48 protein-coding genes (1 of these 48 running past the window's edge) are annotated in these 57,671 nt (G+C 41.4%); 14 read left to right on the forward strand and 34 right to left on the reverse strand.

What is annotated here, in order from left to right:
* Positions 1–33: 33 nt before the first annotated feature.
* The 11 genes from A7D14_RS19105 to A7D14_RS19155 form a co-directional block, all read right to left on the reverse strand.
* Positions 34–1,410, reverse strand: a complete 1,377-nt coding sequence (locus A7D14_RS19105; protein WP_067038041.1) for a hypothetical protein — start codon at positions 1,408–1,410, stop codon at positions 34–36.
* Positions 1,411–1,444: 34 nt separating this feature from the next.
* The gene (locus A7D14_RS19110; RefSeq protein WP_176712454.1) at positions 1,445–2,794 is read right to left on the reverse strand and encodes a BNR-4 repeat-containing protein; all 1,350 of its coding nucleotides are present in this window, start codon (positions 2,792–2,794) and stop codon (positions 1,445–1,447) included.
* A 46-nt stretch (positions 2,795–2,840) separates the two neighbouring features.
* Positions 2,841–3,578: an SDR family oxidoreductase gene (locus A7D14_RS19115; RefSeq protein WP_067038043.1), complete on the reverse strand. Its 738-nt coding sequence runs from the start codon at positions 3,576–3,578 to the stop codon at positions 2,841–2,843.
* On the reverse strand, positions 3,575–4,492 hold the full coding sequence (locus A7D14_RS19120; RefSeq protein WP_067038045.1) for a Gfo/Idh/MocA family protein: 918 nt from the start codon (positions 4,490–4,492) through the stop codon (positions 3,575–3,577). The genes A7D14_RS19115 and A7D14_RS19120 overlap by 4 nt, the downstream gene beginning before the upstream one ends.
* The gene (locus tag A7D14_RS19125; protein WP_067038047.1) at positions 4,489–5,205 is read right to left on the reverse strand and encodes a cytidylyltransferase domain-containing protein; all 717 of its coding nucleotides are present in this window, start codon (positions 5,203–5,205) and stop codon (positions 4,489–4,491) included. Before A7D14_RS19125 ends, A7D14_RS19120 begins: the two co-directional genes overlap by 4 nt.
* Positions 5,205–6,251 (reverse strand): nucleotidyltransferase family protein, encoded by a 1,047-nt coding sequence (locus A7D14_RS19130; protein WP_067038049.1) that lies wholly within the window; start codon positions 6,249–6,251, stop codon positions 5,205–5,207. Before A7D14_RS19130 ends, A7D14_RS19125 begins: the two co-directional genes overlap by 1 nt.
* Positions 6,238–7,413 carry a UDP-N-acetylglucosamine 2-epimerase gene (neuC, locus tag A7D14_RS19135; protein WP_067038051.1) on the reverse strand — a complete coding sequence of 392 codons (1,176 nt, stop codon included), beginning with the start codon at positions 7,411–7,413 and terminating at the stop codon, positions 6,238–6,240. Before neuC ends, A7D14_RS19130 begins: the two co-directional genes overlap by 14 nt.
* Positions 7,410–8,411, reverse strand: coding sequence for an N-acetylneuraminate synthase (gene neuB / locus A7D14_RS19140; RefSeq protein WP_067038053.1), 1,002 nt, complete (start codon positions 8,409–8,411; stop codon positions 7,410–7,412). The genes neuC and neuB overlap by 4 nt, the downstream gene beginning before the upstream one ends.
* Positions 8,411–9,310 (reverse strand): methionyl-tRNA formyltransferase, encoded by a 900-nt coding sequence (locus tag A7D14_RS19145; RefSeq protein ID WP_141673449.1) that lies wholly within the window; start codon positions 9,308–9,310, stop codon positions 8,411–8,413. Before A7D14_RS19145 ends, neuB begins: the two co-directional genes overlap by 1 nt.
* 127 nt (positions 9,311–9,437) lie before the next feature.
* A complete protein-coding gene (locus tag A7D14_RS19150) occupies positions 9,438–10,580 on the reverse strand; it encodes a LegC family aminotransferase (protein ID WP_067038055.1) in 1,143 nt (380 codons plus the stop codon).
* Entirely contained in the window at positions 10,580–11,767 is a 1,188-nt protein-coding gene (locus A7D14_RS19155; protein ID WP_067038057.1) for a UDP-N-acetylglucosamine 4,6-dehydratase, read from the reverse strand. The genes A7D14_RS19150 and A7D14_RS19155 overlap by 1 nt, the downstream gene beginning before the upstream one ends.
* A 399-nt stretch (positions 11,768–12,166) precedes the next feature.
* Here A7D14_RS19155 and A7D14_RS20590 point away from each other — a divergent pair, with 399 nt between their 5' ends.
* Positions 12,167–12,319 (forward strand): hypothetical protein, encoded by a 153-nt coding sequence (locus tag A7D14_RS20590; protein ID WP_409552704.1) that lies wholly within the window; start codon positions 12,167–12,169, stop codon positions 12,317–12,319.
* Here A7D14_RS20590 and A7D14_RS19160 read toward each other — a convergent pair.
* From A7D14_RS19160 to A7D14_RS19225, 14 genes are all read right to left on the reverse strand, one after another.
* On the reverse strand, positions 12,316–12,783 hold the full coding sequence (locus A7D14_RS19160; protein WP_067038059.1) for a hypothetical protein: 468 nt from the start codon (positions 12,781–12,783) through the stop codon (positions 12,316–12,318). The genes A7D14_RS20590 and A7D14_RS19160 overlap by 4 nt on opposite strands.
* A 2-nt stretch (positions 12,784–12,785) precedes the next feature.
* Positions 12,786–14,039 carry a sulfate adenylyltransferase subunit CysN gene (gene cysN, locus A7D14_RS19165; protein WP_067038061.1) on the reverse strand — a complete coding sequence of 418 codons (1,254 nt, stop codon included), beginning with the start codon at positions 14,037–14,039 and terminating at the stop codon, positions 12,786–12,788.
* A gap of 8 nt (positions 14,040–14,047) precedes the next feature.
* Positions 14,048–14,953 carry a sulfate adenylyltransferase subunit CysD gene (cysD, locus tag A7D14_RS19170; protein ID WP_067038063.1) on the reverse strand — a complete coding sequence of 302 codons (906 nt, stop codon included), beginning with the start codon at positions 14,951–14,953 and terminating at the stop codon, positions 14,048–14,050.
* A complete protein-coding gene (gene cysC / locus A7D14_RS19175; protein ID WP_067038065.1) occupies positions 14,953–15,543 on the reverse strand; it encodes an adenylyl-sulfate kinase in 591 nt (196 codons plus the stop codon). Before cysC ends, cysD begins: the two co-directional genes overlap by 1 nt.
* Complete coding sequence (locus tag A7D14_RS19180; RefSeq protein ID WP_067038067.1) at positions 15,525–15,959, reverse strand: DUF2061 domain-containing protein; 435 nt, start codon at positions 15,957–15,959, stop codon at positions 15,525–15,527. Before A7D14_RS19180 ends, cysC begins: the two co-directional genes overlap by 19 nt.
* Positions 15,960–16,760 (reverse strand): 3'(2'),5'-bisphosphate nucleotidase CysQ, encoded by an 801-nt coding sequence (gene cysQ / locus A7D14_RS19185; protein WP_083158171.1) that lies wholly within the window; start codon positions 16,758–16,760, stop codon positions 15,960–15,962.
* Between the two features lie 20 nt (positions 16,761–16,780).
* A complete protein-coding gene (gene rfbC / locus A7D14_RS19190) occupies positions 16,781–17,335 on the reverse strand; it encodes a dTDP-4-dehydrorhamnose 3,5-epimerase (protein WP_409552706.1) in 555 nt (184 codons plus the stop codon).
* Positions 17,335–18,204 (reverse strand): glucose-1-phosphate thymidylyltransferase RfbA, encoded by an 870-nt coding sequence (gene rfbA, locus A7D14_RS19195; RefSeq protein WP_067038071.1) that lies wholly within the window; start codon positions 18,202–18,204, stop codon positions 17,335–17,337. The genes rfbC and rfbA overlap by 1 nt, the downstream gene beginning before the upstream one ends.
* Positions 18,205–18,210: 6 nt before the next feature.
* Positions 18,211–19,272 (reverse strand): dTDP-glucose 4,6-dehydratase, encoded by a 1,062-nt coding sequence (gene rfbB, locus A7D14_RS19200; protein WP_067038074.1) that lies wholly within the window; start codon positions 19,270–19,272, stop codon positions 18,211–18,213.
* Between the two features lie 37 nt (positions 19,273–19,309).
* A complete protein-coding gene (gene rfbD / locus A7D14_RS19205) occupies positions 19,310–20,086 on the reverse strand; it encodes a dTDP-4-dehydrorhamnose reductase (RefSeq protein WP_067038076.1) in 777 nt (258 codons plus the stop codon).
* A gap of 75 nt (positions 20,087–20,161) precedes the next feature.
* Positions 20,162–21,211, reverse strand: coding sequence for a hypothetical protein (locus A7D14_RS19210; RefSeq protein ID WP_067038078.1), 1,050 nt, complete (start codon positions 21,209–21,211; stop codon positions 20,162–20,164).
* A gap of 4 nt (positions 21,212–21,215) precedes the next feature.
* Complete coding sequence (locus A7D14_RS19215) at positions 21,216–22,904, reverse strand: DUF6909 family protein (protein ID WP_067038080.1); 1,689 nt, start codon at positions 22,902–22,904, stop codon at positions 21,216–21,218.
* A gap of 54 nt (positions 22,905–22,958) precedes the next feature.
* Positions 22,959–24,455, reverse strand: a complete 1,497-nt coding sequence (locus A7D14_RS19220; protein WP_067038081.1) for a GH3 auxin-responsive promoter family protein — start codon at positions 24,453–24,455, stop codon at positions 22,959–22,961.
* Positions 24,456–25,325, reverse strand: a complete 870-nt coding sequence (locus A7D14_RS19225) for a M23 family metallopeptidase (protein WP_067038083.1) — start codon at positions 25,323–25,325, stop codon at positions 24,456–24,458. It lies immediately after the preceding gene.
* A gap of 166 nt (positions 25,326–25,491) precedes the next feature.
* Between A7D14_RS19225 and tatA the strand changes: the two genes are divergently transcribed.
* The 3 genes from tatA to A7D14_RS20170 all read left to right on the forward strand — a co-directional run bounded on the left by tatA (position 25,492) and on the right by A7D14_RS20170 (position 28,394).
* The gene (gene tatA, locus A7D14_RS19230; protein WP_067038085.1) at positions 25,492–25,686 is read left to right on the forward strand and encodes a twin-arginine translocase TatA/TatE family subunit; all 195 of its coding nucleotides are present in this window, start codon (positions 25,492–25,494) and stop codon (positions 25,684–25,686) included.
* Between the two features lie 231 nt (positions 25,687–25,917).
* Complete coding sequence (locus A7D14_RS19235; RefSeq protein WP_067038086.1) at positions 25,918–27,978, forward strand: OmpA family protein; 2,061 nt, start codon at positions 25,918–25,920, stop codon at positions 27,976–27,978.
* 245 nt (positions 27,979–28,223) lie between these two features.
* Positions 28,224–28,394 carry a DUF6747 family protein gene (locus tag A7D14_RS20170; RefSeq protein WP_176712455.1) on the forward strand — a complete coding sequence of 57 codons (171 nt, stop codon included), beginning with the start codon at positions 28,224–28,226 and terminating at the stop codon, positions 28,392–28,394.
* 76 nt (positions 28,395–28,470) lie between these two features.
* Here the strand turns inward: A7D14_RS20170 and A7D14_RS19245 are convergent, their stop codons facing one another.
* From A7D14_RS19245 to A7D14_RS19255, 3 genes are all read right to left on the reverse strand, one after another.
* Complete coding sequence (locus A7D14_RS19245; RefSeq protein WP_067038090.1) at positions 28,471–29,469, reverse strand: DUF4837 family protein; 999 nt, start codon at positions 29,467–29,469, stop codon at positions 28,471–28,473.
* A 12-nt stretch (positions 29,470–29,481) separates the two neighbouring features.
* Positions 29,482–31,089, reverse strand: a complete 1,608-nt coding sequence (locus A7D14_RS19250; RefSeq protein WP_067038092.1) for a LysM peptidoglycan-binding domain-containing protein — start codon at positions 31,087–31,089, stop codon at positions 29,482–29,484.
* 119 nt (positions 31,090–31,208) lie between these two features.
* Positions 31,209–32,399, reverse strand: coding sequence for a phosphoglycerate kinase (locus A7D14_RS19255; protein WP_067038094.1), 1,191 nt, complete (start codon positions 32,397–32,399; stop codon positions 31,209–31,211).
* Positions 32,400–32,655: 256 nt separating this feature from the next.
* On the opposite strand from A7D14_RS19255, the gene A7D14_RS19260 reads away from it, so the two are divergent.
* The 5 genes from A7D14_RS19260 to A7D14_RS19280 are packed head-to-tail and all read left to right on the forward strand — an operon-like array spanning position 32,656 to position 35,671.
* Positions 32,656–33,807, forward strand: coding sequence for an ATP-binding protein (locus A7D14_RS19260; protein ID WP_067038096.1), 1,152 nt, complete (start codon positions 32,656–32,658; stop codon positions 33,805–33,807).
* An 11-nt stretch (positions 33,808–33,818) separates the two neighbouring features.
* The gene (locus tag A7D14_RS19265) at positions 33,819–34,214 is read left to right on the forward strand and encodes a DoxX family protein (RefSeq protein ID WP_067038098.1); all 396 of its coding nucleotides are present in this window, start codon (positions 33,819–33,821) and stop codon (positions 34,212–34,214) included.
* Between the two features lie 31 nt (positions 34,215–34,245).
* The gene (locus A7D14_RS19270; RefSeq protein WP_067038100.1) at positions 34,246–34,569 is read left to right on the forward strand and encodes a hypothetical protein; all 324 of its coding nucleotides are present in this window, start codon (positions 34,246–34,248) and stop codon (positions 34,567–34,569) included.
* A 23-nt stretch (positions 34,570–34,592) separates the two neighbouring features.
* Complete coding sequence (locus A7D14_RS19275; RefSeq protein ID WP_067038102.1) at positions 34,593–35,159, forward strand: Crp/Fnr family transcriptional regulator; 567 nt, start codon at positions 34,593–34,595, stop codon at positions 35,157–35,159.
* A gap of 56 nt (positions 35,160–35,215) precedes the next feature.
* Positions 35,216–35,671 (forward strand): hypothetical protein, encoded by a 456-nt coding sequence (locus A7D14_RS19280; protein ID WP_067038104.1) that lies wholly within the window; start codon positions 35,216–35,218, stop codon positions 35,669–35,671.
* A gap of 14 nt (positions 35,672–35,685) precedes the next feature.
* On the opposite strand, the gene A7D14_RS19285 is transcribed toward A7D14_RS19280, so the two are convergent.
* The 5 genes from A7D14_RS19285 to A7D14_RS19310 all read right to left on the reverse strand — a co-directional run bounded on the left by A7D14_RS19285 (position 35,686) and on the right by A7D14_RS19310 (position 43,092).
* On the reverse strand, positions 35,686–36,192 hold the full coding sequence (locus tag A7D14_RS19285; protein ID WP_067038105.1) for an OmpH family outer membrane protein: 507 nt from the start codon (positions 36,190–36,192) through the stop codon (positions 35,686–35,688).
* Between the two features lie 240 nt (positions 36,193–36,432).
* Positions 36,433–37,263, reverse strand: coding sequence for a class I SAM-dependent methyltransferase (locus tag A7D14_RS19295; protein WP_067038109.1), 831 nt, complete (start codon positions 37,261–37,263; stop codon positions 36,433–36,435).
* Positions 37,264–37,428: 165 nt separating this feature from the next.
* The gene (gene mnmG / locus A7D14_RS19300) at positions 37,429–39,297 is read right to left on the reverse strand and encodes a tRNA uridine-5-carboxymethylaminomethyl(34) synthesis enzyme MnmG (protein ID WP_067038111.1); all 1,869 of its coding nucleotides are present in this window, start codon (positions 39,295–39,297) and stop codon (positions 37,429–37,431) included.
* 2 nt (positions 39,298–39,299) lie between these two features.
* On the reverse strand, positions 39,300–39,719 hold the full coding sequence (gene ybeY / locus A7D14_RS19305; protein ID WP_067038112.1) for an rRNA maturation RNase YbeY: 420 nt from the start codon (positions 39,717–39,719) through the stop codon (positions 39,300–39,302).
* Positions 39,712–43,092 carry a hypothetical protein gene (locus tag A7D14_RS19310; protein WP_067038140.1) on the reverse strand — a complete coding sequence of 1,127 codons (3,381 nt, stop codon included), beginning with the start codon at positions 43,090–43,092 and terminating at the stop codon, positions 39,712–39,714. Before A7D14_RS19310 ends, ybeY begins: the two co-directional genes overlap by 8 nt.
* 164 nt (positions 43,093–43,256) lie before the next feature.
* Here A7D14_RS19310 and gltX point away from each other — a divergent pair, with 164 nt between their 5' ends.
* Together gltX and A7D14_RS19320 are read left to right on the forward strand one after the other, a co-directional pair.
* Positions 43,257–44,771, forward strand: a complete 1,515-nt coding sequence (gene gltX, locus A7D14_RS19315) for a glutamate--tRNA ligase (RefSeq protein ID WP_067038115.1) — start codon at positions 43,257–43,259, stop codon at positions 44,769–44,771.
* Between the two features lie 86 nt (positions 44,772–44,857).
* On the forward strand, positions 44,858–45,784 hold the full coding sequence (locus A7D14_RS19320) for an SPFH domain-containing protein (protein ID WP_067038117.1): 927 nt from the start codon (positions 44,858–44,860) through the stop codon (positions 45,782–45,784).
* 400 nt (positions 45,785–46,184) lie between these two features.
* Here A7D14_RS19320 and A7D14_RS19325 read toward each other — a convergent pair whose 3' ends face one another.
* Positions 46,185–47,870, reverse strand: coding sequence for a glutamine--tRNA ligase/YqeY domain fusion protein (locus A7D14_RS19325; protein WP_067038119.1), 1,686 nt, complete (start codon positions 47,868–47,870; stop codon positions 46,185–46,187).
* A gap of 264 nt (positions 47,871–48,134) precedes the next feature.
* Here A7D14_RS19325 and A7D14_RS19330 point away from each other — a divergent pair, with 264 nt between their 5' ends.
* The 3 genes in view from A7D14_RS19330 to A7D14_RS19340 are tightly spaced (at most 2 nt apart) and all read left to right on the forward strand, a layout consistent with a single transcriptional unit that may run on beyond the window.
* Positions 48,135–50,396, forward strand: coding sequence for a gliding motility-associated C-terminal domain-containing protein (locus A7D14_RS19330; RefSeq protein ID WP_067038121.1), 2,262 nt, complete (start codon positions 48,135–48,137; stop codon positions 50,394–50,396).
* 2 nt (positions 50,397–50,398) lie between these two features.
* Positions 50,399–52,474 carry a PorP/SprF family type IX secretion system membrane protein gene (locus tag A7D14_RS19335; RefSeq protein WP_083158172.1) on the forward strand — a complete coding sequence of 692 codons (2,076 nt, stop codon included), beginning with the start codon at positions 50,399–50,401 and terminating at the stop codon, positions 52,472–52,474.
* Positions 52,475–52,476: 2 nt separating this feature from the next.
* Positions 52,477–57,671: the 5' portion of a T9SS type B sorting domain-containing protein gene (locus A7D14_RS19340; RefSeq protein ID WP_176712456.1), read on the forward strand. 9,019 nt of this gene lie beyond the right edge of the window; 5,195 of the gene's 14,214 nt are visible here — the first part of the coding sequence; the start codon lies at positions 52,477–52,479; the stop codon falls past the right edge of the window.

The following is a 57,671-nucleotide window of genomic DNA, read 5'->3' on the forward strand; positions in this document are numbered from 1 at the left end:
GTACTTGGATTTAGCAAATTGAAAAGCCTTTTTTTATTGCTGAGATATCTCTTTCATTATTTTTTGAAAAAAACCATGGAACGTTTTGGGTGGTACCATAGGTGAAAATATGTGACCTATAGATTTTTGGATTATTTCCTTTTCAAAGGTCTTTTCCTGTAAATTTTGTAGTGTTTTCCTCAAATCCTCAAAAGTCCTCACTTCATAATTATAAGGGTTATCTCCTAAAAGATGCTCCATATATTTTGAATAGTATCCTTTGATATCTATTGACACATTGGGAGTTCCCAAAGCTAAGCTTTCCAAGGCACAAGTTGAATAAACAGTAATATGCACATCACAAAACTTTAAAAGTTCATATGTGTTAATGTCTTCCGCAATCAATAAATTTATAGGTCGATCTATATGGGAGAATGAGTTTAAAAGGCGAGGCTTAAACAAAAAGCATATGTTGGGAATCTCATTGCTCACCTTCTTGATCATTCTTAACAGCTCGGTATCCGTTGTCTCCAACTGCCCCGTAACACAGACCAAGGTCCCATATTGTTCCTTTAAACCACTCAATTTTGGTGAGATGGTTAGATGTTTACCTACTTCTTCCAAAAAGGAATATCCATAATCCAAAACATGGTTTGGCCCCACTAAATGGCCTTGCGAAACAATATTGCTGAAATATTTACCATAACTCAGAAAAAAATCGGGCATTAACTTTTTAGACTGTTTTGCCTTAAAAAAATAAGCTCTATGTCCTTCTGTGATCAAGCCGTGTTGAAGCTCTATTACTGGAATATTGTATTTTTTTGCCGCGCTTATCAGCTCAAATTGAGAATAGTAGCAAACTACGAAAATTGCCTTGGGTTTAAGCATTCGCATTAAGGCTCCATATATGAAACTTCCCGCATAAATTCTGTGATAAACCTTTTTGATCATTGACATATCTTCACCCAGATATTCTTCCAACAGATGCAGATTTTCAATTTTTGGGGGTCTTGTTAACTTAATGGTAAGGAACTGAAGTAAAAAAATCCAGGACATCCCTACCAAATGTTCTCCTTGATGCAATTTGTTTTGTTTTGTCCTCCCTTTAGGAATTGGGTTTTCAAAAAGCACATAGTTATCTATATATTTTATCAATCCGGTGGTAACCCTATCAAAGGACAAATCATTAATGTAATACCTTCTTTCAGAATTGGTAAATACCCAATAAGGTGATTTCTTGAGTTTAGATAAGGATATAAGGTCTGCCGCAAGGCTTTTCAACAATATCCTTATATTAGAGAGATTTGCCGTTTTAACGACTTTCATCTCATCTACGAATTCAATTCCGTAACTCTTTATGATAGGCCAAATTGAAACCCCTTTATGGCCAATCTTTTCAACAGCAACATTATTTTCAATTTCTTCGAACAATTCCTAAACTCTTTTTTTAATTAAAGCATAAACTTCATTCCATTTCAAGGTAATATACCTTGGTTTTGTCTGATGTGCTTTCCCCCTGCGTCAAAAGAAGCTTTGGTTTTGGCCCTGTAAAATGGCTGATTGAAGGAAGCCAATTTGGGCGGGGCACTTTTGGAACCAATACAGTGTCTATATTGTGGTCCTGGGATATTTTGAAAACGGTGACAAAAGAGTGTTTCTGCTCTGTTCCCCACAACTCATTTCGGTTGTATTTCTCTTTTTCAATGCTTGTGGCCGCAACCCATAGTTCCCCTTTATCGTTAAAAGTAATAGAGGCGGGGCAATAGTAAACAGCGTTTAAATCGGCATCTTTTGTTATCTGAGTAGTATGCCATTGGCCGCTTGCCATATAGGCCAGAAAAAGTCCAGAATTGAACATTTCTTCCTTTGAAAACACAAAATACGGGTCTATTCCATTCTTTAAGACGATGTTACTGATCCCATGGTTTGCCTTGACCCTTTTAATGTCCAAACCTCCAGAAATAATCTCCAAATCCTTTGGATAAGCCGGAGTTGGAATATTCTTGTTTCCAGAGTACCATGTCTCTCCATCATCTTTTGAATAAATATGGCTGACAAAATAAGACCCCCCGTTTCTTTTGTCCGTAAATTCCAATTTGTAATTTCTGGGAAGCATCTCATAGTTTTTAAAGGAGATATGGATAGTCCCATCATTAGCCAAAGCGATGGATTTATTCCATCTGGTATAGCCATTCTTAATAGTAAGGTTTTTAGGGTTGTCCGCGGTATAAAAATCCTTCCAGAAAATATAATTTGATCTTACCAGTTCCTGGCCATTAGACCAGTCTTTTCCTTTTTCCTTTGTAAAGAGGTATAGCCCCCAAGGACCTCTGCTAATGCTATGCCTACCCAACAGGTATAGTTTGTCTTCTTTGGAAATTACAAGGGAGGGGTAGGTCATGTTACTTCCAACTGAAATTCTTTCTTCCCATGAATCTATCTGCTCTTTCTCAGTGGAACTTCTATAGTAAAATGGGCCAATATGTGGACCATATGCTATGTGCAGATATCCTTTACTATCCACAACAATGGATCCGCCCCCATGATTATCTTCAACCTTGTCAATGGCAGTTGGTTTGGACCATTTTCCTTCTTCTTTGTCAAATCTTTTGACTTTAATGAGGTACTCCCCATTTTCAAAATCCAAATACGTAACAAAAACAAAATTTTCAGTCTCTGCAATCTTGTTGGAATCTATATAAGCTGTTGCTCTGGAGGATCCGTCGGTGGATAAAAGAATTGGTTTAAGGGTTGGGGATGTTGTTTTAGATTGTGCCATACAGCACCCCACAACACTCAAAAAGATTAATCCCATTTTTCTCATTTTTTCAAACAATATTGTCTGTTCAGTAATTATTGCTTCAAATGGCCGTCCAACCTCCATCAACTGCAAGGTTCTGACCTGTTATATATTTTGCTCCATCTGAAAGTAAAAAAGATACCGCAGGTGCAATATCATCCGGATTTCCCATTCTTTTTAAGGGAACTTTATGTTCATATTGCTCCACAAACCTTTCGTTTTGATAGTCAAAAATTCCGCCAGGGGAAACACAATTGGAACGTACATTGAATTTGCCAAAATAGGATGCAACATATCGACTGAAATTTATCAAGCCCCCTTTAATGGCAGTGTATGCTGCAGGAGGAAACAAATTTGTGTTTTCATAAACAGTAAAATCATTTCCAACAATGCCATATATTGAAGCTATGTTGACAATGGCTCCATGCCCCTGTTCTTTCATTATCTTAAGTACTGGTTTGGAAAGGGCAAAAATCCTGCTCAACTGCATATCGACATTTTTACTAAAAGACTCGTTTGGGATGTTTTCAAAAGGGGCGCTCCAGTCTTTCGTTCTTGGATATGCATTGTTTACCAACCCATCTATTCTCCCGTATTGATGAACAACAATATCAAGTGTTTGTAAGATAGATTCGTCCGAAGTGATATCAAAATGAATAGTGTTCAGTTTTAAATCAGTGTCCACACCGATATCAAGATTTAATGCTATGCCACCTTTACTTTGGATATCCTCCATGATTGCCTTACCAATTAACCCACTGCCTCCTGTTACCAATATTACTTTGTTTGATAATATCATAAAATATACTTTAAAACCTCTATAGCCTCAGAAGGAGAATTCATGGGTTGAATCCCATTGTCAAGGCAATTTAGAAAATACAATAATTGTTCCTTATATGATGAAAAAATGGATGGATTCTGTTCTTCGAACAATAGTTTGTTATTACAGATATCATATACTTTACTTTGTAGAAAATCTACAAATAGTGTGTCTTTTTCCCTAACAATCTCTAAAGTTCTTTTGGGATCCTTTCTATAATAATTCAGTACAATTTGCGCTTGAAAACCTTCATATTGAAATAAGATGTTTGAAGAATCAATACTCGATATTTCCAAATTGGAAACCTTCCTGTTGTTGATTTTAGAGTTGTTTGGCATGCCAAACAAATAAATTAGATAATCGGGTTCGTGAATCAAATCAATATGCACCCCACCTCCCATATCTGCCCTTGAACTATAAACCATCCTATAATCCATGCTTGGTCTCCAATTAGGTAAGTACGATCCACAATATGCATTCACCTCATTCACTTTTGATTTGTCCATTTCCAAATGTTTTTTAAGAAAAATAATAGCTGGGTGAAACCTAAAATTGCACGCCACATACATCGGAACATTCAATTTACCCATATTCTCAAAGGTTGATATTTGATCTCTATTAATCAACATTGGCTTTTCTATCATAATAGGCTTTCCCAGTTCTGCCAGTTTGATTATATGTTCCAAATGCAGTGAAGATGGACTCGCAATAATAATAAAGTGGAATTTATGCTCCTTTAATTTGTCCCAATCAAATAAATTTCTTATCCCTGGATTATGGCCTGCTTTTTTTGAAGACCGCAAGGCGAAAATTTCAACTTTAGGATCAATTTCCCTTAAGACATAGACATGCTTTTTGGCAATTGATCCAAATCCTACTATGAGCACCTTCATAGTTCAATGTCTAATTTTCCTTCAGTTATTAGATACTCGAGAAAATCAAAATCAAGAGGCTCGTCCAGATCAAAACAAATATGTTCCATTAAATAAAAAAGACTTTTATTGGTAACAGCAGCGCCAAAACCTGCATCAAAAAAACTTCTTCTGTATATATAAAAGGATGCATTCATGTCATAAACCTTAGGTGCTGTTTGTCTGGAAAGACTATTGCTATGTTTTACCAAACTGCAATACCCATCATCACTTTGTTCAACAACATTAAAATATGGGTTTTTATGAGGCCTAGAAACCGAAAAGATATTATATGCTTCTTTCTTTTCCATCAGTTTGTCCATGGCCTCAGTAATGTCAAAAATTGTTCTTAAGGGTGATGTAATGTCCAAGTCTAGAAGGAAATCATACTTTTTGTTTCGAGATTCTTCTTCATATAAAAGCACATCCCTTAAAACATCTATCTTTCCAACTGTGTCTCCAGCCAAAGTTTCTGGTCTAACATACTTAGTGTGTAGACCATACATTTCGGCTACTGATTTGATTTTGAAATCATCAGTGGATAGAGATATATCTGTGTTTTCAAATGTTTCCATAATTTTTTTTGCGTGTTTTATGGTATATGCAATCAATGGTTTCCCACAAATTTCTCTTATGTTCTTTCCCGGTATTCCTTTAGAACCTCCCCTTCCACAAATAGTAATCAAAATGCTCATTAAAATTGAATTTGTTTTATGTCAATCTGAGCTTTCTTAAAGTCCTCGGGCTTTCCAATATCAAGCCAATACCCTGATAGTGGATAAGATATCACCTTCTTTTTTTGCTGTAAAAGTGTTTCCATTAAATCTGTTGCATTATAGAATTTTTCTTTTGGCAAGTATTGGAGTGCCGACTTTTTAATTAAGTAAATGCCCCCATTTGAGTAGTAAGTGTAGGTTGGTTTTTCGCGGAGATTTATAACATGACCATTACTGGTTTCAAGCACACCATAGGGTATATCCACAAGATATGGTATAGTTACAACAGATAAGTCAGCATCCTTGTCCAAAAAATCCAAAAAGAAATGTTCGTAGTCCAAATTGGTCAGTATATCAGAATTGGTCAACAAAATGTAATCGTGTTCAAAGTTTTCAATTTTTGATACTGCCCCTATGGTTCCCAAAGGTTTCTCTTCCCAGACATAGTCAATCCTAATGTTGCGTTCTTTGCCATTTCCAAAATATTCCTGAATCTGTTCACCTAAATATTTCAAGGATATCCAAAAATCATCAATGCCATACAGGGCCAGCCTCTCAAGATTGTGTTCAATGATGGGTTTTTCCCCAACCCTTAGCAAAGGTTTGGGAATATCATCTGTAAGTGGTCTAAGCCTGCTCCCACGGCCACCTGCCATTATAACGGCATCTATAGGCAAATAAGACCTTAAGCGTCTAAAATTGATTATGTTCACTATTTGGCTCTCACCATTAAGTACTGGAAGTATCTTTAAGTTTTTTTCACGGTATTCTATAATTTCCTTAATGTTCTGCTCCCCTTTTTTAACAAATCTAGGGTTGGGTTGGATTACTGAATCCACTGGATCTTCTATTGAAATGCCCCGGATCAACCCCCGTCTAATATCTCCGTCCGTCAACGAACCTATTAATTTTTCATTCGCGCCAACTACAAAAAGTATGGCGTCGCTGGCAAGTACGTCCAGTCTGACCAAAGCTTCCTTGATCTTGCTTCCTGATAGGATAAGATGGTCTTTATATTCTCTCAATTGTACTGTTTTTAAGATCGTAAAATTGCTTCTGGACAACACTGAAATCAATTTTTCTCAATGTATTCATAATTTTCGAGGTTGCCTCTCCATCGCCATATATGTTTTCCTGTGTTGTAATTCTTGATAAAAATTCGTTGTCTTGGGCCATTTCAATAGCCTTGGATATTTCATTGTAGGTTGGTGTACAATTGATTACACTTTCAGGCATTAATCTACCTTTTTGACGATCACCGATATTTATGGTAGGTATCTTAAAATATGGAACCTCCAAAACTCCACTTGAAGAATTACCGATTACAAAATCCACATGCTGAAGGGTTGACAAATAACGGAGTTGACCCAGTGATGCGAAGCCTACTGCTTTGTGCTTATTTTTGTTTACAAAATCATCAATCATTTGATTGATGATTCTTCCTCCCTTGTCAGAATTTGCCTTTGTAAAGATTAAGGTGCAATCCGATATTTCATCCAATGCCAACAAAAGATCTCTGAATTGCTGTTCTGCTGTAAAGTTTTCCAAAGTAACTGGGTGAAAGGTAACAACTACTGACTTTTTATTGAATTTTACTCCAATATAATCCTCTATTTGTTTTTTTGATAGGAGTTTCAGCTTTTTTATACTATCAATGCCAATTGCACCGACATTAAAAACCCGAGAAGGGTGTTCCCCCATTTGAATTATTCTCTTTTTGTAGCTTTCTGTTGAGGTAAAATGAAAATGACTCATTTTGGTTATTGCATGTCTTATAAACTCATCATATGCCCCTTCTGTGGTTTCTCCTCCGTGTATGTGTGCAATTGGAATCGATGCTACCATGGCTGCTGTCACAGCAGCCAAAATTTCGGTGCGGTCCCCTAGAACAATAACTATATCTGGCTTCATCTCATCAAACACATCCGCATATTGTATTAGTGCCCTTCCCATAGATTTGGCTATGGATTTAGCGGAATCCCCATCAAGGCCATCCTCTATTTTAACGTCAATAACTAAACCATCTGCTTCAATTTCTTTATATGTATTCCCAAATTCGGGCATAAGGTGCATCCCGGTAACAAGCAGTTTAAGCTCAAACTTTATGTCTTCCCTAATCGCAAAAATCAACGGCCTTAAAAGTCCATATTCTGCTCTTGTTCCTGTTACAATGGCCACTCTCTTCATATTAGATCGTCCTCATTGTAGTTCTTGGCTGCTGTGGTCCCTATAATTTCATCCCATTTCATTGGTGAGATACCACTGCCTGGTCTTTTTACAGTAAGATTTTCGTCGGTGAACACCTCTCCCTTTTTAATGGCTTTCATTGCAACAATGCTCTTTCTTGCAACAATTTTATTCTTTAGTTCACTAGGACTTGGTTTCTTTTCCCCATTCCCAATTGCTCGTTCTATGTTTCGAATGGATTTCACCATTGCCTTGAGTTCGCTAGGTTCTAGTGAAGCTCTATGGTCTGGCCCCTTCATATTCCGATCCAATGTAAAATGTTTTTCTATGACTTTGGCTCCAAGAGCAACGGCGGCAATTGGAACTTCGATTCCCAATGTATGGTCCGAATACCCTACCGAAACCTTTAATGCATTGGCTATTGTAGTCATTGCCATAAGATTGACATCTTGCATTGGTGTTGGGTATTCTGTATTACAGTGTAGCACCGTTATATCCGATTTATTTGCGCCAGCATCTTCAAGTACCTTCAGTGCATTGGATATTTCCATTAAGTCTGCCATTCCGGTTGATATTATAATTGGTTTGCCCAATCCTCCTATTTTTCTCAGATATGGCAAGTTCGTTATTTCACCTGAAGGAATCTTAAAGAACTCCATCCCCAAACCATCAAGAAAATCGATGCTCTCCTGGTCGAATCCAGTGGACAGAAAATTTGTTCCTTTTTTCTTAGAGTAATCAATGAGTTCAAAGTGCATGCTCTCGGTCAATTCAAGTTTCTTGAGCATGGAGAGTTGGGATTCTGATTCATCATTGGTGTTCTCCTTTTGATAAATTGCTTTTTCTGCATTCTTGCTGGCTAAACTTGTTGCCTTGAAAGTCTGGAACTTTACATAATCGACCCCGGCATCTGAGGCTACATCAATCAATTTTTTTGCGATTTCAATTTCACCGTTATGGTTAACGCCTGCTTCTGCTATTATGATTGTTTTTTCCATTAATTATTCGATTTCAATTTTTTGCCAACCCGAAGTTTGCCTTCATACTCCAATACCTCAATGAATGAATCCTTTGTTTTTACAAGGAAGGTGCCTTCTTGGGTCTTACATAATATCTGCCCTGGTTTACCTTTATAATTTGGCGCATTTGGCACGAGTGCAACTCTATTGATTTTAATTTCGTCTGCATCCAAAAAAGTTCTAGCGATAGGGCCTGGTCTACAAATGGCCCTAACAAAATTGAACAATTCTCTTGAGGTTTGATTCCAATCTATCAACTCATCTCCTACAGTTCGAATTCCACAATACATACCAATGGGGTGAATTGTTTCCTGCTTTATACCCTCTACTGGTCCATTTTGAAACTTCATTACTGCTTCGAACAAAATTTCTGCGCATTCCTTATGGGCTATCTCCAATAATGTTTTATATGTGTCCTTATCAGTTATGGGGTAGGTTTTTTGTAAAATAATATCTCCAGTATCTATTCCTTGGTCAACAAAATGTACCGTAATGCCAAATTCATTTTCATCATTAATTAAGGCCCAATTTAGAATATTTCGCCCTCTATAAAATGGCAATTTGCCCGCATGACAGTTTATTGTAGTGTATTTGGGGAGGGTGATTATTCTATTTCTAAATATTTGATTAAAGCTCATCGAAACAAATAAGTCACAACCATAGGACGTAACTTTTTGAATATACTCATCTGAATTTACATTTGGTGTAAGCAAATAATCTATCCCATATTTTTTTGAATATTCTTTTAACTGGTTGTCACTGGTGTCAAATCTTGGAGTAATAAAAGCAATTTCCAATAGATTACTTTCTATCATTTTCTCAAATGCCAAATGTGACCATGGTCCATCAGCAAAATATCCGATTTTAAGCTTTTTCATTAATACAATTATATTGTTCTATGACCTCCTAATTCTTAATGGTCAATATTATCCTCTAATATGTTTACAACAACTTGTTTCTGTTTTGTTGAAATCCGTATATATGTTTATGATATATCATAAAGCCCTATCTAACGCTGCTTGGTATATTTACCACCCTATCTTCCAACCATTCTGCATTATCCAGATTGGCCTTTTGGGCATTTTCAAACATTTTCACCCTGCTCATCAATTTCCATATTGGTCTGGTCATGATTCCTTGGTTGTTGGTCTCTTGCAAGAACACATTGCGGTCTTCCAATGACTTAAGAACAACAGCATTTAACCAATGGTTCGATACAGATTCTTTTGAACCTTGTAAAAACTCCATGGGCTTATCCTCAAAAAAGGACTTATAATCCATGGCCAGCTGTCGTTTTCTCATTAAAAATTCTGGTAAAGCCTCTATTTGTGCGCATCCTAAAGCTGCATTGATATTGGGCATTCTATAATTATACCCAATCATATCATGATTATATTCCCAAGGGTGGTTTACTTTTGCTGTAGTGGTAATGTGCTTTGCTTTTTTTGCCAAGTCCTCATTATCTGTAACAATCATTCCGCCACCGCCGGTTGTTATTATCTTATTTCCATTGAAACTAAATGCTCCAAACAGGCCAAAAGTCCCAGTGTGTTTGTCCTTATAATAACTGCCAAGCGATTCTGCGGCATCTTCAACCAAAGGTAGGTTATACTTTTCGCATACTTTTACTAGTGCTTCAATATCTGCAGAAAACCCAAATGTATGCATTGGTACCACAGCTTTAATCCGCCTTTTGGTGTGCTTATTAAAGCATTCTTTTTTTCGTATCTCTGTGTTTTTGCGCAAAAAATCCTCGAGCTTTTCAGCAGAAAGGCCGAGGGAATTTTTATCTACATCCACAAAAATGGGATGAGCCCCAATATAACTTATTGCATTGCATGTGGCAATAAATGTGAGTGGTTGGGTTATGACCTCATCATCCATTGAGACTCCGGACAGCATTAAAGCTATATGAAGAGCTGCTGTGCCATTTACAGTTGCAATAGCATATTTTGCCCCGGTGAACTCAGCAATTTGTCTTTCAAAATTATCTACAAAGGTACCTACGCTTGAAACAAAGGTAGAGTCAATACACTCATCAACGTACTTTTTTTCATTTCCCAAAAATCTAGGTTCGTGGAGTGGAACAAATTCTTTTCCTTTGTACAGCTCCCTAATGTGGGTTATTACATCATCATATTTTCCCATTACATTTTGTTATCGAGATATTTTCCGGTCTCCAAATGGTCAAAATCAGGAATCATCTCCCTAAATAAATCCACGATTTCCTGTTTGCCCCATTTTTTTTGTGCTTTTATTTTTTGGATCTGTTTGGTGAAAAAATTGAGTTCTTCCTCTCTATATGCTGCTTCGTTCTTAATTATTCCTAAGTTCTCAAATCTTGCAAGATCCAAAGTTTCTTTTGAGGTGAAAAATTCTTCAAAGTCTTTTTCACCAGTCGTGTCACTTGACACGAACAAACATGGCCATTTTCCCTTCTCTGGAAGCTTTTCAACAAGCTCTCTTGCCTCGTCCTCACTCTTGCATATAAATGCCTCGTAGCCGAGGCTTTTCAGGTATTTAATTGCAATATCGGAAAACGTAATTAAATGAAGTTCCTCACTGAGCTTAGGGAAAAATATATCTCTGTTTTCACCAAATATACAAGACATCAAGCATAACTCACCAGATTCTTTAGGGGTCACAAAATATCTTTTTACATCATTCGGAGCAACAATAGGCTGTTGCTTTTTAATACGTTGATCAAAACCATGAAGCAATGAGCCATCAGAGAAAGCAACATTGGCAAACCTTGCAGTTGATATTTTGATTTGCTCGCTCCTTCGCATCAAGAACATTTCCATAATTCTCTTAGAAGCCCCCATCATGTTAACCGGGTTTGCTGCCTTATCGGTTGAAACACAGAAATATTTTTTTGCTTTCTTTGTTATGGCTTGCTTTAGGGTTTTTTCTGTGTTGAGAATATTGACATTGATCATCCTCATTAATGTGTATGGATCTTTCTCACTCCTAACATGTTTTAATGCGGACAAATTTAAAACATAGTCGTACTTTCCGTCATTTTCAATAAACATGTCGTACTCTTCTGATGAGATATCCAAGGCAAATGTTCTAAAATCTCCTTCTATATATCCATATGAGCTTCTAATATCTCTAACCAATTCCACCAAGTTGTTCTCACTAATGTCAACAACATGCAGCTTCTTGGGACCTCTCTTAAAGATTTCTTTTACTGTTGCCTGTCCTATAGAACCCGCTCCGCCTATTACTAGAAAAGATGAAGAAGAAACAATTTGACCTAATTCTTCTTCTTGCTTTTTAACATCATTAAAGAAAAGTTCTTTGCTTCTACCTATTAAACTCAGTATTTCCATTATTGATTACATTTTTATGAATGCAAAAATCTGAATTAAACATTAAATAACGGTGTTCCAACGTAATTCATTTAGCCTTTGTCCAGTCTTTTTTGTAAAATTTAAACCTAAACACTTAACATTAGGTGTCAACTGGTTTATCCCTTAAAAAATTCTAGTTGTATCATTTTTAGCTTGATTGTTTGGTGTATGTAATTCTTTTGCTCAAAAAATATTTCATATGAAAGAACTACATTTAAAGAAATTGACTTGGGAGCGTTACAAATGTTGGATATATATTCTGAAAATATATTTGGGAAGTAGTATTTTCTTTTTTGACGGCAGCTAGAGAAATAGTAGAAAGTCTCAATTTATTAATCCCACAAAGTATTTTGCAAATAGAAGTGGAGTGGCTTTCTGATCAATTATAGACCAGGATCAAAAAACAAAGCCGCTCCCCTCGAAGCCCTAAAAGATGCGAAATCAGCAGTGCGATTTGTAAGAGAAAATGCTTCCGCGTTTAGGTTTGATAAATACAAAATTATAGTGCCGGGAGTATCAGCTAAAGGTTAATAGGTCTTTTTTTGATAAATGTACCCAATATCAAAATCATCACTTAAAGTGCTTGAAATATTTAATGCCCTGGCCGGATATTTAGATGACTCTATAAGAACTTTTTTGTCATTTGTATGCTCAACAATGGATTGATATTGCTTCACCAATGTTTCTTGATAAAAATCGTCCGCACCAAACAAATAGATTCTTGCAAAATTGGTGTGGTATTCATTTTTATTGAAAACCTTATTCAACTTTGCATAATCCTCGCTCGATTTTTTGTCAAACGTGGTTTTTATGCCTTTCCAAAGTGTATCGACCTTGCTACCTTCTTTTCTTATGGGTGCTATTCCATCTCTTTTGAAAAAGCGGTTTATTTCGCCCAGGCTAATTGCCCCTGAACAATTGCCCAAGACAATATCCAATATGGTGGTTCCGCTTCTACCAGCCCCCAGTATATATATTAGCCTTTTCTGTTTCAAAGTTAAACCACCATTCCCGCTGCCACTGTCTCGTTGGTAGCATCATCAACCAAAATAATACTTCCTGTGGTCCTGTTCTCACGGTAAGGGTCTATCATCAATGGTTTTGTGGTTCTGATACGCACCTTGCAGATGTCGTTCATGGACATCTCAGTATCATCGGAACTCCGATTCAAGGTGTTGATATCTATTTTATACAATACCTCCGTTATCATCGCCTTCTGCTCGTTCGAGGTGTGTTTAATGGTATACTTTGCCCTTGGTTTTGCCGGACTGTTGTTCAACCAACAAAGCATCACTTCAATGTCCTGTTGTGCCTCCGGTTTGTTATTCGAGCGAACGATCATATCCCCTCTGCTGACATCAATATCATCCTCCAGGGTAATGGACACGGACATGGGTGCGAATGCTTCTTCAACTTCACCTGAAAACGTATCAATGGACTTGATTTTTGATATAAAGCCAGAAGGCATTACTGTAACTTCATCACCTTTTCTCAGCACACCACTTGCCATCCGTCCTGCATAACCACGATAATCCCTGAATTCATCACTTTGGGGCCTTAAAACGGTCTGCACGGGGAATCTGGCATCCACTTTGTTGGTGTCGCTGCTAATGTGCATGGTTTCCAAGGTGTGCAAAAGAGGGGCGCCTTGGTACCAGTCCATGTTTTCGGATCGGTTTACCACATTGTCTCCCAACAGAGCGCTTATCGGAATAAACCGCACATCTGTTACAAGTAGTTTGGATGAAAACTCCTCAAATTGGGATATCACTTTGTTATAGGCCTCTTCTGAAAAGTCCACCAAATCCATTTTGTTGATACAAACGATTACATGGGGAATTTGAAGCAACGATGCGATGAAGGCATGCCTTTTGGTCTGTTCAATGACGCCGTGTCTGGCATCGACCAAAATAATGGCCGCATTGGCCGTTGATGCTCCAGTGACCATGTTTCGGGTATATTGTATGTGCCCGGGGGTATCTGCAATAATGAACTTTCTTTTCGGCGTTGTGAAGTAACGATAGGCCACATCAATGGTGATGCCTTGTTCCCTTTCATCGCGAAGACCGTCTGTGAAAAGCGCCAAATCCACACCTTCGTGGCCTTTCTTTTTGCTGGTGGTTTCAATAGCCTCCAATTGATCTTCAAAAATTGACTTGGAATCGTATAGCAGTCTTCCAATGAGGGTGCTTTTCCCGTCATCCACACTTCCTGCTGTGGTAAATCGTAAAAGTTGATTGTTGTCCAACATATCTTTTCCTAAAAATATCCTTGTTTTTTTCTGTCTTCCATTGCAGTTTCCGAGCGTTTGTCGTCACTGCGGTTTCCTCGTTCCGTTTGTCTCATGGCCGATACCTCTTGCGCTATTTTTTCAAGGGTATCTGCATCTGATTCTATTCCGCCGGTTATGGTGATGTCGCCAAGCGTCCTGAACCGTATTTTTTTGGTCACCACTTCTTCACCTTCGTCAAGTTTCAAGAACTCGGAATTGGGAATCCATGAGTTGCTCCTCCAAACCACTTCCCGTTCGTGGGCAAAATATAGGGATGGAATCTGAATATTCTCTCGATTGATATAGTTCCACACATCCATTTCTGTCCAGTTACTGATCGGGAAAACCCGGAAATGCTCCCCTTCAAAATGTTTTCCATTAAAAAGGTTCCACAATTCGGGGCGCTGGTTCTTGGGATCCCATTGGCCAAAATCATCCCTGTGCGAAAAGAAACGTTCCTTGGCACGGGCCTTTTCCTCGTCTCTTCTACCGCCACCAATGGCACAATCCACTTTATTGGATTCAATGGCATCCAACAATGTTGTTATTTGAAGGGCGTTTCTTGTAGCGTTCTTGCCCTTTTCCTCGGCCACTCTTCCTTTGTCTATGGATTCTTGTACCGATCCAACAATGAGCCGAACACCCAAGTTCTCAATAAGGTCGTCCCTAAACTTTATGGTTTCGGGAAAATTGTGCCCAGTGTCCACATGCATCAAAGCAAAAGGTATTTTACTGGGATAAAATGCTTTTTGGGCCAAGTGGGTCACCACAATGGAATCTTTACCCCCCGAAAACAGGATCACAGGGTTTTGAAATTGAGCCCAAACTTCCCTCAGCACAAAAATGGCCTCGGACTCCAGCTCGTCTAAATAGTTCAAATAATACTTACTCATTACAATTGTAATTTGGGTCGAATCAATTCATATATTTTGTTCACTGCTTCTTCAACAGATTCTTTTTCCGTAAGAACAATATCTGGCCGCAAAGGTACTTCATATGGACTTGAAATCCCGGTCATATCCTTTATTTCACCTTTTCTTGCTTTTTTGTACAGCCCTTTAACGTCTCTGTTCTCACATTCTTCCAAACTGGTGTTGACAAAAACCTCCACATAGTTTTCTTCACCGACGGTCTCTTTGATTTGGTTTCGGTCCTTTTCAAAGGGTGCCACGAATGCGGCCAGGACCACGAGCCCCGCATCCACAAATAAATGGGCCACTTCACCAATTCTTCTGTTGTTCTCTGATCGGTCTTCAGGGGAAAATGTCAAGTCTTTATTGATCCCCTTTCTAACATTGTCCCCATCAAGTGTATAGGTTTTTATGTTTTCTTCAACCAACTTTTGTTCAAGGCCATTGGCAATGGTGGATTTTCCAGAACCGGACAATCCGGTAAAAAAAATCAAGAAAGAGTTATGGCCATTGGCCTTTCTTCTTTCTTTCACTCCAATTTTATAGTCATGCCTTATGATGTTCTCTTCCATTTCTTTGCTCGATTTCTTTTATCCAATCCGTAATTAATTCTATACCACGCTCTTTCGTGGTAGTAATACAAGATCATTTTGGTGATGACTTCGGCAAAACCAATTTTCAATCCGGTAAACGGATTTCCTGATATGATCCAAGATAATACGATGGTGTCCAATGTTCCCAGAACCCTCCACGTAATAGCTTTTAAAATATGCCTGCGTCTACTGTCTCCTATTCCTATTTTTATCCACACCCTTTCATGGAAGTAATACAGGGTCATCTTGGTAATGACCTCAGCAAAACCGATCTTTAATCCCGTAAAAGGGTTTCCGGTAATGGCCCAAGACAAAAGGATGGTATCCAAAGTGCCCACCAACCGCCAGGTTATGGTCTTCGCCAAATGCCTTTTATAGGATACCTCTTTCGCCATCTAGTGAACCAAGAAATAGGGGTTCAACAAATTTTCCTTGTTATAAGATAGCTCGTTGTCTGATCCCCATTGGGTTACTTTTAGGCCTACTGCTTTGCAGATGGCATGGCCTGCCCCTGTGTCCCATTCCATGGTTGGGGCTATTCTTGGGTAAACGTCTGCCTTTCCTTCGGCCACAAGACAGAATTTTAATGAGCTCCCCTTGGAAACAATTTCCACTTGATCGTGTTTCTGTTTCAAATCCTCAATAAATTTTTCCGTTTGCTCGTTCATATGTGATCGACTGCCAACCACTTTAATAAGTTCTTTGTTCTGATTTCCACTTAAACGCAATTGGCTTTCTTCTGAAAAAAGGGTGTTGGTTTCCTCTGTGTTGTTCAAAACATCTTTAAAGGCTACTTTAGCTTGAACATTTGCATAGTATACCTCTTTGGTCACCGGCACATAAATTACCCCTAAAATTGGCGTTCCTGCTATGATCAAGGCAATATTAACGGTGAACTCCCCATTTCTTTTAATGAACTCCTTTGTGCCATCCAAAGGGTCTACCAACCAACATACATTCCAATTTTTTCTTTCAGCATAGTCCAGCATTTTGTTTTCTTCACTGATAATGGGAATGTTGGTCTTTTGAAGATAGGACATAATGACCTTGTTGGATTCCTTGTCGGCCTTGGTCAAGGGTGAATTATCTTCTTTTATCTCGGTTTCAAAATCTGGGGAAGCATATATTTCCATGATGGCCTTTCCGGCATGGATGGATGCTTTAATGGCAATTTCAATGTTCTGATCTAAATTCAAAAGTGTGAGGTTTTATTTTTTTATATTGGTTTGGATAGAAGTTCTTTAAAACTAGGTAATCTGTTATCTTTTTCTGAGAGCAATACATCATTTTCATTTACTCCCCAGTCAATATTTAAGGTCGGGTCATTGTACCTTATACCCCCCTCACTTTGCTTATTATAATGATTATCACATTTGTACAAAACCTTGGCTGACTCGCTCAAGGTTAAAAAACCATGTGCCATTCCCCTAGGAATGAACAACTGTTTCTTGCTTTCATCGCTCAATTCCATTGAAATGTGCTGACCAAAAGTGGGGGAATCTTGCCGCAAATCTACCACAACATCTTGAATTCTTCCCTGTAACACCGAAATCAATTTGGCCTGGGCATGTTCACCTTTCTGGAAATGCAACCCCCTGAGCACCCCTTTTTTTGAATAGGAAATATTGTCTTGGACAAAAGTCACTTCACCACCTATAGCTTTACAAAAATCCTTATGGTTGTAACTTTCAAAAAAATAGCCCCGGTCATCCTTAAACACCTTTGGCTCCAAAACAAAGCATCCTTTTAGTTTGGTTTCTGTTGCCTTGATCATAGCTCTTTGTTCAATATACCCAACAATCTTTTTCCATAGCCACTCTTCATTAAGGGCTGGGCCAAATCTTTAAATTTTTCTTTGCTAATATACCCCATTTCATAGGCGGCCAATTCTATGGAACCAATAATCATCCCTTGCCGCTCTTCCAGCACCTCCACAAATTGTGAGGCTTGCATCAAGGCTTGGAATGTTCCGGTGTCCAACCAGGCCATGCCTCTGTCCAAAATACTGACATTCAGCTTGTCTTTTTTTAAATATGCCTTGTTCACATCCGTGATTTCCAGTTCTCCGCGCGCACTTGGTTTGATGTTTTTTGCAATGGATACAACTTCATTGTCATAAAAATAAATGCCCGGCACCACATAATTGCTTTTGGGCTCCTTTGGCTTTTCCTCAATACTGATGGCTTTCCCCTCATTGTTGAACTCAACCACGCCATATCGGTGCGGGTCGTTAACCCTATAGGCATAAATTATCCCTCCATCAGGGTCACTATTGGTTTGTAGTAGTTTGGACAAGCCTGTTCCGTAGAAAATATTGTCGCCCAGAATAAGGGCCACTTTATCTTTCCCGATGAAATCAGCGCCAATAATAAAGGCCTCGGCCAATCCGTTGGGCGACTCTTGAGCTGCATAGGAAAAAGAGCAGCCAAATTTTTTGCCATCTCCCAATAGTTCTTTAAAAAGCGGAAGGTCTTTAGGGGTGGAAATAATCAATATCTCCTTAATGCCGGCATACATTAAGGTGGACAATGGGTAGTAGATCATTGGTTTGTCGTAAATGGGCATTAACTGCTTGCTCACCGATAGGGTAAGTGGGTGCAGTCTGCTGCCAGTTCCTCCTGCCAAAATGATTCCTTTCATTGCCTTTTATGCTTGGTATTGTTTTTTATAATATTCCAAATAGTCCCCAGAGGTAACATGATCTAACCACTCCTGATTATCAAAATACCAATCTATGGTCTTTTCAAGCCCCCCCTCAAAAGTTACCGATGGCTCCCAACCCAGCTCTTGATTGATTTTGGAAGCATCAATGGCATACCTTAAATCGTGGCCGGGACGATCTTTTACAAAGGTTATCAGTTTTTCCGAGGTTCCTTCTTTCTTGTTGAGCTTTTTATCCATCAATCGACATAACAAGTGGGCCAAATCGATGTTCTTCCATTCGTTAAAGCCGCCAATGTTGTAAGTCTCTCCCTTTTTTCCATGGTGAAACACCAAGTCAATCGCCTGGGCATGATCCTTCACATACAGCCAATCACGGGTGTAATTTCCATCGCCATATACGGGCAACGGCTTATTTTGTATGATATTGTTGATGAACAGGGGAATCAATTTTTCAGGAAATTGATTGGGCCCATAATTGTTGGAGCAATTGGAAATGACATACGGCAATTGATAGGTCTCGCCATACGCCCTCACAAAATGGTCTGAGCTTGCTTTGGAAGCAGAATAGGGGGAGTTGGGGTCGTATGGCGTGGTTTCTGTGAACAAGCCTGCTTCGCCCAAGCTTCCATAAACCTCATCGGTGCTTATATGATAAAACAGGAAGTTCGGATTGTTCTTGGCCAACTCCAATGAAGCGTTCAACAAGTTGACCGTACCCAAAACATTGGTTCGCACAAAAGACAGTGGGTTGGCAATGGAGCGATCCACATGGGATTCTGCCGCCAAATGAATCACGCCATCAAACTTGTTTTTGGAGAAAAGGTCATTGATACATTCGGTGTCAACGATATCCCCTTTTATAAATGTGTAGTTGGTAGCTTGCTCAACGTCTTTAAGGTTTTCCAAATTCCCGGCATAGGTCAAAGCATCAAGATTGAAAATGTGATAGTCTCTGTACTGGTTCACGAAACGCCGTACTACATGAGAGCCTATAAAGCCTGCCCCTCCTGTGATTAAAATATTTTTGGAAATGTTCTTTTCCATGAAGCTTCCATAAAATCTTTGTTGCCACCCTTAAATGCTAAGAAAGAACGCTATTTTTTGGCCGCTTTGCGAAAGTACGATATTTCCTATCCAAAACAAGGTTGGCTTTTCCGCTCAATCCGTTTTCATCCAGTATGTGTTGGGCAAATTCATACCAGGTCATCGGCTTCCCATCTGTAAAATGATGCGTGCCAAACGCAAGGCGGCCTGTCAACACTTCCTTCAAAATAAATTTTGCCAGACTTTCTGTATTTGTGGGGCAGCCTGTTTGGTCATCGGTGATATGCAATTGCTCTCCCGCCAAGGCCTTTTTCAAGATTGTACGATAAAAATTATGTCCATGCTTTTTGCTGTACAGCCAGGATGTGCGGATGATATAGTGGTTGTCCCATATTTGCCGGATATATTCTTCCCCCTTTAGTTTGGATTTCCCATATTGGTTGATTGGATTGGTTTTGTCCTCAACCGTATATGGGGTTTGCTTTTCCCCATCAAAAACATAATCTGTGGAAATATGAACCAATGTGGTTTTATGCGTTTTGCAAACTTCGGCCAAGTTCTTTACCCCTTCTGCATTGACCTTAAAGGCTTCTTCTGGATGTTTTTCCGCACGCTCCACATTGGTATACGCAGCGCAATTGATAGAGAAATCATAGTTTTCTTTCTGGAAAAATTTCTCCAGTTCTTTTGGTTTGGTGATGTCCAGCTCCCTTGAAGGTTTAAAATCAAACGAAAACTCCGGAAAATTGGGTGCCAGTTCTTGGAGTGTACGTCCAAGTTGCCCTGTGGAACCGGTTACCAAAATTCTAACCATCACATTCTTTTTCGTTGTAATCCCAGGGCACTTCTATGATCAACCAAAGCCAACGGAATCCAAAATCCTTTTTCCCTATTCTTGATTATAGGTCTTCAGGTATTTGCTGAGCTGAAGTAAGGCCAATACCCCAAATACCAAAGCCAGTAACAATATGGGAAGCTTAAACTTATAGCTGTTCCATATTCCTTTTTGTTCCACTCCTCTTGTGGGGAAATCACTTATTATATTGACAATTGTGGATTTATTGGCCCGCTCTTTGTTCAATGCGACCAATTTTTCCTTTAATACATCTTTCTCTTGTACCAAGGCCAGTTCCCTGTTTCGCGAATCTCCGCTTTCTGCCATATTTATACTGGTACCTTGCATGGGCTTGTCCGCTTCTTTCACCAACACCGTTCTATAGAGGCTTTGCAACGAATCGATTTCAACGAGCTGTTGTTTGTAAATTTCTTCCTGTAGACTTAGATTTTCATCATTGATCCTCTTCTGCAATTTAAAATAATCATTGACCGATATGGAGTTGATGATAGCTGGCTGCATCTTCTTGGCCACCCTATTATTTGTACTGATGACCGATATTTGGTGGAACCTCGCGTCCAAAGAGTTGAAGTTTTGCAGGTAATTCTCAAAATCTATGGTTTTTACCGTGGTGGTATCCAGTTCCCTGATAAACTCATCGAACAGTTTAATTTTTTGGTTCTCATCCGAGTACGAATCGGCAAAGATTTCTTTAATGCTGGCGGCCTCGTGCTCCGTAATGTTCAATGCCGTTGCCAAGGCAACCGAATCTTGTGCATTTGCCAAATCGTTATAAAATGCAATGTTGTTGTACAGTTGTTGCACACTGTTGAAGTTTGGCTCCACCACCATTTTTGAAATATACTTTTCAGGAAGGGTGGTGTCCAAAATATAGCCGCCGACACCCCCAATAATTACTGCCACGGATAGAATGATGATGTTTTTTTGCACAAAGAGCAAAAACAGCATCAAAATATGGAAGATGCCCTTAAAAATGCTTCCAATAAAATTGAAGAATTTTTGGAATCCCCTTCCGATCATTTGGAATAATTGCCCCAAGTCTATTTCATCTGAAGAGTTCTGATGTACTGGTTGGTCTGCCATATATTTATGTATTGAATATCTGTTTTAAAATTCGGTCCGTGATCAAATAGGTGGGCTTTACCCCGGTTGTCCCCAATCCTCCAGAGGCCAATGTGCTCCCTGTTTCCAAGGGGTTGTCCGAAGCGTAATATGCATACCTCACTTTCACATCTTTTTTGATGCTCTTCCGTATCTTGGACGCGGACTGTATTGCTTTTTGGTAATGCACTCCCTCCATTTCCAATCCTATGACATTCCAAGTGGATTCGTAAAAAAACTTTAAAATGTCCTTGTTTTGCAATGAGGTGCCCAAAACCGTTACCATGGTGCCTTCCAAAACCTTTAGGCCATGGCCTTCAAAATCTGCGGCACATAATTCATTATGAAACGGGTAATTATCCGCTGTGCCTTCAAAAATATGGGCCGATGGAATCATCAAATCTCCTTTGCCTCCTTCCAAAATACCCGCTTTGCCCATTATTGATACGGAATCTACATTCAAAAATTGTTTTTGGTCACCCTCTTCCAACGGCTTCAACAGTTCATCGATCGTTTCATAGGCCTGTTCCCCAAAAGCATAGTCCATGACAAATATAACGGGTTTTTCATCGTCTTGGATTCCTTCAGGCAAATCATAACAACAAGCATCCTTTCCAAGTTTGGCGGTATCAAAAATCTGTACGTCAATATTGGCCCCTGATGCATCATCCAAGAAGATCATCCCATTCTTTTCGGCTTTTGTTTTTACCTTTTTATGGAGGTTGTTGCCAATAGTGGCACTCAACGTCTCAAAGATTTCCAAGGAATCTGCATTGGGAAATTCATTTGCCAACGCTTTTCGGGCAAATAGGGAATTCATGACACTGTGCATGTTGGCACTGATGATATGAATGGGCCTGTGCAACAAGTTGTGCGCTTCAAGGGTCTTTTTGATCATATCGGCCCACCGCTCTCCGTGGATGTGATGCCCCAACCGTTCGCGCAACAGCGGACTAAAGGTAATGGTGCGTTTATTGCCGGTGGTTTCCTCTTCAATGGCCAGTTTGCCCAACCAATAAATCACGTTCAAGAAACGGTCTGGGTCTTTCGGCTTTTTGAGTTTTTTATAAATTTCAACGACTTCATCAAATGTCCTTCCCAAAATATTGGCTGCATGGATCAGGGCAATTTCCCTTTCACTTTCCTTTTTTTCCTCTAGCTGAACAAACCGCTCCAACTTATCCCAATCATGGATTGTGGCATTGCCATCCTCCACCAAAACCCGTTTGCAAATCTTACCTGATTCAATGAACAAAAAAGTCAAGTGGGTCAAAATATCATAGATGTCGCTTCTGCCCCGTGTAATTTCAATGTTCATCTGTACATCATCAATCCGGTAACAATTGCGTCTACGCTTTGGGGGAATAATCGGTTTTAAATGCGATTTGGAAAAACCTTCGTCCGATGTTAGGTTGATAAACCGACATTCCTCTATGCCTTCTGGCAATCGTTCCAGCACATAGATCAATCCGTTCAATTCTGATTTATCCTCCGCTATTGTACCATAAATCTCGGGCCGTAACAACAAAAGTGCATTTCGCAGGGCATTGCCAGAAACCCCAGATGGTTTATAGAACCCACGGTTGAGCAAATGGCGCATGGTAATGTACAAGCGCTCTATTGCATTGGTGGACTCCTGTGCCCTAGTGGTTTGTTTAACTTCGGTTGCCATCATATAGTGAGTCAAAAATACATGAATTCCTACGAAAGTTGAATCGTTCTTTGCAATCTAAATTTTGAAAGCTTGAAGTCCTTCGGCCACTTTGCGGTCATTGGACAGCCGTTGCACCTTGTTTTGTCCGCCCAATTTGCCTATTGTCTTCATATAATCCTGAAAGCCACCGGGTTTTATCGATACAATTTTTAGGGGTTGAAGAATATTCCCTACAATAAGGTCATAATAATAGCTGTTCTGCTTCTGCATGCTCTCGTCAATAATCTGGGAAAATTTGGAAGGATCCGAGGGCTGCTTTTCAAACTCAATGAACCATTCATGGTAAGGCAGTTCCCCATCACCAGGGTTGGTTTGTGGTGCCACGGTAAACTCATTCACTAGAGCATCTGTTTGTTCAACAGCCAGTTTTAGGGCCTCTTCCACTTCCTTGGCAATTACGTGCTCCCCAAAGGCAGAGATAAAGTGTTTTATCCGACCGGAAACTATAATTTTATAGGGTTCTTTGGAAACAAACCGAACGGTATCCCCTAGGTTGTAGCCCCAGAGTCCCGCATTGGTGGAAATAACCATGGCATAATCCACATCCAATTCCACATCGATTAGGGTAAGGCGTTTTGCGTTTTCGGAAAAGAACTCATCCGCCTTTATGAACTCATAGAAAATTCCCGAATCCAAAAGCAATAACATCCCCTTTTCCTTTTGTGAATCTTGATAGGCAAAAAATCCTTCGCTGGCCGGGAAGAGTTCAATGCTGTCCACTTTCCTCCCAATCAAATTTTCAAACTTGGCCCGGTAGGGTTCATAGTTGACCCCTCCGTAGATAAACAACTGGAATTCCTTGAAAAGTTCCCCGACCTTTTTCCCGGATTTCGCATTGAGTTTCTCAAAATACATCTGCACCCAAGAGGGGATTCCCGCAATGACCGTCATGTTCTCATTTTCGGTCTCTTCCACAATTTTGTCCACTTTGGTCTCCCAATCCTCAATGCAATTGGTTTCCCAACTGGGCAATCGATTTTTTTGGAGATAATTGGGCACGTAATGGGCCGATATTCCGGAAAGTCGGCCCAACTTGATGCCGTTTTTCTCTTCCAGAATGGGGCTGCCCTGTAGAAAAATCATTTTTCCGTCAACAAAATCAGCATTGCCCGTTTCATGGATATAGTTTAAAATGGCATTTCGGGATGCCTCCACTTGATGTTTTATGGAAGCCTTTGTAATCGGGATGTACTTTGCGCCAGATGTGGTCCCCGATGTTTTTGCAAAATAAATGGGCTTTCCGGGCCAAAGCACATCTTGTTGACCATCAAAAATCTTTTGCACGTAACCTTTCAACTCTTCATAATCGCGTACAGGGACCTTTTGGGTAAAATCAGTATGGGAGGTAATGTTTCCAAAATCATGGTCCTTGCCAAATTGGGTCTGTTCGGCTGAAGAAATCAACTCCTTGAAGACCTTTTCTTGTGCACGGATTGGGTTTTTAACCCATTTCTGATTTTTTTTGGCTATTCTCTTGGCAAAAATCTTTGCTGCAAACGATTTTAACGACATTTAGTTGAAGTCAATATAATTCTGGGGGTCCACGGGCTTGCCCTTTCTCCAAAGTTCAAAATGCAGGTGCGGCCCCGTTGTAAGTTCTCCTGTATTTCCGATAGAGGCTATCACCTCTCCCGCTTTTACCAAGTCGCCTTGGCTTTTGCTCAAAGAACCATTGTGCTTGTACACAGAGGTGAGCCCTTCTTGATGCTCAACAATGATGACATAGCCTGTTTCCGAAGTCCATTCCGCAAAAAGCACGGTTCCATCCGCAATTGATTTTACCGGAGTGTCCTTGGGAGCCACCAAATCCACGGCAAAATGCTTGGTCTTGGAATCAAAGCCTTGTGATAAGGTTCCATTGATGGGCGAAAAGAGCAGGGTGCCCAAGTTCTCAATATTCCGCTCAAAAAGATTGTACTTGTCCTCCAGTTCCACTTCCTCGCGCAAAAGCAAATCTTCCCTGATCGGGGTTAAATCCACCGTTGAAGGATCCAATTTGTACTGATCAAAAAGCGAATCCCGATTTACTTGATTGTTTTCAATGTCTCCGCGAAGTACAAGTCTAACATTGTCCAAATACCTGTTGGTATAATTTAAGACCGTGACCAACGAATCCGTTTTGTATGTAAGTTCAGTGGCCTGCCGTTTCAGCTTGGTTGATGAATACCCTGGAATATATTCCCGTAATGGTGTAAATGCAATGATCAAGGTTGTTACCCCGATCAGGACAATGATAAAAAGGGTTCCCGTGACAAAAACATTGAGCCTGTTGAGCTTAAAGGAAATCTTCTCCTCAAACGTACTTTCATTTAGAATGACCAAGCGATACTTGTGTAACAGCTTGCGCTTTATCTCTTTTCTCTTTTTTCGGTCCTTCGCCATAATGAACAAAGATACTCTTAGATTTTAATATTGATGTTAAGCTTTTTAAAATACATAATAGCTTGTTTAATGTAAAAAGCCCTGCTATTTGCTAAATTTCGTTAATCCCGTCGTCACTTACAGTTCTTTTTAGTACTTTTACCTTTCATTAAAAGGATTTGACATTATGATTGCTCAAAATATGTTTCTAGGCATGATCGGACCATGGCAAATTGTACTCATTGTAGTTATTGTACTTTTACTCTTTGGAGGTAAAAAGATTCCTGAACTGATGAGAGGTCTTGGCAGTGGTATCAAAGAGTTTAAGGATGCCTCTAAAGAAGAAGAAAAATTGGAAGGCGGCAAGGAGTCGAACTCCTAAATTCTTGTGCTTTTTAGTCGTATCAGCACCTTTTGAAAGCCTTGTGCTTAAAGGGCTTTTCGATAAAGAACCACATTTTTTCTACATACACGCCAGAAATCTACTCTTTCACAACAAAAAATTATCAACCTGCTCACCTTAATTTATTTTAGCGGTTGAAACTGACGTTAAGCTCACTTTGCTTAGCCTCCATTTAATCCATAGTTGATTATTTGTGCAGAAGGAGTGGCAATGAAAAGACTGATCTTGCTTTTTTTTATGCTGATAGCCCTTGGGATCCAATCCCAAGAGGTTACCCTTTTGCAGTTTAATGCTGAAAACGGCTCTGCAATTACCCAAAGCAATACAAATACGGTTGCCCAGACCGATTTTGTAAAACACCTTGACGGCCTTAGCGACAGAAAACTTACCCAATTTGTTCGGAAAAAAGGAATGGCTGATAAGCTCATCAAAAAAGCCGATGAGTATTTTGACCAAATGTGGTATGCCGAAGCAGCACGTATTTATGACATTGTCCTTGAAAAAAGTGACGAAAAACATACGTTCGGGCTTTTGGCCAAAGCCGGGGATTCGCATTATTATAGCGGAAATCTGGAAAAATCCTATAAATGGTACCACGAACTGTACGAAACCTACTCCGATCAAATCACCGAAGACCGATTTTTTAAGTATACCCACGCCCTAAAAGGTACGGGCAGGTACCGCCGGGCTGCCAAACTCACCAAGTTGTTCCGCCAGAAAAGGGACGAGCCCCTCAATGAATTGGAAAACGTTGCTCCACCCACTTGGAAAAGCATCGCTTTAGTGGAAATAAAGAACTTGGCCATTAACTCCAAGTATTCGGATTTTGCACCCATGTTCCACAAAGATTCCGAAGTCGTCTTTGCTTCGGCCCAGGATTCATCATTCTTGACCACAAGGCGCTATCGGTGGACCAACCAGCCTTTTTTAGATCTATACGTCGCCAAAGCCAAGGAGGACAATGGGGATTTATACGGCACCAAAAAATTCTCCAAAAAAATCAACACAAAATACCATGAGGCCTCCGTTGCCTTTTCCCCAGATCAACAGACCATATACTTTACCCGAAACAATTATGGCAAAAGATTAAAGCGGGGAAAAAATGGGATCAACCACCTAAAAATTTACCAATCCAACCTAATTGATGGCGAATGGACCAACGCAGTGGAAGTTCCCTTTAATAGTGAAAATTATTCCACAGGGCATCCTTCCATAAGTCCAGACGGCACAAAAATGTACTTTGTCTCTGATAAACCGGGAGGTTACGGTGAAACCGACATCTACGTAGTAGATATATTGGAAAACGGAGAGTTCTCCGAACCCAAAAACCTAGGAAGGGGCATCAACACTAGCGGCAAGGAAATGTTTCCGTATATCACGGAAAACACGCTTTATTTCTCCTCCAATAGGGCCATGGGCTTTGGTGGTCTGGATGTGTACAAAGCTGAATATTCCAACGATGTCTTTGGCGTGGCCTATAACCTTGGCGAGCCCATCAATAGCAATAGGGACGATTTCTCCTATATAGTGGACAGCTCAGGCGAAAAGGGATACTTTGCTTCCAACAGAAAAGGGGGCAAGGGAGACGATGACATTTACTCCTTTATCTCCATCGTGAACCACAATGCCATTTCCGGTATCGTTAAAGACGCAACATCTGGGGAGCCTCTGGAGGGTGCCAAGGTGATTCTCTACAACAGGGACAACCTGCTTTTAGCCGAAGCCACTACCGATGCTGATGGAAATTATCATTTTGAGGGACTTGAATCCACGTCGGAATACCTTCTTAAAACCTCAAAAAAGGGATATTTTGAAGCCGATGCCAACATAAAGACCAAGGATAACATTAGCATTGCGGCTGACCAATCCTTACAACCCATCAAGGAAATCATTGACGAAGAGAAAAAGGTGGTGAATCTGGAGCCCGATGCCATTTTCTTTGATTTTGACCGATTTGCCATTAAACCCAAAGCGGCCAAAGAGTTGGATAAGTTGGTGGCCGTATTGAATGAGTATGAGGATATGGTCATTAAGATTGAATCCCATACCGATGCTATTGGAAGCAAGGCCTACAACAAATACCTTTCGGATGAGCGGGCCAAATCCACTAGGGATTATATCATTTCGCAGGGCATTGACCCATCGAGGATCGCCAGTGCCATTGGATATGGGGAAGAACGCCTGCTCAACGATTGTGCGGACGGTCACCGGTGCCCTCCGGATAAACACCAACAAAATCGACGATCGGAATTTATCATCGTATCCCAATAAAAATATGAGCCCCTTTTGGGGCTTTTTTTGTGTCCTTTCCCTTCCTTGCCACAGTACATCGATATTTGCGCTCGTTGAACGGTAACCACCAATGTGCACTATATCGATGAAAAGTATGCCCTTGTGGAAATCTGGGTTCTGTAAAAAGCTTTTATCCCCGTTTTAGTGCCTTTTATCTTAATGTTTTTCCCTCCATTGCCCAAAGCCCAATCTTTGTCTTGTCTTTGAATCTTAAAAACTGACTTATGAAAAAATTATTACTCGTTAAAGAAATCTATATTGAGGGATTCCGCAACTTGGGACACTACCTCATTGAAAAATACTTTAAAATATTTGCCTGGTTCAGCTTTGTCATGTTTTTCATTGTGCTTTATGCCTTTGTGTACAGAATAGCTACTGGCTTCGCATTTGACTAACGACCTCAAATAAGAATTTAAAGAACAAAAAAGCCCGGATATCCGGGCTTTTTTGATGTAGTATTTTTGTTTTAATTTATTGTATTTGTTTTGAGGGATTAAAGTCAACCGTTCTTAAAATGGCTTCCAGCTCAAACATGTAGTCTCTTTTTTCAGCCGATGGCGCAAAGGTGAATCCCTCCAAGACCATCTTTCTGTTATGCTCCTCATCGTTGATGATGTAGGTTAAAAATGGACCCGCCATGGGATAGCCTTGTATATCCCAGATTCCTCGTACCTCAACGGCTTTTTTTCCTCCAATTTCAGTGGGAAACACATAAGGCGCAAATGCCATTTCGGTTTTCATGTACGTGTTTTCGTAGGGGCCCGGAACATATTTCTTCCCGATGGAATCGCGCATTTTTACAATATCTTCCACAAAAGTGGAATCGTTGGAAAAGCTGTTCTCCGGCATCTCATAGGCAATGATGTTCATGGTCCCTTTTGGAATCTGAATATCCATCCACACAAATTTATTGTCCCGTTTGCCCACTTTGTACAGTGACGGAACCTTCATGCTTATGCCAAACTCCTCCTGAAAAGCCTTGTCCTTGCTCAATGAACGCTCAAACCGTTTTTGGGCTTCAGAAATTTCCATTTGTTTAAACGCCTCAATGGCCTTGGGTGCCAAGGAATCCAAGTTACGGTTCAGCACATCATGGGTTTGTCCAGTAACCACCGCAACCTTCTGCGGTTTGGAATATGCATCTGTTTTTATATGCGCTAAAGAGGAAGAATCTTGCTCAACATACAAAACAGAACGGGAATAGGTTGTTGTTCCTTTGAACACTTTTGGAGGAACCTGTACAAGGGTGAAAATGGCTTCAGGTTGAGGGAGTCCCAAGACCTGTGCGGCAAAATGTTCCCTAATATTATCGCCCACATCACTTTGCCATAGTTCCGTGTCCATCACAACCATTAAGGAGTTAACGCCCCCTGTTGATGGTGGAAGAAATCTTTCTTTGGGCCCTGAATCTTTACAAGACCATAGCACCACCACCAAAATGATGCTACATAGTGTTCCAATTTTTTTCATATCGAGTTAAATTTACGAAGAACAATCGCACAATTTAAGTTTTGTGCCCGGTTTTAGGTTATTGCTACTAAGACCGTTCCATTCTCGTAAATTTTCAATGGAAACTCCGGGATATTTTTTGGAAATCGTCCAAAGAGAGTCCCCGGGCTGTACTGTATGTATTTTGGAATTGCTGGCCACCGTTCCAGAAGCCGATTTTGAGGTGCTCGTTTTAGCGACAGTTTTTTCAGGAATGTAAGGTTTTCTAGGGAAGATGGTCAACCGCTGTCCAATACGCAGGTTGTTGCTTCGCAATCCGTTCCATCGTATAATTTGGCTTACCCCCACACCATAGCGCTCCGCAATCTTGCCCAGATAATCCCCACTTTTTACTTTGTAGCGTATTTGGCTTTCGGCTGCAATCATCTGGGGCAATGGCTTTTCCAGAGAATCCAATTCCTTTTTCACATAGGCATAGATCTGCTCTTCATTGGCCACGAATTTTCCAATTTTTGCCTTTGGCAAACGAAGGGCATAGTCTTTTCCCTTCACTTTTGGAATGACGTTCAGTTTGTATGCCGGGTTCAGCATCTCCAATTCTTCCGTGCTGATGTCCACCAACTTGGATATTTGATCAAAGGTGATGAGGTTTTTTACATGGACTGTATCCGTTTCAAAATAGGGTCTGTCCGCCTTTTTGTACTCAAGCCCGTGTTCTTCGGCATATTCAAAAATGTACATCGTCGCCAAAAATGCGGGAAGATAGCCTGCTGTTTCACGTGGAAGAAATGGACGTATGTTCCAATAGTTCTCATACCCACCAGATCTGCGAATGGCTTTATTTACATTTCCTGGGCCTGAGTTGTACGCGGCCAGGGCCAAATCCCAATCGTCAAAAATTTCATAGAGCTTGGAGAGGTACTTACTGGCTGCTTTTGTCGCCAAAATGGGATCATGCCGTTCGTCCACATAGCTGCTTACATCCAATCCGTACATTTTTCCGGTGCTGTACATAAACTGCCAAAGCCCCTTGGCTCCGACCCTTGATCGCGCCCTTGGGTTCAATGCCGACTCAATAATAGCCAAATATTTTATTTCAAGTGGAATGTCGTGGTTGTCCAATTCTTGTTCAAACAATGGGAAATAGAATTGGCTTGCCGTCATCATCCGTTGCATCAAATCCCTTCTTCGGGTCAAGAAGGATTTAATGACACTTTCCAAGGAAGGATTATAGGTGATATTGAACGGGGTCTTCTCATCCATTCGGGCCAACCTAGCTTTCAATGTGTCCGTTGGCAGGTCCACAACAACTATGGAATCGTTCTCGGATCCATTCTGAATTTCCAATAGCATATCACTGAACAATTGCGCGCTGCTGTGAAGTTCTTTCAACCAAAGGCTATCGTACCGATGGGCCTCTTCCAAATCCTGTAACTGAAACTCCCCTTTTTTATCGACTTCCAACACAAAGGGACTTCCATCAATATTGACCTTGGTAATCGTGATTTCCTCTGCTTCATCCGATTGTAACAAGGTGGAATCTTGGACTGCCAACTGAATGGAATCAATCTCTTGGGCAGTTCCCGTGGAAACTGCAAAAAGAAGCGCTGCGCAGACCGCTGTGTTCAATTTTTGGGTCATGTGGACAAGGTTTGGTTTTTGGGGCAAACTAAAATGGTGCTTTTTTCTGAAATATTAAAATTTCAAGTCAAAAACATCCTTAATTTTAGTGCCTCTCCCAATAATCCATAACGTGGAACTTAGTCCAATATTGCAGCAATGCCCGGTAGGGTTCTGCCTTCAAGGCTTTCCAGCATGGCCCCGCCTCCCGTGGAAACGTAGCTGACCTTATCCTCAAAGCCAAATTGTTTCACCGCAGCTACGGAATCACCCCCGCCCACAAGTGAAAATGCGCCTTTTTGGGTGGCTTCATCAATATAGTTTCCAACAGCGATGGTTCCCTTGGCAAAGCTTTCCATTTCAAAAACACCCACGGGTCCGTTCCAAAGAATGGTCTTGGATGCCAAGATTACTTGTTTGAAAATTTCCAGCGTTTTTGGCCCTGCATCCAAACCTTGCCACCCATCAGGGATTTGATCAACATCCACAAACTGGGTGTTGGCTTTATTGTCAAAGGCGTCAGCGGCCAACACATCAACTGGAAGGTATACGTTTACATTTTTGGCTTCGGCTTGTTTTAGAATATCGAGGGCCAATTCCATTTTATCGTCTTCACAAATGGAGTCGCCTACCTTACCCCCTTTGGCCTTTACAAAAGTGTAGGTCATTCCGCCGCCGATAATGAGATTGTCCACCTTGTCCAGAATGTTTTCTATAATGGTGATTTTGGAGGAAACCTTCGCTCCGCCCAAAATGGCGGTCACAGGTTTTTCCCCAGTCTGCATTACTTTTTCAATGGCCTCAATTTCGTTTGCCAGCAGGTATCCGAAACACTTATTGTCAGGGAAAAATTTAGCCACAATGGTGGTTGAGGCATGGGCGCGGTGGGCCGTACCAAAGGCATCGTTTATATAGATATCGCCATGTTTGGACAAGGCTTCGGAAAAGGCCTCATCACCGGCTTCCTCTTCAGCATGAAACCGAAGGTTTTCCAACAAAAGTACCTCCCCTTCTTCAAGCGCAGAAACAGCGTCGTCGGCCACTTTACCCACACAGTCTTCAGCAAATTTTACTTCAACCCCAATGATTTCGGAAACTTTTTCCACGATATGCGAAAGCGACATGTCTGGGTTTACTTTTCCCTTTGGCCTTCCCAAGTGGCTCATTAAAACAGCCGAGCCGCCATCTTCCAAAACTTTTAGAATGGTAGGCTTTGCAGCTTCAATCCTACTGGTATCGGTTACATTGAAATCGCCGTCCAACGGCACGTTGAAATCAACACGGATCAATGCTTTTTTTCCTTCAAAGTTGTAATCGTCTATCGTCTTCATGTAGTGTGTCTTTATGAGAAGCCCAAAAGTAAAGATTTCCTGTCTTTTGCCTAGGGTGCTTTTGCTATATTTTGTTTTTTATCAAGGCTATTCTAGTCATGCTGAACTCCTGTTCAGAGGCAGGCAAGGTGTTTCAGCCCACTTATTATTTTTTTGGATGAGACCCTGAGACAAACTCCGGGTGACGATTAATTTCATGGTCTACATTCAAAATTCCATCAAAAGTAGGCGTAGCTAAAAAATGTATCTTTGGCTTATGCTGTTCAAAAATGTTTTAGGGCTAGAGCATATCAAAAACCATTTGGTGACCACTGCCAATTCTGGAAGAGTGGCACATGCCCAATTGTTTGTGGGTGCCGAAGGTTCTGGAATCCTGCCCATGGCCTTGGCCTATGCGCAATACTTGTTGTGTGGCAACACTGGTGGTGAAAATGAGGGTGAAAACACCGTCTGCAATGCCAAATGCAACTCGTTGACGCACCCTGATCTGCATTTTGCGTTTCCGGTTTCCAATTCGGATAAGGTAAAATCGCATGCGGTGAGCGATCATTATCTGGAAGAGTGGCGACACTTTGTAAAGGAACAGCCCTACGGCAATCTTTTTGATTGGTACCGGCACATCGGCATTGAAAAAAAACAAGGACAAATTGGGGTGGACGAAGCTCAGGACGTGGTAAAAAAATTGTCGTTGAAATCGTATGAGGGGGGTTATAAGGTGCTCATCCTTTGGATGGCCGAAAAAATGAACCTTTCCGCGGCCAACAAACTCCTAAAACTGATTGAGGAACCGCCACAAAAAACGGTTTTGCTCCTGCTTGCGGAAGAAGAGGAGCAAATTATCAATACCATCCGTTCCCGATGCCAAGTGTTGCATTTTCCTCCGTTGACCGAGCAGGTCATTACGGATGAACTGATCCGCAGAGGTGTAAGTCCAAGTGAGGCACATACCATGGCCCAAGAGGCCAATGGCAATTTTAATAAGGCCTTGGATCTGATGAACAAGGATTCTGAGGATTTAGTGTTTGAGCGTTGGTTTGTGCAGTGGGTTCGCAGTGCGTTCAAGGCGAAGGGAAACAAAGGTGCTATCCAAGAATTGATTCTTTGGAGCGATGAAGTGGCCAAAACCGGCCGTGAAGTACAAAAGCAGTTTCTGAACTACTGTATCACCTTGATGCGCCAAGCGCTTTTGCTCAATTACAAAGCCGATGAATTGGTCTATACCAAAGTTCATGTGGAGGGTTTTGACCTGAACAAGTTTGCGCCCTTTGTGCACGAAAACAATATTTTGGATATAGTGGAAGAACTTGAAAAAGCCATTTTTCACGTGGAACGTAATGGCAATTCCAAGATCATCTTTACGGATCTATCAATAAAACTTACGCGGTTGTTGCATACTAAGGCCGCCTAAAAATAGCAAGCATGGAAAATTTACTTCAGAATGCCACCGAAATCCTTTTGCTCCTTTTTTTGACCATTACTTTTTTACAGAGCGGCATAGACAAGGTGCTGGATTGGAAAGGCAATTTAGGCTGGCTCAATGGCCATTTTTCCAAAACTATTTTTAAGGGAAATGTTCCTTTGCTGCTGGGAATTGTACTGGTCATGGAAATATTGTCCGGGGTGCTTTCTGCAGTTGGGATTGTGCAATTTCTGGTTGAAGGAAAAAGTTCCATTGGTTTTTACGGGGCTCTTTTCGGCGCACTTACCCTTTTGATGCTCCTTTTGGGGCAACGGGTGGCCAAAGATTATGTTGGTGCGCAAACCATAGTAGTGTATTTTATCCCAACAGTATTTTTGTTGTATTTGATGCAGTGATTGCTAAACTTTATTTTAAAAACGGCTCGTTATGACCACTACAGGGTTTGTTTATATTTGGGAATACCTCGTTAAAGAAGAGTGTCTTGAGGAATTCAAAAAGGCTTATGGGCCAACAGGTGATTGGGTTCAATTATTCAAAAAAGGGATTGGTTATAATTTTACGGAGCTTCATGAAGATGTATCAAATCCACAGCGGTTTATAACGGTTGACTTTTGGAATTCAAAAACGGACAGGGACAATTTCCGGAATCAATTTTCCAAGGAGTTCATCGCTCTGGATAAACGTTGTGAGAATTTTACAGCACAGGAAAAGTTGATAGGTGATTTTTATTGTCATACCAATCGATTTTAAATGTATTAACCTTAAAATCAAATTTGGAAGAAATCAAACACTATTTCGAGCAACATTTCGGGATTACTTCTCCTGATTGGGATGTCTTTTCGTCCAAATTGAGTCAACATTGCTTTCCAAAGAAATCCGTTCTTCTCTCCCAAGGGGAAACGGAAAACCATCTTTCCTTTATATCAAAAGGGATTGTACGCCAATATGTTCCCCTGGAGGATGGCGAAATTACCTTTGGCTTTGCATTTAGGGGTTCCTTTATTAGTGCCTACGATTCGTTTATATCACGAACACCTTCCAATTATGTGGTGGAAACCATTACCGAAACTGTATTATGGCAATTGACCTATGATGATCTTCAGGAAGTCTACAAAACTTCACAAATAGGTGACCGTATTGGGAGGAAAGCCAGTGAGGAGCTCTTTTTGAAAAAATCCAAACGAGAGCTCTCCCTGCTTTTGGATACAGCGGAAGAGCGATATCTAAAATTGTTCACGGAACGTCCCGAGTTGATACGAGAAATTCCATTGAAATATGTCGCTTCCTACATCGGTGTCACGCCTCAGGCACTGAGTCGTATCAGAAAACGGATTTCTTAACCCAGGTTCATTGTTTACGGCGGTTCAATTGAAGAACTTTGTCTTAAAACAAAATAATGAAGCCCTTATTTGTCTTAGTTGTTGTTTTTATAATTAGCGCTCTAATATTGAAATTAGTGGCTGGTCAGGTTGATTATAGTTTTGCCGCTCGGATTGCCATGGCTTGTATGCTGGTCTTTACTGCTATTGGGCATTTTACTTTTACAGAAGGAATGAGCGCTATGTTGCCTGATTTTCTTCCGAAGAAGAAAGAACTTGTATTAATTACAGGTCTAGTGGAAATTGCGTTGGGAGTTGGCTTGGTTTTTCCTCAATATAAATTTGCCTCAGCTTGGATATTGATTGTGTTTTTTATTCTTGTGCTGCCTGCAAACATTAAAGCAGCTATGGAACACATCAATTATCAAACCGGAGAACTAGATGGCCCAGGGATATCTTACCTTTGGTTTAGGGTTCCCTTGCAATTGTTTTTTCTGCTATGGGTGTATTTCTCCGCGATATTTGGGAAATAAAAATAGATTCGATTTTACTTCTCGTACTTGTCGTTCAAAATCTTTAGAATGACATCCGTGAGGTCTTTGGCTTCGTCCCCGTAAAGCACCGCTCCACCATCACCTCCGCCCAAAATATAGGTGTAGCCATTGGACTTGCCATATGCTTGGATTTCTTTCTTCACTTTTTTTACCAAGGAGTCCATCTCCGTCTGGCTGGTTTGTTGCAATTGTTGCTCCTCTTGTTGCAGCTGTTGCCCAATAAATTGTCCGCGTTGTTGCAGTTGTCCGTATTCTTCCTGGGCATTCTGTTGTGACATTCTTTCTGCCTTGGTCTGGAAGGCCTGCAACTCCATTTGAAAGGCTTGTGATATACTGTCCCTCTTTTTGGTCATGGCATCAGCCTTGGTCTTGAACCGGGCCTCTACATCAATTTTCTCCTGATAGCCGTCCAGCAACTTTACACTGTCCACATATCCAATCTTATTCTGCTGACATGCCATTGCGATCAGGGCAACAGCGAGTACCATAATTTTTTTCATGTTTGTCTTTTTATTGATGCGCAAAAATAGGAAAGCTTTTGGAATGCAAGCATTATCTTTTTGAGAAACGCAAAAAACACAAAATCAGTAGTATAGTTAAAATTTATGGGTTTGTGGATTTAGAATTGATGACATCTATTTTTGTGGCCTTCAGAAATGGCGTTCCCTGCGTGTTTCTTTTTGGGAAAGGGTCTTTCTCCATACCCCAGCCTTTTCATTAAACAGCAATGCTGAAACGGCTTATTTTTTCCTTTTAAGGATATAGATGAGGGAAGAATGCTCTTTGGTGAAGCACGCTTTTACATTGGACCATAATCCCACAAAAAAAGCGCTGATCAAATAGAGTTTGTTCCCTTTGTATTTTTCGGAAAGCATGGAAACATAAAACGCATCAAACCACATGGGGCGGATTGAAATAACTTCCATTCCCTGTCTATCAAAAAGTTTGGTTATGGCTGTTTTGGAAAAATGCCACAGGTGCCTGGGCACATCATACCCTGCCCAATACGTTCCGTAATGTTTTGCATCAAAGGATTTGAAATTGGGAACGGCAATGATCAAGGTGCCGTTATCTTTCAATAAAGAACTTATTGTGCTAATCTGTTCATCCAGATTGGGAAGGTGTTCCAAAACGTGCCAAAGTGTAATCACTTGAAATTGTCGTCCCTTCAAATTGCTCAATGCTGGCTCCAAGTGCACTCCTTTTTGGGCAGCGAGCTGTCTTGCCTTGCTATTGGGCTCAACTCCTGCCACAGTAAATCCTGCCTTTTGGGCCGTTGCCAAAAAATCCCCGGTTCCAGCACCGATATCAAGTAGAGAATCAGGTTTATCTACTTGGTTTTCAATTATTTGTGTTTTATTTGAGAGGTTTTTTTGTTTTACGGCCTGATATAATTTGTCCGTAAATGTTTTTTGGGCGTCGGTATGTGAAATGTAGTTCTCGCTTTCATAATAAGGAGCAAGATTTTCGGGTTGGGGTTGGGTAACCAACATATCCAAGTCGGTATCTTGATGAAGTTCGAAAGATTCCCCTGAAACGGAAAAGTCCTTAGTTTTTAAAAACAGTTTCATTGTAATTATGCGTGGCCAGATATTCGTTTTTCAAGTTCCGAAGATAGGGTAAAACTATGTCCTTTGAAACAACCCTTCTCATTGTCCCTATTTCGGTTTGGAATAAGTAGAAAAAATTCAAAAAAGAAAACCTTTATTCTTGTTCCACGTGGAACAAAACATAATTTATCTGCCCAAATAGACCAAAAGAACACTTATATCGGCCGGAGAAACTCCGCTTATTCTTGACGCTTGTGAAATGGTAACAGGCCTAATAGACTCCAATTTTTCACGCGCTTCGAAGGAAAGTGATTTTAATTTGGAGTAATCAAAATTATCTGGGATCCTAACATTCTCCAATCGTTGCAATTTGTCAGCATTGTTCTTTTCCTTTTCAATATAACCAGAATACTTTACCTCAATTTCTGCCTGTTCCATTACTTCAGAATTTAGGTCATGCTGCTCCACATACTCCGAAACTGAACTCAATTTCAGCATGTGGTCCATGGTGACCTTTGGTCGGGAGAAGACCTTAAAAAGTTTATCGGATTGGCGAACTGTTGCCGAATCCAAAGACTCCAAAATGGGATTAATCTCTTCTGGGCTAAAGCTGGTTTTTTTGAAGAACTTGATAAACCTTTGGGCCTTTTCCTGTTTCCTTTCCATTTTGCGCATACGTTCTTCCTTGGCCAAACCTATGGCATAGCCTTTTGGCGTAAGTCTAAAATCGGCATTGTCTTGGCGGAGCAATGTTCTATATTCCGCCCGAGAGGTAAACATTCGGTAGGGCTCTTCTGTGCCTTTTGTAATCAAATCATCAATCAAAACCCCTATATAGGCCTCATCCCTTCTGAGCACAAAAGGTTCCTCTTCATTGATTTTTAGATGTGCATTGATGCCTGCCATCAATCCTTGTGAAGCTGCTTCTTCATACCCAGTTGTTCCATTAATTTGTCCAGCAAAGTAGAGGTTGTTCACCAATTTGGTTTCGAGTGTGTGCTTTAACTGGGTGGGTGGAAAATAATCATACTCAATGGCATATCCAGGTCTAAAAAACTTAACTTTTTCAAATCCTTTGACAGATTTCAGGGCTCGATATTGCACATCTTCAGGCAAGGAGGTGGAGAAACCATTTACATAAACTTCAACGGTTTTCCATCCCTCTGGCTCTACAAAAATTTGATGGGAATCCTTATCCGCAAACCTGTTTATTTTATCCTCAATGGATGGACAATATCGTGGTCCAATACTTTGTATTCTTCCGTTGAACATGGGCGAACGATCAAACCCTTCACGCAACAAATCGTGGACCAAAGCACTGGTGTGCGTCATGTGGCAATCACGCTGTGTTGTCAAAACCTGTGTGTCCAAATAAGAAAATTTTTCTGGCTTTTCATCTCCTGGTTGTGGAATCATTACTGAGTAATCCAACGATCTGCCATCTACTCTTGGTGGTGTTCCGGTCTTCATTCTACCGCTATCAAAACCAAAATCAACCAACTGCTCGGTGATTCCCGTGGCGGCTTTTTCCCCTGCTCTTCCACCTCCAAATTGCTTTTCACCAATATGGATAAGTCCATTTAAAAAGGTGCCATTGGTCAGCACTACGGCCTTGGATTTAATATCAATTCCAAGCGATGTCCTAACACCAACAACTTTGTCGCCTTCAACCAATAATCCGGAAACCATCTCTTGGTAGAAATCCGCATTGGGGGTATTCTCCAACGCCAAGCGCCATTCTTCTGCAAATCGCATACGGTCATTCTGGGCGCGAGGACTCCACATCGCAGGGCCTTTGGATTTGTTCAACATCTTAAATTGAATGGCAGATTTGTCGGTAATGATACCACTATATCCGCCAAGGGCATCTATCTCCCGTACAATCTGTCCCTTTGCAATTCCACCCATTGCGGGATTGCAGGACATTTGTCCAATGGTCTGAAGGTTCATTGTGACCAACAATGTTTTGGAGCCCATGTTGGCCGCTGCGGCAGTTGCCTCAGCTCCGGCATGACCTCCTCCAACTACAATAACATCATATTTCTTTTCAAACATCACTATGGTTCCACGTGGAACATTTTAATCTTTTCTTCTTCTTTTATTCGCATCAACTGCTTCTCGGAATCTGTCTTGTCACCATACCCCATCAAGTGCAAAACGCCGTGGCCCATTACCCTTAAAAGTTCATTTTCAAAAGGAACGCCATACGTTTCTGCATTCTCAATTACCCTTTCCGACGAAATAAATATATCTCCTGAAATGGTTTTTCCGCTTGAATAATCAAACGTGATAATGTCCGTAAAGGTGTCGTGGTTTAAATACTCCTTGTTGAGCGTCAAAAGAAATTCATCAGAACAAAAAACATAATCCAATTGCCCTATCTGAAATCCCTCTGACTTTAGAATTCTACTAATCCAATCGGAGTAATTGGTTATGTCGCTTAATACTAAATCTGACTTAAAATGAAATTCAATCATTTTTAAAATACACCTTTACCTTCTGCTCGTAATTTTGCCGCAAAGGTAGTGCTTGTCTATTTAATATTTCAATGTCGTTCTGGTAATCTTTAAGAAGCTCCGGACGGGTGGTAACCGGGTTTTTAAAAACATTCTTGTTGGTGTTGCTTTCCCTTTCCTTCTTTTCGCCTTGCTCTAAAGTGGCATTCTCCAGCTTCATTAACTCATGTTGAATGGCATTGACTTTACTTTTGGTTCTTTCTGTAATACCGTTCTCCAATAAATCATTTTCAAAATCCTCCATTTGCTTAAGCAATTTCTTTGCAAGATCACCATCTTGTTTATTGATCATGTCCTGTAACTGTTCTTCCAATTGCTGTCTTAAAAACTGTTGCTCTTTATAGATTTCATACACCTCATTCAGGCCCATTTCATCCTCACCAGTTCCTTGATTGGCATCTGATCCTTGCCGCTGTTGACCATTATTTCCTTCGCCTTGATTTCCTTTTTGTTGTCCCTGTTGATCCCCTTGCTGTTGCCCTTTTGCGCCGCTCTCCCCTTGTTGTTCTCCACTCTGCTCAGATGGCTTGCCCTTATCACCAGACCCTTGCATTTTCTCCTGAATGCTTTGCTGCCCTTTGATGATATCGGGCAATTGAAAATCTGAGCCCTGTCCACTGCCCTGTCCGGCTTTCATATTCTGCTGCATATTGTCCAAAATGTTTGCTAGGAAATCAGCAAGTGCATTGGTGGCGTTAATGACATACTGTTGATACGATGCCCCTTGATAGATTTGATTCTCAGAAATGCTTTCCAAAGACTTGTCGATGTTGTAATATACCTCCGTGATCTGCTCATTAACGAATTCTGAAAGTTCAACCCTGCGCAACGAAAGTGCAAACAAACTATCATCAACATGCTCAAATAATCGTCGTAGTTCATTCTGATCTCGAACGGTTTTCGAGAATTGGGAAATGTCAACATCAGCACTTTCAATCTTATCAAAGAGGTTTTCTTGTTTGAAGGAAAAGGTGACCAAATTATCCAAAATCTGTCTGAGCATTTCTGCATCTTCGGTCTCTTGGGAACCTCCTCCACCCATAGCGCCTTGTTGAAGGGCTTCACTCATTTCCTGCATTTTTTGGGCTGCAGATTTCTGTTGCTTTGAAGCATTCTGCTGTGGAGTATTTCCATTATTAGGTTTATCCTGAAGTTTATCCAATGCTTCCTTTTGGTCTTTTTTCACATCCTCTTGTTCCTTTGGGGAAACATTCAAATCCTTTGGCTTTTGAAGCGCATTATTGTCCTCTCGTAGCTCATCCAACTCCTTGCTTAGCTCGTCGAACTCTTGATTAAGTTTCTCTTGCTCTTCCTTGTTGTTTGTATTAGTATCCTCTTGGTAAAGCTTGTATTGTGCTTTAGAAAGCTCTTCCAAATCCTTGGACAATTGGGACATTTTTTCCGAGACATAATAGCGCTTGGTCAACTCCAAAAGCTGCTCTAGGTTTCTAGCATTTTTGCTTTGGTTCTTGCCCAGTTCTTCCAACTTCTGCTGTAACTCTTCCTTCTTGATTTTTTCGGAGAGTTCATTCAACTCCTGCAATAGCTTTTCATTCTTTTGGGCCTCCAATTCTTGTCGCTCCAAACGCTCTTGTAACATCTTTTTGAACTCACTGTCATTTTCATCTTTGTTCAGGCTTTCCTTTAAGTCCTTACTGAACTTCTCCATCAGCTGTTCTTGCTGCTCTTGCTTTTGCAAAAAATCCTTGATCTGACTTTTATCCTCAAAGGTCAACGCCCTTTCCTCCTTTTGAAGGTCATTGATCTTGGATAAAGCATCCTTTTGGTCCTTGTAGTCCTCCAAAGACCTGTTCATTTTGGACAAAGTAGCATTCTGAAACTCTAACTCTTTGTTTTTCAGTTGATTATCATCATAAAGCGTTGCGTGGAACGTCTCACTTTTGGTAACCTTACCCCCTCTAACTCCATCATTATCAACGATTTCGAAATACAATTTATAATTCTTGCCTTCTTCCAATTGAAGTCCCGAAGGAAAGGTGTAATAGAACTGGTATACATTGGCATATGGGGTTTCCAATGGAATTCTTTGAACGTTTTCCATATCGTCTGAAGGATAGCACACCAATCTAATTTCGTTGATTCCATAATCATCCGCAGATTGGCCCGTGTAAAAAGATTGATTTGGATTTAGGGAATCCAAAACCTGATTAACTTTAACTGTGGGCATGGCATCTTTGATCACATCAATTCCATAAGTCAATCGCTCAAAATCCGAAACATGGCCGTTGGAGGTACTCAACTCATAGGCAAAATCATTTCGTAGTCTTTTGGCGTACAAGAATTGATTCCCATTTTTGTGAAACACAAAACTGGTATCGGCAGCCGTCATTTTGATCGTGTCCACACTTGTTCCTTCAATATTCCAACGAATTCTTGTCCCTTCTGGCACCGTCGCATTTCCAGTTCCAGTAACCACTTCAGATGGTCGATTGAGATAACTTGGATAATCCAATTCCATTTGAAAATCAACCAAAGCAGGTGTGCTATAACTCCTAATGAAATATGTCCTTGAATTCCACCCATTGGCTGTAAGATGAAATGAACTTTCAACAACGGGGGCTTCAAAAGTGTAGGCATAAACATCTCCTTGCTGTTTCAACAGAATCTCCTCTCCACCATTAATCACCATATGAACACTTTCAGGTTTCATGTTGCCCTCTATGGCTACGGTAATGGTAAGTGGTTCATTGTCCAGGACTTCAAGTTTATCATTCAAAACCCGAAAGGTGAACGGCGCGGGTCGCTCATAGGCCAAATCGTAATTGACAACTCTTTGGTGGGAGTTAAAAAAAGAAGCTATGTTGCCCGAAATCCAAATAAATCCCAACAAGCCCAAAGGGATCAGCACATATTTGGCGTACTTGTAACTGTCCTTAAAATCTATTGCCTCTGTAAAGGGAACGAGGCCAAGACTTTGCGCCCGTTGCTCAATGCTGGCCAATAAGAGGTCTGATTTTTTTTGATTCTCCGACAGTTCCAATAAATTGAGTAGCTTGTCATCTACGTCTGGAAAATGTTTCCCGATAAGCAACGAAGCTTGCCGATTATTGATTCCCTTCCGCAGCCGAAACAAATACGCAAGGGGAACCACAATGAATGTGTACAGCAAAAAAAGTTCCACGGCGATAAACAGCAAAAACAAGGTCAATCGCCATCCGTTGTTGAACCAAAACCAGTACTCCAAGGACATGACCGCCATCCAAAACAAAACTCCAAGGGTAAGAAAAAGTAAAATTCCCTTAATCAATTGCTTGGTGTAATACTTCTTGGTGAAGCGTTCCAACTTGGCCAAAATGTCTTGATAACTGCCCAAAATCAATGATTTTTACCACCAAGATACCCGTTACTGGGGAATTCATCTGAAAATTTTTGTTAAACCTTACTGTATCAAGCCGTTCCCAAAAACCAAAAGCAGAGCCTTATTCCCTTTTCAAATCATGGCAGGGGATGTATCTTTGCCAACCAAGCGCATCAACTATGAGTAATACAGTTCGGGTACGATTTGCCCCCAGCCCAACCGGGCCTTTGCATATTGGCGGTCTAAGAACCGCTCTCTTCAACTATCTGTTCGCCAAAAAGCACAATGGCGATTTTATACTTCGTATTGAGGATACCGACCAAAACCGATATGTTGAAGGGGCCGAAGAGTATATTATTGATGCCTTGAACTGGTGCGGAATCCCTTTTGATGAAGGTCCCGGAAAAGAAGGCAAGTTTGGTCCATACCGACAAAGTGAGCGCAAAAGTCTATACAAGAATTACGCCTTGGAACTCATTGAAAAGGGAATGGCCTATTATGCTTTTGATACGGCAGAACGATTGGATTTCCACCGAAAAGACCATGAAGCAAAGGGAAAAACCTTTATCTACAATTGGCATAACCGATTAAAACTTTCCAACTCGCTGTCCCTTTCCCCAGAAGAGGTGCAGGCCAAATTAGATGCTGGTGAGGATTTTGTGATTCGTTTTAAATCCCCGCAAGATGAAGAACTGTTGTTGAACGATATTATCCGGGGCGAAATCAAAATAGACACCAACATTTTGGATGACAAGGTTTTGTTCAAAAGTGATGGTATGCCCACCTACCACCTGGCCAATATTGTGGACGACCACTTGATGGAAATTACACATGTGATCCGGGGCGAGGAATGGTTGCCTTCCTTGGCTTTGCACCAACTCCTTTACAACGCATTTGGATGGGATGCCCCACAATTTGCCCATTTACCATTGATCATGAAACCTGTGGGGAAAGGAAAATTGAGCAAACGGGATGGTGAAAAGGGAGGTTTCCCAGTTTTTCCATTGTCGTGGAACGAATCCGAAGGATACCGGGAAGCTGGATTTTTTCCAGAAGCCGTGGTGAACTTCTTGGCCCTTTTGGGATGGAACCCCGGAACCGAACAAGAAATCTTTTCTCTGGAAGAATTGGTCAAAACCTTCAGTTTAGACCGGGTACACAAATCGGGTGCGCGTTTTGACCCAGAAAAGAACAATTGGTATAATCAACAATGGCTGCAACGTAAGAGCGATGAAGAGCTCGCAGAATTGTTTATGAAAAATCCTAGTGTCGCGTCGCGCGGAGTCGAGACTAGGAACGATAAAAAATACGTTACCAAAGTCGTTTCCCTGATCAAGGAACGCGCAAGTTTTGTTGCCGACTTTTGGGAGCTGGGCGATTACTTTTTTGAAAGTCCGACTTCCTATAACGAAAAGGCCGTAAAAAAACAATGGAAAGAAGATACGCCACAAATCATGAATGAGGTGATGTCTCTTTTGGAAAACATTGACGATTTTACTTCTTCAAACATTGAAACCATCGTTAAAGATTGGATCGGGAAAAAAGAACTTTCCTTCGGAAAAGTGATGCCTCCCTTTCGCTTGGTCATTGTAGGTGACATGAAAGGGCCTCATTTATTTGATATTTTGGAGCTCATCGGAAAAAAGGAAAGTATTCTGCGTATTCAAAAAGCCATTTCCAGCCTTCCCAATTGACGAATGTGTAACAAAACTTGACGGTTGCCTACTTATATGTTGGGGAGTTTCGTAATTTCCCTTTCTAACATAAAAATCTAAAGGCCATGGGCAATTATTTATTCATCCCGATTCTTTTTATAGGGCTTATCATTCTTTTTAAGTTCTTCTTCATTGTAAAGCAACAGACCGCTGTTCTTGTGGAACGGTTTGGTAGATTTCAAAGTATACGTAACTCCGGGCTGCAGATGAAAATTCCAATTGTGGACCGTATTGCAGGTAAACTCAGTTTAAAAATTCAACAATTGGATGTCATTGTGGAAACCAAAACCTTGGACGATGTATTTGTGAAGCTAAAAGTTTCCGTGCAATATGTGGTCATTAAAGAAAAGGTCTACGAAGCCTTTTACAAACTGGAATATCCCCATGACCAGATTACTTCCTATGTGTTTGATGTGGTCCGTGCCGAAGTTCCCAAGATGAAGCTGGATGATGTTTTTGTAAAGAAAGACGATATCGCCATTGCCGTAAAAACCGAATTGCAAGATGCCATGTTGGATTATGGCTACGACATCATCAAAACCTTGGTGACCGATATTGACCCCGATGCCCAGGTAAAAGCGGCCATGAACCGTATCAATGCATCGGAGCGTGAAAAAATTGCCGCACAGTTTGAAGGGGATGCAGCCCGAATCCTTATTGTGGAAAAGGCAAAGGCAGAAGCAGAAAGCAAGAGATTACAAGGCCAGGGTATTGCCGATCAGCGTCGTGAAATTGCCCGCGGTTTGGAAGAATCCGTTGAAGTGCTGAACAAGGTGGGCATCAACTCACAGGAAGCATCTGCTTTGATTGTGGTGACCCAGCACTACGATACCCTCCAAGCTATTGGTGAGGAAACCAATACCAACTTGATCCTGTTGCCCAACTCACCACAAGCAGGAAGTGACATGCTGAACAATATGGTGGCTTCTTTCACGGCAAGCAATCAAATTGGAGAGGCCATGAAGCAACATAACAAAAAGAAAGAAGAATAATCAATGTCAATTCAATTCGAGTCTGCCGACAAAAGCAGGCTCGATGTGACACTACATAGAAAGAGGTCTAAAAAATATTGAAAAACGTCATTCTGAATTTATTTCAGAATCTCACCATAATGATAAACAAATCATTATGAGAACCTGAAACAAGTTCAGGTTGACGAAAATTGACTTTTTAGACCTCTTTCTATTCCAACAAAGTTCTATTCTTTAAAAAATTGATTTATCAACCTTGATTTTTAGAATTTTCATTTAGGTACATTCTCCTTAATGATCGAACACCTACACTTAGAATTGGATTGACAATTTTTAAACCTTCAACAAAACGCCTTAAAACAAGCCGTTTTTAATAATCAAACCAAATGGTATGCAGGTTATAAAATAAGAAAAATCTATGCTAATCTTTTTGCTCCAATTTGGCCCAAGTGTCCCTCAAGGTAACCGTGCGATTGAAGATGAGGTGATCGGACGTTGCGTTTTTGTCAACATTAAAATATCCCAATCGTTGAAACTGTACTTGATCTCCGATGTTGGCATCTTTTAAGCTCGGTTCCAAATACCCTGTAACCTTTTCCAAAGAATCCGGATTAATGAAATCCATGAAATCCTTGTCCTTATGTCCATCTGGGGTGGGATCATTAAAAAGACGGTCATACAAACGAACTTCGGCGGTTATGGCATGTGGAATGGAAACCCAGTGCAAGGTGCCTTTCACTTTCCGAAGACTTTCCTCGGTGCCTGAACCACTTTTACTTTTTGGATCATAGGTGCATTGGACTTCAGTAACATTGCCCTCTGCATCCTTGGTACAACTTTCGGCCTTGATGATGTATCCGTTCTTCAAGCGAACTTCACCGCCCAATTTTAACCGAAAGAATTTGCGGTTCGCCTCTTCCCTAAAATCCTCCTGCTCAATATAGAGCTCTCTGGAAAATGGTACTTTACGATTGCCAGCTGCTTCGTCCTCTGGATTATTTTCAGCTTCCAACCATTCTTCCTTGCCCTCCTCGTAATTGGTGATGACCAACTTTAACGGATTCAGAACCGCCATGACCCGTGGGGCAATTTTGTTCAGATGCTCCCGCACATGGAACTCCAATAAAGAAACATCAACCACATTTTCCCGTTTGGCAATTCCAATGGTATCGGCAAAATTCTTGATGGATTCCGGGGTATACCCTCTTCTTCGCAAGCCTGAAATGGTGGGCATACGGGGATCATCCCAGCCTTCTACCACCTTGTTTTGCACCAATTGAAGCAATTTTCGCTTGCTCACTACGGTATGACTCAGGTTTCTTCGGGCAAACTCGCGCTGCTTTGGACGCAACTTGTCTTTTGATACCAGTTGGTCCAAAAACCAATCATATAACTCTCTATGTGGTAAAAACTCCAATGTACACAGGGAATGGGAGACTTGTTCTATATAATCACTTTCGCCATGCGTCCAATCGTACATGGGATAAATACACCAATCGGTATTTGTGCGATGGTGCGCTTTGTGCAGGATTCTGTACATAACGGGGTCACGCATCAACATATTGGGAGAAGCCATATTGATCTTCGCCCGAAGCACATGGGCCCCTTCCTTGAATTCGCCATTTTTCATCCCTTCAAACAATCGTAAATTCTCCTCAACCGAGCGATTTCTATGGGGGCTTTCTGTACCAGGTTCAGTTGGGGTGCCTTTTTGATTCGCGATTTGCTCTGAAGTTTGGCTATCTACATACGCCTTCCCTTGTTGGATCAACTCAACGGCCCAATCATACAACTGCTGAAAGTAATCCGATGCATAACACTCCCTATCCCACTCATAACCAAGCCAAGACACATCCTCTTTGATGGCTTCTACATACTCTTTCTCTTCTTTTGCGGGATTTGTATCATCAAAACGAAGGTTTACCGGTGCATTATACCGCAATCCCAACCCAAAGTTCAAACAAATAGAGCTTGCATGACCAATGTGAAGATATCCATTGGGTTCGGGTGGAAACCGAAAACGCAGCTCATCCCTTTTGTATCCACTTCGCAGGTCATCCTCGATGATGTGTTCTATAAAGTTCAATGATTTAGCTTCTTCCGCCATATCCAAAATTTGAAGCGCAAATGTAGTAAAAACCAGTGTTCATAGCTATTATTCGCCACTTGGTGTATACAAAGAAAGCCATTTCACAACACTTTTGGTGCCACCTACAACAATATCTTTCCTTTCGACGAAATAAAAATCATATTTGTTATTGGAATGCTATATGAAAAAGTGGCGCAAGAACAGCGCTACAACGAACTAACGAAATTAAGGGGCACAAACTAACGGGCAAACATTGCCCACAACCTCTTAAAACTAACGCTGATGAAAAAAAGTAGTTCAACGTATGGCATTCTAGTTCTTGCTATAGCAATGCTGCTAATGGGCACCTCTTCCTTGGTGGCCCAAGTGCTCAACAAACCTACAGCCGCGGACAACCCCAACTTAGCCGGTAATTCGGCCTGGACCGCAGCATGTGCCTCAGGTAGTTTCAACGAATACTTTGTGAACTTTACGTGGAGTCCTCCCTTGGTAGACTCCAACAACGAGTTCATCCTAGAGCTCTCTGATTCCTATGGAAACTTTGGTTCTCCAAGGGAATTGGCCCGAGTAGCGGACAAAAACACCGTTTTTGACTTTGAGTTTGAATTTGCCCTTCCCGATGATATCCGGGGCGAAGGCTACAAGTTCAGGGTTAGAAGCACAAGTCCGGCCAAAACAAGTCCGGCTTCTGATGCGTATTCCATGTTCTATATTGACTACAATCTGCCCTTGCTTATCAGTGAAAATGGCAGCGGGAGCATCCCTGCGGGAGGTGTAATCCAAATTTGCGATGGTGGCTCGGTCACCCTGAAGCCCCACAATATTCCCAATGCGGACACATATCTGTACAACTGGTATAGAAGTGGAACCCTATTGGCGCAAAAAACAGAAAGCATAACCGTTTCAACCCCAGGGATGTATTATGTGGAATTGGACTACGGTTCGGTTTGTTCCGGTTCTGCCAATACCCTCTCCAATACCATTGAAATCAATAATGGTAGCAGCATGGGCATTGCCATCAATGGTGATAGCGACATTGAACTATGTCCTGGCGCACCCCATACGCTTGAGGCCAACATCAGCGGTATGGGCCTTACCTATACATGGTATAAAGACGGAAACATAATTAGTGGGCCGACTTTGGAGGCATCCACCCTAGCCATAAATACTAGTGTAGATGGCTTTGAAGGCGATTACGAAGTGCAAATAGGAGGTGCTTCAGCCTGTACAGAACGTTCATCAGCGGTCGTTCTTAGAAGTGCTGGTTCCTTTGAAGTATCCAGACAGAACGAGGAAAACATTGTTCTGTTACCGTCCCAGACCAAAACACTATCCGTTAGTACAACGGCAAGTTCACCAACCTATCAGTGGTATAAAGATGGTACCCCCATTACAAATGCTACAAGTAGCTCATTGGTTATTAATGAAGTGGGTGAATATTATGCTGAAGTGACCGAAAATGGCGGTAGCTGTTCTTCTGGACCTAAAAATTCTGAAATAACAACCATAGTTTCCCCTGATTCTTTTGAATTGGAGATAGAGTTCATTGGAGCTTACTCCGATTGCGAAAACACCGATGCCACCATAAGCCTTGCTGCTGTCAATGCGGTTAGCGACAATGGTGCCAAGACCGATGTTACTTCCGAATTGGAATCAGCATTTGCCTATCAATGGAAACTTGATGGCGCCAGCATTAGTGGTGAAACATCCAAGACCATCACGGTATCCAACCATGAAAAAAATGGCGCTTACAAATTAGACGGAACCTTGGATGGGTTCAATGCTACTTCCAATACGTTAAATGTAACATTATCCGCAAATCAAAGCTTGAACATCAGTGCCAACGGAACGGTGCTTTGTGAAGGTGGCGAAGCCATAACCTTGACCAGCTCCCAAGATTTGTCCGATCAAACCTTTGAATGGAAAAAGGATGGTCAGGTCGTGGATACTTCATCTGAAAGCTACACCGTAAATGAAGTTGGTGCTTATCAACTAATTATACGAACCAATGATTGCCCCATTGTCTCCAATGAGGTAACCATACGGGCATTCGATGACTCCTTACTTGCATTGGACAAGCCCAAAGACCTTGTCATTATTGAAGGTGAAACGGAAACCATCACGGCCAGTGGTGCTGATTCCTACGAATGGTTTGATGCCAACAACAACCTTATTGGCACACAAGACTCCTATGGCTTCCAACAGGAGGGCGAGTATTTGTTAGTGGCCAACTTTGGCAATTGTACGGTGAGTAAGCTTATTACGGTCACTTTCCGTGATATGTTTGCGATTCCCAATGTGATCACCGCCAATGGAGATGGCATAAACGACCTATGGGTATTGCCCAACACCTATTCCAGAGACCAGAATGTACTTGTGACCATCTTTAATGAAAGAGGAGAGCAAATATTTAGTCAAACAGCTTACGAAAACAACTGGCCACAATCAACAATGGCGTTCAATAAACCCAGTATGATTTTCTATTACAAGATCACACGGGGAGGTAACAGCCTGAAACAAGGCACCATAACTGTTATTAAATAGCGATGCACACCAAAAAACCGATACTATTACTTACATCCTTCTTGCTACTTTTTTTCTCCGCGATGGTTCACGGACAGGAAGAGGATCCCTTTGTACCCTATAACATTCCTTCACAGAACTTGTTGAAGTTCAATAGATTTTTATTGAACCCAACCTTTTCAACGGTTCGTGAGGATAAGTCCTATATCAATTTGTTCCATAGAAACCAATCGGTTTCTTTTGATGACAACAATCAGGTATATTTCTTGAGTTATAGTGGTAGGGTAAGTGATAGAAGTGGTGTTGGTTTAAGTTTGTTTACCAACAGAGAAGGGCTTTTCAACAACTTTGGTGTACATGCTAACTATGCCTATGGCGTGCGCTTGGGCGAAAAAAGTGCTTTTACCTTCGGAGCCAATTTCTCCTATTACCAGAGTGCCTTCAACCAAAACAGGGCCAATGCCGTTGAGGACGATCCTTTCTTGAACACCTTGGAAAGCAGTTCCTTGGTCAGCTTTCAACCTGGATTCAACTTATCATTTGGGAATTTTGACATCGGTGGTTTCGCTGAAAACCTATTTGATTATAATCTAAAAACCAGCGAATCGGTAACTGATTTTGCTGATAAAACCTATTCTGGACACCTACAATATACCCATCAGTTTGAAAGTGGGGCGGGCATTATGGAGCAGGCTCGATTAATGCCCCTGGCTCGTGTTAGAAAAGTAGGTGATGAGAATCTGGTCTTGGGTGGAAACCTCATTTTGGATTTGCCCAAACTGGGCTGGTTACAAGCAGGGTATGATGACTTCTACGGAGCATCAGCTGGTTTAGGGTTCAATTTGAACAAAAACCTTTCCTTAGGATATACCGTTGAAAAAGGATTGACCAACAATTTTGAAAACTTTGGCGTAAGCCATGAAATCTCATTGGCCTATTCCTTTACCCCCAACCTTACCGAAGACCGTGTAATGCTTGAAAATGAAGGGGAAGAACTCGTGGAAAATGAAAACGTTCCACAGGATAGCCTCAACATCACAGAAAAAGACCTAGAGATTGCACAGCTCCAAGAAAAATTGGCCGAAAACGATGCCATTTTGGATGAGCTTCTTATGCGCCAGGATTCCATTGAAACCACGCGCAGACAAGATTTGGAACGAAGGTTCGAAACCGTTATGAAGATGGTCCGCCGAGAAACCCGTGGAGAAAATCCACAATTGGAAGAAAAGGCCAAAGAAATCTATTTCGCCAATATGGACAGTGCGGATTTGGTCACTACACAGAAAAGACAACCGTTGTCCAATCACGGCCTTTCCAATACCACTGCGGCCAAAAAGGTCATTCGCTTGAATGACGATGGTGCCAAGAGCAGAATGGCCAGCACTTCGGGTGTTAAAAAGGACAAAACAGTACGGGCAAAAAGGGCTTCAAAAACCCATTTTAAATCGCATAACATTCCAAATGTTACAAGCGGTCACTATTTAATTGCCAACGTTTTCAGGAATGAAGACAATGCAACGGCCTTTGTGGAAAAATTGCAATCAGAAGGTATTGATGCCGGGTACTTCATCAACCCAAAAAATGGCCTCAATTATGTGTATTTGAATGGCTACAAGGAGAAAAAAGAGGCCTTGAATGCCTATCATTCCAACCTAAACGGAGCCTATCAAGGTGATGCTTGGGTAATGAACGTCAATGATGGAAACCAAGGTTTTGGTGGTTTTACCAATACCAACACGGCCAACACAAACAGCTCAAAGTACGATGATAATGTACTCCGTAAAAATGTGACAAAAAACAAATCCGGAAGACCCAAAGTCACCTACAGTAACTACAAAATTGGTGGTATTGGCTCTGGCTATTATATCATTGCCAATGTTTTTGAAAGCTCATCAAGCGCCAACCGCTTTGTAAAAGAACTAAATGCCAAGGGGCTGAATGCCAGTTACTTCATCAACCCTGAAGATAATCATAGGTACGTGTACTTGAAAAGGCACGAAACCTGGAGCAATGCCCTAACCTCATACTACTCCAAACTAAATGCCTCGTATGATGACGAAATGTGGATCATGCGAATAAAACCAAACACCAACAGCTAACCATGTCCAACCATTTACATAAAATATTGCTGTTCCTTGGGGTGGCGCTCATCTCTTGGGCGGGTACCTCTCAGGTAAAGAACGACTTTGATGTACGTTACGAAAACAGACTCAAAGGAGATTTAACCTTTATTGCCAATAATATTGTGAACCGGGACGAGGGAGGAGATGACCCTGAAGACCCATATAACCTAACGGGCAGTAGCTCTGAATATAATGATAGGTTGAACATGCAATACATCGATATTGATGGCGACCCTTCCACTTTCAGTTCAAGTAGCGCAACCTTGTCCATACCAGATTCTGATTGTTCCCGAATCCGTTATGCAGGACTTTATTGGTCTGCCGTCTATAGGGACAGCAACAGAAGTAGTGATTTCAATCAAGTTAAATTCCAAGTTCCAGGGAGCTCATATATCGATCTTACGGCAGATGAAATCCTATTTGATGGTGAAGGCGATTCCGATTTTGGAAGCTATGCCCCGTATGCCTGTTATAAAGATGTAACCTCCATAGTATCCGCATTGGGAAATCCCGATGGGGAATATTTTGTGGGCAACGTCCGGGCAAGTTCTGGCGATAGCGTAACAGGCGGTGTATCGGGAGGTTGGTCTTTGGTGGTAGTATATGAAAACCCCACACTTCCGGGAAAATACATAACCACCTTTGACGGATATGCAGGTATAAAATCAGGGGAGTCGGTAGACATTCCCTTTAGTGGGTTCACAACGCTCCCCGCCCCATTTCCGGTAAATGCCAAACTTGGTGTTGCCGCTTTGGAGGGAGACAACAGAATAAGTGGTGATCAACTGGCCATAAGAGCTGACAGCAACGCATCATTTACAACATTGTCCAACACCGCCAACCCAACAAATAACTTTTTTAACAGTAACATTACTGATGAAGGGAGTATCGTAACAAATCGTAACCCAAACAGTATCAATACATTGGGGTGGGATGTGGATTTGTTTACCATACCAAACCCAAGTCAATCGGTAATCCCCAACGATGAGACCGGGGCTACCTTGAGAGCTACATCCACCCAAGATAAGTACGACATCTTTTTTACCTCTTTGGATGTAGAGATCATTGAGCCACAAATAAATTTGGCCAAAACCGTTGAGGATATTGGAGGTAACGACATTACCGGTCAAGGGGTGCATTTGGGACAGTATTTGGACTATGTGCTTACCTTTCAAAATGTAGGTAACGATAGTGCCCAAAACTATACGATTAGAGATGTGCTTCCCATCAACGTAACCCTTGATGAATCAAGTATTGATGTGCCAACAGGGGTTACCTATACGTTCGACCCCGCAACGCGTACCATTGTATTTACCATACCGGATTCCATTATAGAAGAAGGAGACCCCGCAGCTGCAATTCGTATGCGTGTGCAAGTGGCTGAAAACTGCTTTGACTTCATTGATGCCTGTACCGATATCATCCAGAACTTGGCATATTCAACGTATACCGGTGAAATTAATCCTGCACAAATCACCGATGACCCCAGTGTTTACGATTTTGACGGCTGTGGTTTTGGAACACCCGGTGCAACCAACTTCTTGTTGGACGATTTAAGTGCCTGTAATTTTAGCAGGACCGTTCAGCTTTGTGGAGATAATGTGCTTTTGGATGCTGGTGACAACTTTGACAGTTACACCTGGTACCTTGATGAAAACGGCAACAATCAGATAGATTTGGGCACTGATACGGTTATTACCGATGCAGATGCCGATAATGATCCAAGCACCATTTTGGTTACCGAAGTGGGAGCCTACCTAGTGGATAAACAGGTGGCCGACCCCTGTAAGGATTTTATGGAGATTATTGAGGTTGAACTCTTTGGAAGTGTACAATCCAACCCCATAACCGCATTGATCAACGATACGTCCAACACCATAGACGGTGAAATCGTTGTCTGTCCCAATGATGGAAGTGAACTTCCAGAGATTTTCTTATGTGGTCTCAACGACACCGAATTGATCCAAGTAAACATTCCGGACGCCACCAGTATTGTTTGGGAACAATTGGACGAGGCAAGCTGTGCTGCTGCAACCCAAGACTGTGCCAATACCAATAATGGATGTACCTGGAACACCGTGGACACCGGTAACGACTTTTTGGCCTCAGATGCTGGGCAATATCGGTTGATAATCAATTATCAAAATGGATGTTTCAGTAGATTCTACTTCAATATCTATAAAAACCCCCTTGATCCCCAGTACACATCAGAGGATATTATTTGTGACACGGATGGAAACATTACCGTGACTAATATGCCTGCCAGTTATGAGTACCGACTTATAGACCAATCCTCTGGAAATGTGTTGTTTCCATACCAAACAAGTCCAAGTTTTAACATTACCAATAACGGTGCCTATACCGTTGAAATGAGACAACAAGGTGTTACCGATGGATGTGTATTTGTCTTGGACAACATTGGAATTCTTAGAAGAGATTTTCAGGTAGATGTTGTTCCCAAAGAGGTAGACTGTAATGGATTGGGAGAAATTGCCATTTCTATATTAAATGTGGAGCCCCAATACTACTACGAAGTTTCCCTTGGAGGAACTGTGGTGGACACCTATGGTCCCTCTTCAGATAACAATTACACCTTTGAAAACCTCAACGCAGGGGTGTATGATGTAACGGTTACTACGGATGATGGGTGTGATTATACCGAACAGGTTACCATTGAAGATACTACCGACCTTGAGTTGGAGGCAAGGATTTCACAACACATTACCTGTAGGGAAGGTAATATTTTGATGGAATCAACAGGAGGAAAAACACCTCATACCTATGCCATTTGGTCCTTTGTGGACAATGATGGAATTACCCAGATCTCATATCCCTCTGTAAACGATATTCCAGCTTCCGCCTATCAAACCAGTCAAATATTCGATATTTTGATTCCCGGGGATTATACCTTTGTGGTGGTAGACCGAAACAATTGCCATTCCATATCAAACACTGTTTCCATAGAGTTGAGGCCCGAGGCCGAGTTCAACGCTACATCTGTAAATGATGTTCTCTGTAATGGTGAAGCATCAGGATCTATAGTTTTTGATCTTGTTGATGACAATGGCTACCAACTTACCTACTATTTGTTTGATGCCACTGGTTTCGATGATGAAAATTATGACCTTGCAAATGCATTGGCCACAAATGCCTCAGGCTATTTTCCTGGGTTGACCAATGGCGATTATGCCATTGTTGTGAACCAAAGAAAAGGAAGTGCCTCCTGTGATTACTTTGAATACCATTCCATTTCAGCACCGGCTACTGCCATTTCGGGCTCGGCTGCATTGATTCAGGATTATACCTGTTTGCAAGACGGTATCATTGAAGCTCAAAACGTAACTGGTGGCACCGCACCATATGAATACAGTATTGATGGCGTAAACTTTGTAAGCGGCCCGGGAGCTGAAACATTTTCAGGCTTGACCAGCGGCACATACACCATCACGGTTAGGGACGCCAATCTATGTACATTCGATACAAACCCCATCACACTTGACCCATTAGATCCTCCAACGGATTTAACCTTTACGGCTTCCAATCCAAGCTGTCCCACATTCACTTCGGATGTGACCGTTTCGGTTGTCGGAGGAAACACGCCCTTTGTTTTTGAAATTATTGCTCCATCTGCAATTGCCGCTACCTCAACTTCAGGAGGTACCGCAGATTTTGATGGATTGGCTCCGGATACCTACATCTTCAGGGTGACTGATGATAAGGGGTGTACCTATGATGAATCCTTCACCATAGATCCTGTTACGGAAATCGCCGTTGTAGGACAACTCGTAAGTAATATTACCTGCTTTGGAGATACCGATGGTGAATTGCTTTATACCATAAGCAACTTCAATACCGATTACGATTACGCTGTAACCGGACCTGCTACCTTCTCCGGAAGTGCTCAGACCAATGGCACAATTTCCTTAACCGGATTGGCCGAGGGAACCTATACCATAACAGTTACCGATAACTTTACCAACTGTACCGATACGGCTAATGTTACTATAAATGCTCCCCCTTCGGCTTTAACAGCTTCCGCATCGGTTACGCAACCTACCTGTCCTTCAGACGGGTCTGTGACCATAACCGCTTCGGGTGGATGGGGAAGTTATACCTATGAAATTACAGCTGGGCCTGCAACTTTTGGTCCACAATCCAATGGATTGTTTAGTGGCCTAACGGTTGGAGGAACCTATACGTATACCGTAACAGATGCCAATGGTTGTGTCTTTACCGACACATTTGACATCATTGAGGCGGTGCCCCCTGTGTTGGCCATTGTGCCCAACGATATTTGTTATGACGATGCAGTAGGGCTTACCCTAACCGCAAATGTTGCTTCCGGTGGGGATGGCAACTATGAATACAGTTTAAATGGTGGTCCATTTGTGGCAAGTAATGTATTTGCTGGACTAGGCCCAGGCTCATATACCATCCAAGTTAGGGATGGGAACACTTGTGTGGATTCAGCTTCCATAACCGTTGATCCAGAACTTAGTGTTGTGGCCTCAGCCCCAAATATCACAGCTTGTGCCACCGATACAGACATTACCATCTCTGCCGCTGGTGGGGACGGAAACTATGTTTATGCCGTGGTTGCCGATGGTGCAATACCTGCCGATGGCGATTTTTCAACCACCAATCCAGTAACTGTTACTGCTGCCGGTGATTACGATGTTTATGTAAGGGATAATGCTGGTGGAACAGATTATTGTGAAGCCTCTTATGATATCACAATTGTACAGGATGACCCGTTGGCAATATCCGTTTCCAATACCGATATCCTTTGTAGTGGTGAATCACAAGCAGAAATTACCATAAATGCGTCTGGTGGTGAAGCACCATACCGATACAGTATAGACAATGGTGCTACTTATCAAACATCGAACACTTTTGTGAACCGTCCTGCCGGAAGCTACAACATCCGGGTCAGGGATGCCAACAACTGTGAAGTAACACAAATCTATACCATCACGGAGCCACTCACCCTTTCCGCTTCTGCTGCGGTTACGGCGCTTGCGGAATGTAACCCAGGCATGGGTGCCGAGGTCAGGATCACCAATGCCATTGGGGGAACAGCCCCTTATGAGTACAGTTTTGATGGGGGAACCACCTACGGTGCAAGCTCCATTGGGTTTTTGTTCCCGGGCACGCATGCCCTTTACATCAGGGA

It is taken from the genome of Allomuricauda sp. CP2A (assembly GCF_001683915.1).
GTDB lineage: Bacteria > Bacteroidota > Bacteroidia > Flavobacteriales > Flavobacteriaceae > Flagellimonas.

What these genes read in the sequence shown, in the direction of transcription:
- A7D14_RS19125 (WP_067038047.1), bottom strand. Translation starts at nt 5,205, where the DNA reads ATGAGCATTTTGATTACTATTTGTGGAAGGGGAGGTTCTAAAGGAATA.
- A7D14_RS19225 (WP_067038083.1), bottom strand. Translation starts at nt 25,325, where the DNA reads ATGGCGAAGGACCGAAAAAAGAGAAAAGAGATAAAGCGCAAGCTGTTA.
- A7D14_RS19285 (WP_067038105.1), bottom strand. Translation starts at nt 36,192, where the DNA reads ATGAAAAAAATTATGGTACTCGCTGTTGCCCTGATCGCAATGGCATGT.
- A7D14_RS20170 (WP_176712455.1), top strand. Translation starts at nt 28,224, where the DNA reads ATGAAAAAATTATTACTCGTTAAAGAAATCTATATTGAGGGATTCCGC.
- A7D14_RS19245 (WP_067038090.1), bottom strand. Translation starts at nt 29,469, where the DNA reads ATGAAAAAAATTGGAACACTATGTAGCATCATTTTGGTGGTGGTGCTA.
- cysC (WP_067038065.1), bottom strand. Translation starts at nt 15,543, where the DNA reads ATGGAAGAGAACATCATAAGGCATGACTATAAAATTGGAGTGAAAGAA.
- A7D14_RS19145 (WP_141673449.1), bottom strand. Translation starts at nt 9,310, where the DNA reads ATGAAAAAGCTTAAAATCGGATATTTTGCTGATGGACCATGGTCACAT.
- neuB (WP_067038053.1), bottom strand. Translation starts at nt 8,411, where the DNA reads ATGGAAAAAACAATCATAATAGCAGAAGCAGGCGTTAACCATAACGGT.
- cysN (WP_067038061.1), bottom strand. Translation starts at nt 14,039, where the DNA reads ATGTTGGACAACAATCAACTTTTACGATTTACCACAGCAGGAAGTGTG.
- cysD (WP_067038063.1), bottom strand. Translation starts at nt 14,953, where the DNA reads ATGAGTAAGTATTATTTGAACTATTTAGACGAGCTGGAGTCCGAGGCC.
- A7D14_RS19110 (WP_176712454.1), bottom strand. Translation starts at nt 2,794, where the DNA reads ATGGGATTAATCTTTTTGAGTGTTGTGGGGTGCTGTATGGCACAATCT.
- A7D14_RS19235 (WP_067038086.1), top strand. Translation starts at nt 25,918, where the DNA reads ATGAAAAGACTGATCTTGCTTTTTTTTATGCTGATAGCCCTTGGGATC.
- A7D14_RS19260 (WP_067038096.1), top strand. Translation starts at nt 32,656, where the DNA reads ATGCTGTTCAAAAATGTTTTAGGGCTAGAGCATATCAAAAACCATTTG.
- A7D14_RS19210 (WP_067038078.1), bottom strand. Translation starts at nt 21,211, where the DNA reads ATGGCAGACCAACCAGTACATCAGAACTCTTCAGATGAAATAGACTTG.
- A7D14_RS19115 (WP_067038043.1), bottom strand. Translation starts at nt 3,578, where the DNA reads ATGATATTATCAAACAAAGTAATATTGGTAACAGGAGGCAGTGGGTTA.
- ybeY (WP_067038112.1), bottom strand. Translation starts at nt 39,719, where the DNA reads ATGATTGAATTTCATTTTAAGTCAGATTTAGTATTAAGCGACATAACC.
- A7D14_RS19330 (WP_067038121.1), top strand. Translation starts at nt 48,135, where the DNA reads ATGAAAAAAAGTAGTTCAACGTATGGCATTCTAGTTCTTGCTATAGCA.
- A7D14_RS19250 (WP_067038092.1), bottom strand. Translation starts at nt 31,089, where the DNA reads ATGACCCAAAAATTGAACACAGCGGTCTGCGCAGCGCTTCTTTTTGCA.
- tatA (WP_067038085.1), top strand. Translation starts at nt 25,492, where the DNA reads ATGATTGCTCAAAATATGTTTCTAGGCATGATCGGACCATGGCAAATT.
- A7D14_RS19150 (WP_067038055.1), bottom strand. Translation starts at nt 10,580, where the DNA reads ATGGGAAAATATGATGATGTAATAACCCACATTAGGGAGCTGTACAAA.
- A7D14_RS19120 (WP_067038045.1), bottom strand. Translation starts at nt 4,492, where the DNA reads ATGAAGGTGCTCATAGTAGGATTTGGATCAATTGCCAAAAAGCATGTC.
- rfbD (WP_067038076.1), bottom strand. Translation starts at nt 20,086, where the DNA reads ATGGTTAGAATTTTGGTAACCGGTTCCACAGGGCAACTTGGACGTACA.
- A7D14_RS19220 (WP_067038081.1), bottom strand. Translation starts at nt 24,455, where the DNA reads ATGTCGTTAAAATCGTTTGCAGCAAAGATTTTTGCCAAGAGAATAGCC.
- A7D14_RS19280 (WP_067038104.1), top strand. Translation starts at nt 35,216, where the DNA reads ATGAAGCCCTTATTTGTCTTAGTTGTTGTTTTTATAATTAGCGCTCTA.
- neuC (WP_067038051.1), bottom strand. Translation starts at nt 7,413, where the DNA reads ATGAAGAGAGTGGCCATTGTAACAGGAACAAGAGCAGAATATGGACTT.
- A7D14_RS19270 (WP_067038100.1), top strand. Translation starts at nt 34,246, where the DNA reads ATGACCACTACAGGGTTTGTTTATATTTGGGAATACCTCGTTAAAGAA.
- A7D14_RS19255 (WP_067038094.1), bottom strand. Translation starts at nt 32,399, where the DNA reads ATGAAGACGATAGACGATTACAACTTTGAAGGAAAAAAAGCATTGATC.
- A7D14_RS19320 (WP_067038117.1), top strand. Translation starts at nt 44,858, where the DNA reads ATGGGCAATTATTTATTCATCCCGATTCTTTTTATAGGGCTTATCATT.
- A7D14_RS19295 (WP_067038109.1), bottom strand. Translation starts at nt 37,263, where the DNA reads ATGAAACTGTTTTTAAAAACTAAGGACTTTTCCGTTTCAGGGGAATCT.
- A7D14_RS19265 (WP_067038098.1), top strand. Translation starts at nt 33,819, where the DNA reads ATGGAAAATTTACTTCAGAATGCCACCGAAATCCTTTTGCTCCTTTTT.
- A7D14_RS19215 (WP_067038080.1), bottom strand. Translation starts at nt 22,904, where the DNA reads ATGATGGCAACCGAAGTTAAACAAACCACTAGGGCACAGGAGTCCACC.
- A7D14_RS19155 (WP_067038057.1), bottom strand. Translation starts at nt 11,767, where the DNA reads ATGGAAATACTGAGTTTAATAGGTAGAAGCAAAGAACTTTTCTTTAAT.
- A7D14_RS19180 (WP_067038067.1), bottom strand. Translation starts at nt 15,959, where the DNA reads ATGGCGAAAGAGGTATCCTATAAAAGGCATTTGGCGAAGACCATAACC.
- A7D14_RS19335 (WP_083158172.1), top strand. Translation starts at nt 50,399, where the DNA reads ATGCACACCAAAAAACCGATACTATTACTTACATCCTTCTTGCTACTT.
- rfbB (WP_067038074.1), bottom strand. Translation starts at nt 19,272, where the DNA reads ATGGAAAAGAACATTTCCAAAAATATTTTAATCACAGGAGGGGCAGGC.
- mnmG (WP_067038111.1), bottom strand. Translation starts at nt 39,297, where the DNA reads ATGTTTGAAAAGAAATATGATGTTATTGTAGTTGGAGGAGGTCATGCC.
- gltX (WP_067038115.1), top strand. Translation starts at nt 43,257, where the DNA reads ATGAGTAATACAGTTCGGGTACGATTTGCCCCCAGCCCAACCGGGCCT.
- A7D14_RS19325 (WP_067038119.1), bottom strand. Translation starts at nt 47,870, where the DNA reads ATGGCGGAAGAAGCTAAATCATTGAACTTTATAGAACACATCATCGAG.
- rfbA (WP_067038071.1), bottom strand. Translation starts at nt 18,204, where the DNA reads ATGAAAGGAATCATTTTGGCAGGAGGAACTGGCAGCAGACTGCACCCA.